Origin of the sequence: Rhodococcus sp. WB1 (genome assembly GCF_001700945.1) — a bacterium.
Classification (GTDB): domain Bacteria; phylum Actinomycetota; class Actinomycetes; order Mycobacteriales; family Mycobacteriaceae; genus Rhodococcus; species Rhodococcus aetherivorans.
In genome coordinates this window covers 3,267,940-3,324,685 of sequence record NZ_CP015529.1, presented here as the reverse complement: position 1 = coordinate 3,324,685, position 56,746 = coordinate 3,267,940, and the positions used below count along the sequence as shown (strand labels likewise).

Sequence of the window (56,746 nt, the reverse complement as noted above, 5' to 3'; positions counted from 1 at the left end):
GACGAACGCGGACTTGCGGGTCAGGTAGCGGTCCCGGAACTCGTCGAGGTCGTCGGTTCCGTCGCTCGAGACGGCGGTGAGGTATCCGAAGAGGGCGACGGCGGCGGCGAGCACCGGATCGGGAGCGGACAGCCGCATCTCGTTGACGATCGCGTCGAGGTCGACGATGCCGCGGGCGACCGAGCGCAGGTGCAGGTCGTCGGATTGCAGGGCCTCGGTGAGGTCGGCCTCGGCGAGGGCGGAGTGATCCGCCTCGAACAGGTGGTTGTAGACGCTGTCGGCGGCGTGCAGGAAGCGGACCTGCAGCGCGCGATCGGCCGCCCGCAGGGGAGCGGCCACGGCGGCGTTCCGTCGCGGGGGTCGCGCGCCGATCCGGGTGGCGAGGACGCCGAGGAGCACGCCGGCCGTGAGTCCCACCGGTACGGCCCACCAGGGTGCCGCACCGCTCGTGAGCAGGTCGGTCAGTGTCTCCACCGTACGGATCCTAACAGCGGAAGTCACATCAGTCTCACCAGTCACTCTGTTATCGAATCGTTCCGGCTGCGCGATCGGGTGGTTGTCGCAGGTCACTAACGTCAACGGTCGTTCGAAGGAGGTGCCGTATGACCGCATCCGCGCTGACGGACGCGAAACTCGTCCGCGCGTTGTCCGACGAATTCCTTTCGCGGCGAGTCGATTACAACGCGCTGGAGCGCCTTCATCACGGGGACGTGGCGGACTGGGCCGCCGCGGCGAGCAGGTTCGCGGCGCTGTCGGACGAGGAGGAACGGCACCTCGCCCTGCGCTGGCGGGACAATCCCCGGGAACTTCTCGACATCCTGCTCGCGCGGGCCGACGAGGTCACCGCCCGCCGATGCCGCACGGCCTGGGTCTCCCTCGACCGGTTCGCGCCGTTCGTCCGCGCGAGCAACGGGCCGTGACCACGGCACCGGCACGGGGCCTCAGGACTCGTCCACGACGATCACCTCGTCGTCGCCGAGTGCCCGGAACGGCAGCCGCTCGCGAGTGAGGAAGTCCAGCGTCCGCGCGACGCCCGCGTCGGCGAGGGGCGAGTCCCCGGCGTGCGGGACGATCGCGTAGTCCACCCACCCGAGACCGTCCCAGCGGGCCGGGACCCCGCAGACCGCGTCGACCTCGCCGGGATCGTCGGAGAATTCGAGACCGCGCAGGGACGGCGTCACAAGGCACGCCCCTGCGCTGTATCCAGCGTAGGCCAGCGCACCGGAACGGACCAGGTCCGTGAGGATCTCGTCGCCCCCGCACAGGGCGAGCCGCGCGCGCAGCACGAACGTGTTGCCGCCGCGCACCCACAACGCTCCGAACGGGGACAGCGCCGCCCGCAGGCCGTCGGGGGCGCCGGCATGGTCCCGCAGATCCACCTCGGTGGGTTCGTATCCGAGCGCACGCAGCGGCGCCAGCTCGCTCGCCACCGCCGAGTCCCGGGCCCGGGACGGCCATGCGTCGGCCGCGTTCGCGATCACCGCGATCGGGCACGGCCCCCGCGTGACTCCGAGGAGCAACCCGGGATCCGTGCCGAACCGGTACGACGACAGGAACAGCCGCACGAAGCCGCCGATCAGATGGTGAAGGCGAGGTGGTCGACGATCCGCCGGCCCACCGTCGTGTCGCCGCCGAGGGTGATCTCGTCGAGACGGTCGAACGCGTGCGTGCGGCCGCCGGCGAGCCGCGCGAACAGCCGCGAATCCATCGCCACGGTGCTCGTCGCCGGACCGGACAGGGCCGGCACCACCGCGGCCCGGCCGTCCACCTCGACGTGGAGGGTGCGGGCCAGTGGGCCGCTCAGCTCGAACGTGATCCGCGCCCCGTCGGGAGCCTTGCCGCGCTTGCCGACGACGAACGCGAGCGCCCCGAAGATCTCCGCGGCTGCGAGCTCGGCCCGGGCGCCGCCCTCGTCGCCGGGCACGCCGAGCGCGTCGCGGAGGTCGAGTTCGTGCATCCAGCAGTCGAAGACGCGGATGCGCATGAAACGGCCGTAGGTGGCCTGCCCCACCGGGGTCATCGCCGGTTCGTCGAAGTCCTTCTGGGTCATGGCCCCGAGTTGCTCCCGCCGGCGCGCGACGATCTCCCGGTACCGCGCGAGCACCTCGTCGCCCGGCGTGCCGCGGAGGGACTCGATCCACCGTTCGTTGAAGGCGCCGATCTCGTTGCGGACGTGGCCGAGGGCGTGCACGTCGATCTCGACGTGCGGCGCCTCGATGCCGGCGAGCATCGACTCGGTCCCGATCAGGTGTGCCGTGATGTCCTTGACCGTCCACCCGGGCAGCGAGGTGGGCGTGTACCAGGTGTCCCCGTGTACGTCGGCGAGCAGCTCGTCGATGACCCCGAACTGCTCGAGGAGCAGCGCGCGGATCGGCTCGACCGGGAACTCCGGCGCGGCGTCGGTGTCCGGCCCGGTGGTGCCGCCGGTCGTGGTGTTTCCGTGTGTCTTTCCGTGTGTCACAGTGCGTCCTCCGCTTCGAGACGGGCCAGACCGGCGCGGATCGCCGCACCGGTGGCCTCCGGGTCGTGGGGCCGGCGCCGCAGCAGTCCCGCCGCGAGGCGCAGCTTGTCGCCGCGCCACCGCGGCAGCACGTGCAGATGCGCGTGGAAGACGGTCTGGAAGGCGGACCGGCCGTCGTTGAACACCAGGTTGGCGCCGTCCGCGGCGAAACCCGAGCGTTGCACGCCCCGGGCGATGCGCTGCCCGGCCCGGAACAGCGCGGCGCCGTGCTCGGGATCGAGGTCGTCGAGCCGGGGCGCGTGGACCCGCGGCACCACCAGCGTGTGCCCGCGGGCGATCGGCCGGATGTCGAGGAAGGCCACCACGTCGTCGTCCTCGTACACCCGCACGGCGGGAGCGTCGCCGCGGACTATGGCGCAGAACACACAGGAGCTCACCCGCTCACTGTAGGCGGGGCGTCTGCTCCGCGGCGACCGCTGCGACGAGTTGCGGCAGGCCCACCGCGGCGGTGGTGCGCCACACCTCGTCCACCCGGTCGGACAGGTCGGTCTGCTCGGGGTTGACCTCGACGACGGGGATGCCGTGCCGGCGGGCGAGCGAGGGCAGGCCGGCGGCCGGATAGACGATCCCCGACGTGCCGACTACGAACACCACGTCTGCGGTCAGCACGGAGGCGGTGGCCGCCTCCCACGGTCCGGCCGGCAGCGGCTCGCCGAACCACACCACCCCGGGCCGCACGTCGCCGCCGCACGCGCCGCAGGCCGGTGGATCGAGACGGGCGACCGGCTCGGTGGGGGCCTCGGGCAGGTCGGCGGGGGTGCCGCACTCGGCGCACCGCGGCGAGAACAGGCTGCCGTGCAGATGCGAGAGCACGGGGCTGCCGGCCCGCTCGTGCAGGTCGTCGACGTTCTGCGTGACGATCGACAGGTCCACGGTGCGCCCCCAGCGGGCCAGCGCCCGATGCCCGGCGTTCGGCTGCACTCGTCGGACCAGGGCCACGCGCCACTGGTACCAGGCCCACACCGACGCGGGATCGCGGTCCCACGCCTCCGGTGTCGCCAGATCGGCCGGGTCGAAGTGCTCCCACAGGCCGGTCTGCGCGTCGCGGAACGTCGGCACGCCGCTTTCGGCGGACATTCCGGCGCCCGTGAGCACGGCGACCCGTCGTGCGGGCCGGGCCAGATCGAGGATCCGCGCGGGGGGAGTGGGCATCGGGTCAGGGTAGGGGGCCGGGGCCGGACTCGTCCGTACTCTCCTCGTCGTGCCGGAGGACGGCGCCGCACCGTGGGCACGGGGCCTCCGGTTCCTCGAGGAAGAAGCCGCAGTCGGGGCAGACCCGGTGCATCCAGCACACGGGGTCGCCGGCGGCGGCGGGCACGTCGTTCACCGGGCACCCCGCATCCGCTCCGCGAGGACGGCGGCGCCACTGTGCTCGAGGTCCCGGGTGGCGGTGAGCAGGACGACGGATCGGCCGTCGGCCAAGTTGTCGAGGCGCGCCAGGGCTGCACGCGCGTCCGGGCCGTCCAGTTCGGCGAGGTACCGGTCGCGGAACTCGGCGAACTGCGAGGCGTCGTGCGAGTACCACTTGCGCAGCCCGGTCGACGGCGCCAGGTCCTTGGCCCAGTCGTCGTGATGGAACGCGTCCTTGCGCAGCCCCCGCGGCCACAGCCGGTCGACGAACACCCGGAACGCCTCCTCGTCTCCCGGATGGTCGTACACGCGCTCGACGACGACACTGCGACGTGCCATGGACTCGCCCCTCCTCCCTCACCGCGGATACGGCAGAATTGTGAAGTGAACTACCTCACATTCTGGCATCGTTCGACTGTTCGGACTCGATTCAGACGAAACCCAGCGGTTGCGCCCCTGTCCGGGGCGGGGTACGTCTGACTAGGCTCATCGCCCATCGTGCACGGCCCGAGTCGGCCGCTCGTCGCACATGACCCGCCGCTCATCGCGGTGAGGTGCCGATTCAACGCAGGAGTCGAAAACTTTGGAAACCGAGGATATGGGTACGGGACGTGCGGTGACAGCGCGACCCACCGTCGGCGTCGTTCGGGAAACCAACGACGGCGAGCGGCGGGTCGCGCTGGTGCCGATGATCGTCCCGTCGTTGATCAAGAAGGGGCTCGACGTGGTCGTCGAGTCCGGGGCCGGGCTCGGTGCGCTGATCCCGGACGAGGCCTACGTCGAGGCCGGGGCGCGGATCGGGGATGCGTGGTCGGCGGATGTGGTGCTCAAGGTGGCGCCGCCGTCGGATGCGGAGGTCGCCCGGATGCGGTCGGGGCAGGCGCTGATCGGGTTCCTCGCCCCGCGCAACGCGCAGAACCAGATCCCGGCGCTGGCCGCCGCCGGGGTGCAGGCGTTCGCCGTCGAGTCGATCCCGCGGATCTCCCGGGCGCAGGTGATGGACGCGCTGTCGTCGCAGGCGAACGTCGCCGGGTACAAGTCGGTGCTGGTCGCCGCGTCGGAGTCGACGCGGTTCTTCCCGATGCTCACCACCGCCGCGGGCACGGTCAAGCCGGCGACGGTGCTGGTGCTCGGTGTGGGGGTGGCCGGGTTGCAGGCGCTGGCCACGGCCAAGCGCCTGGGCGGGCGCGCCACCGGCTACGACGTGCGTCCGGAGGTCGCCGACCAGGTGCGGTCGGTCGGTGCGCAGTGGCTCGATCTGGGCATCGACGCCGCCGGGGAGGGCGGCTACGCCCGCGAACTCACCGCCGACGAGCGTGCGCAGCAGCAGGCGGCGCTCGAGGAGGCCATCAAGGGCTTCGACGTGGTGATCACCACCGCGCTGGTGCCGGGCCGGCCCGCGCCGCGGCTGGTGACCGCCGCCGCCGTGGAGGGCATGAAGCCCGGCTCGGTGGTGGTGGATCTGGCCGGCGAGACCGGCGGCAACTGCGAGCTGACCGAACCCGGACGCACGGTGGTCAAGCACGGCGTGACCATCTGCTCGCCGCTGAATCTGCCCGCGACCATGCCCGAGCACGCCTCGCAGCTGTATTCGAAGAACGTCGTGGCCCTGCTCGAGCTGATGCTCGACGAGTCCGGTGCCCTGGCGCCGGACTTCTCGGACGAGATCCTCGACGGCGCGTGCGTGACCCGCTCGAAGGAGAACGTCTAGATGTATACCGAACTGTTGGCGAACATCGCGATCCTGGTCCTGGCCGGGTTCGTGGGCTTCGCCGTGATCTCGAAGGTGCCCAACACCTTGCACACCCCGCTGATGTCGGGCACCAACGCCATCCACGGCATCGTGGTGCTCGGTGCGCTGGTGGTCTTCGGCCACCTGCCGGCCGGCGCGCCGTGGAGCATCAAGGTCATCCTGTTCGTCGCGTTGGTGTTCGGCACGCTGAACGTCGTCGGTGGCTTCGTCGTCACCGACCGCATGCTCGCGATGTTCAAGCCCAAGAAGCGGGTGCCGGTGTCGGCCGCCCCGGCGGAGCAGAAGGGAGCCGACGCGAAATGAGCTACCTCGTCTCCGTCCTGTACATCGTCGCGTTCGCGATGTTCATCTACGGTCTGATGGGCCTGACCGGCCCGAAGACCGCGGTCCGCGGCAACTACATCGCCGCGGTCGGCATGGCCGTGGCGGTGCTCGCCGTGCTGATCGACATCCGCGACACCGACAACTGGATCTGGATCGTCGCCGGCCTGGTCGTCGGTGTCGTCCTGGGCGTCCCGCCGGCGCTGCGCACGAAGATGACGGCGATGCCGCAGCTGGTGGCGCTGTTCAACGGCGTCGGTGGCGGCACCGTCGCGCTGATCGCGTGGGCGGAGTTCCTCGACTCCGGCGGCTTCACCACCCTCGCCGAGGAACCGACGGTGCCCGTGGTGGTCGGCTCGCTGTTCGCCGCGATCATCGGCTCGGTGTCGTTCTGGGGTTCGCTGGTGGCGTTCGCCAAGCTGCAGGAGCTGCTGAACAAGAACCTCGAGCGCCGCCTCGTCGGCGCGGCCAAGGCCTTCCAGCTGGCGAACATCGTGCTCGCGCTCGCGGCGATCGCGCTCGCCGTGTACATCGGACTCGCGGCCGACCCGGCGAACGATCCGACCTCGGCGGTGTGGATCGTCGCGCTGCTCGTCGTGGCCGGGCTGATGGGCCTGTTCGTGGTGCTGCCGATCGGCGGCGCCGACATGCCGGTGGTCATCTCGCTGCTCAACGCCCTGACCGGCCTGTCGGCCGCGGCGGCCGGCCTGGCGCTGAACAACCAGGCGATGATCGTCGCCGGCATGATCGTCGGTGCGTCGGGTTCGATCCTGACCAACCTGATGGCCAAGGCGATGAACCGGTCCATCCCGGCGATCGTGTTCGGCTCGTTCGGCGGCGACGGCGGTGCCGGTGCGGCCGCGGGCGGGGCCGGCGGCACCGTCAAGGCGACCTCCGCCTCCGATGCCGCGGTCCAGATGGCCTACGCCAACCAGGTCATCGTGGTGCCCGGGTACGGGCTGGCGGTGGCGCAGGCGCAGCACGCGGTCAAGGAGATGGCGGCGCTGCTCGAGGACAAGGGCGTGGAGGTCAAGTACGCCATCCACCCGGTCGCCGGCCGGATGCCCGGGCACATGAACGTCCTGCTCGCCGAGGCCGAGGTGCCGTACGAGGCGCTCAAGGAGATGGACGACATCAACGGCGAGTTCTCCCGCACCGACGTCACCGTCGTCATCGGCGCCAACGACGTCACCAACCCCGCCGCCCGGCAGGATTCGTCCAGCCCGATCTACGGCATGCCCATCCTCAACGTCGACCAGTCCAAGTCGGTCATCGTGCTCAAACGCTCGATGAGCTCCGGCTACGCCGGCATCGACAACCCGCTGTTCACCGCCGACCACACCTCCATGCTCTTCGGCGACGCGAAGAAGATGGTCTCCGAGGTCACCGAGGAACTCAAGGCGCTGTAGGGAGTTCGACGAACCGGGGCGTCCGCACGGAACACCGTGCGGGCGCCCCGCTCGTGTGCGACCGTCGGAGGTGGCAGGCGGGCCGTGCCCCGGCCCGTGGCACCGACGGAAAGGATGCGTCCCGTGACCGAGCACCCAGGGACCGAGCACCCAGGGACCGAGCACCCAGGGACCGAGAGGACGTACAGGGTCGGCTACTTCGTCGGCAGCCTGTCGTCCACCTCGATCAACCGTATCCTCGCGAAGGCGTTGATCCGGCTCGCCCCGCACGACCTCGAATTCGTCGAGATCGCCATCCGGGACCTGCCGCTCTACAGCCCCGACTACGACGCGAACTACCCGCCGGAGGGGGCCGCGCTCAAGGACGCGATCGCCGCTGTGGATGCGGTGCTGTTCGTCTCACCCGAGTACAACCGGTCGATTCCCGGGGCGCTGAAGAACGCCATCGACTGGGCGTCGCGCCCGTGGGGACAGAACTCGTTCGATCACATCCCGGCCGCCGTGATCGGCGCCTCCATCGGCGCGATCGGCACCGCCGTGGGCCAGCAGAGCCTGCGCGCCGTGCTGAGCTTCTGCAACGCGCGGCAGATGACGTCGCCCGAGGCGTACATCCATTACACGCCCGAGGTCTTCGGGGACGACGGCACCGTCCACAACTCGGGCACCGAGGACTTCCTCCGCAACTACATGCGCGAGTTCCGCGACCACGTCGTGCGGGTCCTGACCGTCCTCCCGCGCTAGCGGCCGTCCACGCGCGCGAGCGTGCGACGGGTCCGCTCACCGACGGAGCCGGCGAGGGCTGCGGCGGCGAGCACACATGCCAACGGCACCGTCATCGCCGCGGTGAGCGACGTCGCCTCCGAGAGCCAGCCGATGGTGGCGGGCCCCGCCAGGAACCCGATGTATCCCATGCCGACGACACGGGACATGTTGCGGCCCGGGGCGCCGGCGTCGATGTTCCCGGCTGCGCTGAAGATCTGCGGCACGGCGCCGGACAGGCCCAGCCCGAACAGCGCCCATCCGGCGAGCGTCGTGGGCAGCCACGGGGAGGCGACGACCGTGCCCATCCCGGCCCCCGCCAGCAGCGTGCCGTACCGGACCACGGCCACGGCGCCGATGCGGGCGCTGACGCGGTCCGCCACGAAGCGGCCGAGCGTCATCGTCGTGGAGAACGCGCCGAAGGCCAGCGCCGCGACCGCATCCGGGCTGCCCAGGTGTTCCTTGACCTGCAGGGCGCTCCAGTCGTTGGCGACGCCCTCGCTGAGCATCAGCATGAACGCGAGCCCGCCGAGCAGCAGCACCCGGCGGGAGTATCCGCCGCGCGGGCCGGCCTCGCGCGGGTGCTCGACCCGGGGCACCCGCACGAGGTGCGGCGCCGAGACCGCGACGACGAGCGCGCCGACGAGGCCGGCGCCGCCGAGGGCGACGGCCGGGGCGAGCCCCGTCGCCAGGGCGGCCGCCCCGACCAGCGACCCGGCGACCCCGCCGACCGAGAACAGGCCGTGGAACGCGGCCATGATCGGCCGCCGGTAGCGTTGCTCGACCGCCACGGCCTGCGAGTTCATCGACACGTCCAGGGCGCCGTTCGCGAACCCGAACACCGCGAGCGCCACGCCCAGCTGCCACGCCGCGCCGGCCAGGCCGGGGCCGAGGGTCGCCACCGCCAGCAGGACCGCCGCGGCGACGGTGGTGCGGTCGCTGCCGAACCGGTCGGCGAGCGGACCGGTGGCCTGCATTCCGGCGATCGCCCCGGCCGCGAGGACCAGCAGCAGGGAACCCAGCGTGGCGTGGTCGATGCCGACGCGCTCCTCGATCGCGGGGATGTGCACCACCCACATCGCGAGCAGGAACCCGTTGACGCCGAAGGTGGCGAACACGGCCGCGCGGGCGCGGCGAAGATCCTGAGCGGTCACGTGTCCCGACGCTACCGCCCGTCAGATACCGGCGAGCAGTTCCGGCACCGGGTCGGTGAGGATCGCCCCGATCTCGGCCAGCGCCCGCGCTGCCTGCTCGCCGTCGACGAGACGATGGTCGAACGACAGCGACAGCGTCGTCACCTGCCGGACGGCGAGTTCGCCGTCGACCACCCACGGTCGCGGGGTGACGGCACCGAGCGCGAGGATCGCCGTCTCCCCGGGATTGAGGATGGGGGTGCCGGTGTCGACGCCGAACACGCCGATGTTGGTGATCGAGACCGTGCCGCCGGTCAGGTCGGCCGGGGTGGCCCGGCCGGAGCGGGCGGTCTCCGCGGCGTGGGCGATGGCGCCGGCGAGGTCCGGCAGCGACATGCGGTCGGCGTCGCGGATCACCGGCACCATCAGGCCCGAGTCGGTGGCGGTCGCGATGCCCAGGTTGACGTAGTGGCGGGTGACGATCTCCTGGTGCTCCTCGTCCCAGGCCGCGTTGAGGACGGGCTGGTGCTCGAGCGTCCGCAGCAGCGCCTTGGCCACCACGGTGAGCAGCGTCGGGTGACGGCCCTCGAAGGCGGCCGCGCCGCGCAACCGGGCGACGAGGTCGACCGTGGCGGTGACGTCGCAGGTGAGGAACACGGTCACGTGCGGGGCGGTGAAGGCGCTGCGCGCCACCGCGGCGGCGGTACGTCTGCGGATCCCGTGGATCGGGGTCCGGGTCTCGCGATCCGATCCTGTTGCCGCCGTAGCGGATCCGCGTTCCTCCGCGGCGCGTCGGACGTCCGGGACGGTGATCGCCCCGCCCGTGCCGGTTCCCGTCACCTCGGTGAGATCCACGCCGAGGAGCCGGGCCTCGCGGCGCGCCGACGGTTTCGCGTCGGGGCGGTGCCGCTCCCCGGGCGGTGGGGGTGCCTGCGCCGGGGCCGGTGCCGCCGCTGCGGCGCGGGCCGCGCGCCGGCTCACCGGCGCGGCGCCCGGCCCGTAGCCGACGAGCACCTGCACGGGTGAGTCCCCGCCACCGGTCGGGGCCGGCGCGGTGCCCGCCGCGACCGGCACCGCGATGCGGATCAGTGGCGCCCCGACGGGCACGCCGGCGCCCGGCTCGGCGAGCAGTTCGGCGACCGTTCCCGCGTACGGGGAGGGCAGTTCCACCGTTGCCTTGGCGGTCTCGACCTCGGCGATCACCTGGTTGAGCTCGACCCGGTCGCCGACGGCGACGGACCACGACACCAGTTCCGCCTCGGTCAGGCCCTCCCCGAGGTCCGGCAGCCGGAAGACCTCGCTGTGTTCGGTCACCACGGTGCCGTGTTCGCTCATGCCCGGTTCCATGTCCGGCTCCTCACGCCGCGAGGCTGCGGTCGACGGCGTCGAGGATCCGGTCCGGGTCGGGCAGGTGGTAAGCCTCGAGTTTCGCCGGGGGATAGGGGATGTCGAAGCCGCCGACCCGCAGCACCGGCGCCTCGAGCTGGTAGAAGCAGCGCTCCGCGAGCTGGGCGGCGATCTCGGCGCCGATGCCGCAGAACAGCGGAGCCTCCTGCACCACGACGAGCCGTCCGGTGCGCCGGACCGACGCCTCGACGGTGTCGAAGTCGATGGGGGAGAGGGACCGGAGGTCGATCACCTCGACCGAGTGCCCCTCGGTGTCGGCGATCTGCGCGGCGTGCAGCGCGGTGGCCACCATCGACCCGAACGTCACGACGGTGACGTCCGTTCCGGGCCGGGCGACGCGGGCCTTGTCGAGCGGGAGGTCGGGCTCGGCGTCGAGGTCGACCTCGCCGCGGTCCCAGTACCGGCGTTTCGGCTCGAGGAAGATCACCGGGTCGTCGAGCGCGATGGCCTGCTGGATCATCGTGTAGGCGTCGGCCGGATGGCTCGGGCTGACGACCCGCAGTCCGGCGGTGTGCGTGAAGTACGCCTCGGGTGACTCCGAATGGTGCTCCACCGCACCGATCCCGCCGCCGTAGGGGATGCGGATGGTCAGGGGGGCGGTGACCCTCCCGGCGGTGCGGTAGTGGATCTTGGCGACCTGCGAGACGATCTGGTCGAACGCGGGGTAGACGAAGCCGTCGAACTGGATCTCGCACACCGGCCGGTAGCCGCGCAGGGCCATGCCGAAAGCCGTTCCCACGATCCCGGATTCGGCGAGGGGCGTGTCGATGACGCGGTTGTCGCCGAAGTCCTTCTGCAACGTGTCGGTGACCCGGAAGACCCCGCCGAGCCGGCCGACGTCCTCGCCCATGATCACCACCTTGCGGTCGTGTTCGAGGGCCCGGCGCAGCCCGGCGCCGAGGGCGGCCCCGAGGGCCAGCGTGGTGGTGGTCATGACAGCGCCTCCTCGTGGGTCGCGTTCTCGAAATCGGCGAGGTAGTCGCGGTAGCGGGTTCGTTCCTCGGCGATCATCGGATGGTCGGTGGCGTAGACGTGGTCGAACATGCTCAGCGGCTCGGGGTTCGGGGCACCGAGGGTGCCGGCGCGCAGCCGGGCCGCGGCCTCGTCGGCGGCGGCGCCGACCTCGTCGAAGAACTCGTCGCCGGCGTGTCCTTCCCGCCGGAGCAGCCGGTGGAGCCGGTCGATCGGGTCCCGGGCCTTCCACAGTTCGGTCTCGGCGGGGGTGCGGTAGCGGGTGGGGTCGTCGGAGGTGGTGTGCGGGCCCATCCGGTAGGTGATGGCCTCGACGAGCGACGGGCCGCTGCCCTCCCGCGCATGCCGGGTGGCCCGGCGGGTGACGGCGAGCACCGCGAGCGCGTCGTTGCCGTCGACCTGCACGGCCGGCATCCCGTAGCCGGCGGCGCGCTGCGCGATCGGGACGGGACTCTGCGACCGGACCGGGTGGCTGATCGCCCAGTGGTTGTTCTGGCAGAAGAAGACCACGCCGACGCCCCACGCGACGGCGAAGCCGAGGGCCTCGGCGATGTCGCCCTGGCTGGTCGCCCCGTCGCCGAAGTAGACGACGGTGGCGATCTCGGCGCCGTCGAAGTGGGCGCCCATCGCGTATCCGGTGGCGTGCAGGCCCTGGGAGCCGACGACGATGGCGGGATTGGTCATATTGACCGTGGCCGGATCCCAGCCGGAGTGGGCGCACCCGCGCCACAGCCGGGTCATGTCGGCGGGGTCGACGCCGCGGCACCAGGCCACCCCGTGCTCGCGGTAGCTGGTGAACACGTAGTCGTCGCGGTGGAGGGCGTGCGCGGAGCCGACCTGGGCGGCCTCCTGGCCGAGCAGGGGCGCCCACAGTCCGAGTTCGCCCTGCCGCTGCAGCGCGGTGGCCTCGGCGTCGAGGCGGCGGACGACGACCATGTCGCGGTAGAGGGCGCGGAGTTCGTCGGGTCCGACGTCGGCGACGAGCGCGGAGTACTCGGGGTTGTAGACCCGTCGTCCGTCGGGCTGGATCAGCTGGACCGGATAGGCAATCTTGTCGACCACCGTGCACCACCTCGCTATGGCGGGACCGGTCGCCCTCGTGAGGCGGGCCGGCGGACCTGTGTTGTACCTCACATGATCCACGCGGGGTGCAGGTGCGCAATCGGCCGATGCGCAATTGTGCAGGAAGCACGGTTTCTGGGTGCCCGCCGCTGTCATACTGCGAAATATGACCAGTCTCGATGCCACCGACGCCCGGCTGCTGCTCGAGCTTGCGCGGACCCCGCGGGCGACCGGGGTGGAGCTGTCCCAGCGTCTGGGGTTGTCCCGGAACACGGTGCAGGCGCGGCTCGCGCGATGGGATGCGGAGGGGGTCCTCGGGTCGTTCGAGCGGCGGGTGGATCCGCGGGCTCTCGGCTATCCGCTGGCGGCGTTCGTCGCCACCCGGGTCGATCAGCACCGGCTCGATGCGGTCGTCGCGGCCCTGGCACAGATCCCGGAGGTGACCGAGGTGTACGGCATGACGGGGCAGACGGACCTGTCGGTGAAGGTGGTCGCGCGCGACGCCGAGGATCTCTACCGGCTGGCCGGGCAGATCCTCGAGATCCCCGGCGTCGAGCGCACCAACATGGCGCTGGTGATGCGCGAACTGGTGGGTCCGCGCACGACGCCGCTGCTCGAGCGGCTGGCGCAGCGATGAGGCGTGCCTTCCGGGACCGGGTCCCGGAAGGCACCACCGCGGACTAGAGGATCTCGTAGATCGTGGCGTTGGCGGTGCCGCCGCCCTCGCACATCGTCTGCAGGCCGTAGCGGCCACCCGTGCGGCGCAGGTGATGGATCAACGTCGCGGCCAGGCGACCGCCCGAGGCGCCGAGGGGGTGGCCGAGCGCGATGGCACCGCCGAGGGGGTTCAGCTTCTCGAGCGGCGCGCCCGTCTCGCGTTGCCACGACAGCGGTACCGAGGCGAAGGCCTCGTTGACCTCGAACGCGTCGATGTCGTCGAGCGACAGTCCCGACCGCTTCAGCGCCAGGGCGGTGGCCGGGATGGGGCCGGTGAGCATCTTGACCGGATCGTCGCCGGTGACCACGGCGGTGTGCACGCGCGCGAGCGGGGTCAGGCCCAGCGCCTTCGCCTTCTCCGAGGTGGTGATCAGCAGCCCGGAGGCGCCGTCGGAGATCTGGGACGCGTTGCCGGCGGTGACCACTCCGTTCTCCCGGAACGGGGCCTTCAGGCCCGCGAGCTTCTCGACGGTGGAGCCGCGCCGGATGCCCTCGTCCGCGGCGATCACGGTGCCGTCCGCCAGGGTGTACGGCGCGATCTCGTCCGTGAACAACCCCTCGTCCTGCGCGCGGGCGGCCCGCTCGTGCGACCGGACGGAGTACTCGTCGAGCTCGGTGCGGGAGATGCCCCACTGCTCGGCGATGATCTCGGCGCCCACGCCCTGGTTGAAGCGGCCGTGGAAGCCGGGCGCGGTGAGCTCGTCGGCGTACCGCTCGCGGGCCGGACCGCCCATCTGCCCGGTGCCCTCGGGGGCGGAGGAACCCAGCGGGATCGCCGACATGATCTCGACGCCGCCGGCGACGACGAGATCGGCCTGGCCGGAGATCACCGCCGCGGCCGCCGTCGAGACGGCCTGCTGCGACGAGCCGCACTGCCGGTCGATGGTGAAGCCGGGTACCGATTCCGGCCAGCCCGCGCCGAGCACGGCCATGCGGCCGATGTTGCCCGACTGCATGCCGACGGATTGCACGGTGCCCCAGTGCACGTCGTCGACGAGCGCCGGGTCGATGCCGGTGCGTTCGGCGATGGTGCGCAGGACGTGGGCGGACAGCTCGACGGCGTGGACGCCGGACAGGCCGCCGCCCCGCTTGCCGATGGGGGTACGAACGGCTTCGACGATGACAGCATCGCGCATCTTGGGATCGCTCTCTCTCGGGGACGTGCGGATGCCCCGGAGTGTAATCCGGTAGATGAATACAATGCCAAGCGGATGCTTGGTGGTCGGGAGCTATTCCGCTGGGGGCGTCACCAGCTGGGCGACCGCCTTCTTGATCTCCTTGGGGATCGCCACGGGACGTCGCGTGCGGGCGTCGACGTACACGTGCACGAAACGCCCGGTCGCCGCCGGCTGCAGCCCGCCTTCGCCGTCCTCCCGGAAGATGGCCAGCGAATAGGTGACACTGCGGGTTCCCAGCCGCTCCACCGCCAGGCCGACGCGCAGCCGGTCCGGGAACGACAGCTCCGCCAGATACCGGCACGACGTCTCTGCGACCACGCCGATCGCGTCCAGCTCCCGGATGTCGACCCCGGTCGTGGCCATCAGCCATCCGTTGACCGCGGAGTCGAAGTACGAGTAGTAGGTGACGTTGTTGACGTGGCCGTAGTGGTCGTTGTCCGCCCACCGGGTCTGCATCGGCCAGAGGACCGGGAACCGGGCGGGAACGGGTGGGTCGGCGGCGGGCGTCGTCGGCTGGCGGTTCGTCACCGTGCTGACGATAGTCCCACGCGGACGGCAAGTCCGACCATCAACGCCCAGAATGCCGATCCGATACCGAACAGGGTCGATCCGGACGCCGCGACCAGGAACGTCACGACCGCTGCTTCGCGCTCCGGCGCGTCGCGCAGAGCCGAGGCCAGGGCCCCGCCGAGCGTCGCGAGCAGGGCCAATCCGGCCACCGCCTCGACCACCCCGTCCGGTGCCATCGCCACGACCGTCGCGAGCCCGGTCGAGCACAGGGCCAGCGCGAGATACGACCAGCCCGCAGACCACGCCGCCACCCACCGGCGTGCCGGATCCGGGTCCGCCTCGGGCGCCGCCGCCAGCGCCGCACTGATCGCCGCGAGGTTGATCGCGTGCCCACCGGCCGGCGCGCCCACGACGGTGCCGAGGCCCGTGACCGTCATCGCCGCCCGCCACGGCGTGGCGTAACCGAACGAGTCGAGCACTGCGGTGCCCGGGATGTTCTGCGACGCCATCGTCACGATGTACAGGGGCACGGCGATGCCGAGCAGCGCCTGCCACGTCCACGCCGGAGCCGTGAGATCGATCGAGGGCAGCAGATCCCGCGCCGCGGGCCGGGTTCCCGAGCGCGACAGGTGGATTGCCACGACCACCGCGGCCGTCGCGAACGCCCCCGGCACCGCCCAGCGCGGCCGCAGCCGCTGCAGCACGAGCCACGTCGCCACCACGGGCAGGATCGAGGCGGGCGAGGACATCACCCCCTCGACCGGGGCGAGGCAGAGCGGGACGAGCACCCCGGCGAGCATGGCCTGGGCCAGTGGCGTCGGGATCGCCGCGATCAGGGCGCCGAGCCGCGGCCACAGCCCCGTCAGGACGATCGCGGCGCCCACGACGACGAACGCGCCCACCGCGGCCGGCCATCCGCCCGCCACCACGCCGGTGCCGGCGAGCAGCGCGGCGCCGGGCGTGGACCACGCGAGGGTGATCGGTGTGCGGTACCGCCGCGCCAGCCACAGGATGCCGAGCCCCTGCGTCACACAGAGCGCCAGCAGACCGGACGCCGCCTCCGACGGCGACGCCCCGACCGCCCGCAGTCCCGTCAGCACCACCGCGAACGAACTGGTGAATCCGACGAGGGCCGTGACGATGCCCGCCCCGATCGGCTGGGTGAGCGGGGCGGGACGGGTGGGCGCGGGAGCATCTGACACGGGCGGCATTCTGCCGCAGTGGACCCGGGCGGCATTCTGCCGCAGTGGACCCGGGCGGCATTCTGCCGCAGTGGACCCGGGCGGCATTCTGCCGCAGTGGACGCCGCCGCACCTCCCGTGTCGCGCGGCGCCCACCGCGCGGGCGTGCCAGGATCGGAGCCATGGTTGCGAATCCCGTGCTGATGACCGTGCGCGAACTGGCCGATCTCGTCGAGGTGGGCAGGCCGCCGGTTCTGCTGGACGTGCGCTGGTCGCTCGACGACCCGAACGGCGAGGACCGCTACCACGAGGGTCACATCCCCGGAGCGGTGTACGTCGACCTCGAGACCGAGCTCGCCGATCCGGGCTCGCCCGAGCGAGGCCGTCACCCCCTGCCGGACGTGGTGCGGCTGCAGGACCACGCGCGACGGTGGGGGATCGACGACGGCGACACCGTCGCCGTCTACGACGACACCGGGGGCCTCGCCGCCGCCCGGGCCTGGTGGCTGCTGCGCTGGGCGGGCCTTCGGGACGTGCGCCTGCTCGACGGCGGGCTGTCGCTGTGGACGGCGGCGGGACATGGCCTCGCGGCCGGGCCGGGGGAGGCCGTGAAGCCGGGATCGGTGACCCTGCGCGGCGGCCGGATGTCCACCGTCGGCATCGACGAGGCGGCCGAGTTCCCTTCGCGGGGAACCCTGCTCGATGCGCGGGCCGCGGCGCGGTACCGGGGCGACGAGGAGCCCGTCGATCCGCGCGCCGGCCACATCCCCGGCGCGGTCAGCGCCCCCGCCACGGACAACCTCCGCGAGGACGGCACGTTCCGGACCGCCGAGGAACTCGCCGACCGCTTCGCGACCGTGTGCGGGGACGGTCCCGTCGCCGTCTACTGCGGATCCGGGGTGACCGCGACCCATCAGATTGCGGCGCTCGCCCTCGCCGGGATCGACGCAGCCCTGTTCCCGGGGTCGTGGTCGCAGTGGTGCCGGGACCCGGCCCGGGAGATCGCCACCGGGGCGTGAATGCCGGGGCTCAGGCCGCGGATCGGGAGAACTCCGACGCGCGGCGCACCTGCTCGGGCGTCGGAGTCACGCCGGTGTACAGCGCGAACTGCTGCGCCGCCTGCAGGGCGATGACCTCGGCGCCGGTGATCACGGGCAGTCCCCGCTCCTGGGCCGCGCGGATCAGCGGCGTCTGCGGGGGCATCGCCACCACGTCGAACACCGTCGTCGCCGCGCCCACCGTGGCTTCGGGGAACGGCAGCTGCCCGGATTCCGGCCCGCCCGCCATCCCGATCGGCGTGGCGTTGACGAGCAGGCCCGGAGCGAGCTCGCCGAGCTCGGGCCGCCAGTCGAACCCGTACTGCTGCGCGAGCGGGCGACCGGTCTTCTCGTTGCGGGCGATCACCGACACGTTCGCGAACCCGCTGTCGCGCAGGGCCGCCACAACCGCCTTTGCCATCCCGCCGCTGCCGGCGACGGCGGCCGGCAACGCGGGGTCGACCTCGTGCTCGCGCAGCAGATCCACCACCGCCTGGTAGTCGGTGTTGTAGGCGTGCAGCACCCCGTTCTCGTTGACGACGGTGTTCACCGACTCGATGGCCCGCGCCGAGTCGTGCAGCTCGTCGATCAGGGGAATGACCGCTTCCTTGAACGGCATCGACACCCCGCACCCGCGGATGCCGAGGCCGCGGATCCCGGCCACCGCCGCCGGCAGGTCGGTCGTCGTGAACGCCTTGTACACGAAGTCCAGGCCGAGTTCGTCGTAGAGGTAGTTGTGGAAGCGGGTGCCGATGTTGCTCGGGCGGCCCGACAGCGAGATGCACAGGCGGGTGTCCTTGGTGATGCGCGAAACCATGAGTGCCACGCTAGTTCCCTGCGCCCGGATGCGGGGCACGGCGCCGGAGGGCGGCAGCCGCGCGACCACCGGGCGTCCGCGCGGGCAATTCGTGGATGGGTCCGACCGACGAGCGGGCGATCGCCGCGACGACGGGCTCGGCACGCGGAGATCGTCGACGCCAGCGCCCGCCGGTCGGCCACCGTGATCGGCAGCCCGTAGCGCACCGCCACCGACAGGTACTTGCCCGCGAACCAGCAGCGATACGCCGCCGCCGGCGGCAGCCACTCGGCCGGGGTGTGATCGCGCTTGTCCTCGTTCGCCGGGCCGTCCACCGCGATCAGGTTGTAGGCGACGTCGTTGGCGAACTGCCGGCGCCGTTCGGCCGGCCAGGCCGCCGCCCCGAGGTCCCACGCCGCCGCCAGGGGGTAGATGTGGTCGATCTGGACGGCCCGGCCCTCGGCGCGACGGAATTCGAGCCGCGCCCCGGTGTACGGGTCGGTCAGCGTGCCCGACAGGACGACACAGTCGCCGGTGCCGGGCCGGAACGCCACGTCGCGCAGATCGCGGGCGAGCACGTTGTTGCGGGTGTCGCACCCGTCGCGGCCGCCTGGTCCCGGATGGTCGTCGGACCACGCCTCCCCGAACACGCACCCCTCGCCCGGTCCGCACCCCCGCTCGTACCCCGGCACCTGCGGCCGGTGCGGCACCACCGCCGCCCGCGCCAGCAACTGTTCGAGCTCGCCGCGGCCGGGGCTGCCCGGTGCCGGTGGTGCGTTCGACTCGATCCGGTCCCAACCCCACGACACGGCGATCGCGACCGCCACCACCAGCCCCCAGAACGCTGCGCCCCCTCGCACGCGGACATTCTCACCGACCGCACCGACAGCGGCGGCGCCGGTGCCCGCTCAGCCGTCGGTCGTCAGCGGAAACCGCGTCGCGTGGATGGACTCGATGGTGCGGCCGTCGTGCCCGACGATCCACGACCCCCCGTGCTGCCTGCACTCGGCGATCCGGTCGAACACGGTCAGCAGGAAGAACACCGCCTGCTCCGCGGTGGCGGTGGCGGCGAGCCGGTGGGACTCACCGTGTTTCGTCCCGTCGAGCCACACGCCGCACTGGCCGTCGAGCCGCATCGTGGTGATGTGCTCGGAGTCGACGAACGCGTACTTGACCTGCTCCCAAGGGGTGTGGGCGCTGTAGGCCTGTTCGAGGACCTGGATCATGATCGACATCGCAGTCTCCTGGTGGGTGCACCTGCAGCCCAGTGTCCTCCGGGGAGCGAGCCCGATCCAGGGCCGATCGTCACCGGCGCTCGGCGCACGCTCGGCACGACCGTCCCGCGCGGGCCCACCCGCCACGACGGCGGGCGTGCGCCCCAGCCCGTCACGACGGTGTCGGTCGCGGCTGGCACCATGGTGGGCATGCTGCACGGGCTGTGGTCACCGGGAGCGGGCCTGATGCTGTGGCGCGACGGCGACGACCCGCCCGACGACACACCCGCTGTACTGCGACGATGGATCGACCGGCCGTTCCGGCACCGCGTCGAGCTGCGTCTGCCCGGCGACGACGCTCCGCGGCGGATCCCCGCGGTGGCGGTCGCGCCGCCCGACGCCGCGGAGCTGCTGCTGGCGCTGCCGCGGCACGCCGAGGGGGTGGCCGGGGACCTGCGCTACCTCGCCCACGTCGCCCGCGGCATCGAGCGCTGGGCGCAGGCCGGGCGGGTGGCCCCGGAACTGCACCGCGCCGACGGGCAGTGGTGGGCCCGGTGGCGCCTGCTCGGCGGCGACCGGATCCGGGCCTGGACGGCCGAGCTGTCCGCCGCGATGCCGCCGGTGCAGCGGCAGGCCGGCCGGCCCGCGGCGCTCCTCGACGACCTCGCCACCGAGCTCACCGATCCGATCACCCGGGCGTTGATCGGCAACGTGGGTACCTCGCTGCATCCGCTGATCGCCGCCCTGGCCGAGGGGCAGCCGCACCACAGCGGCTCCCAGCGCATGGCCGAGGCGCTGGACGAATGGCGGGCCTCGCTCGCCGGAAACGAGCCCGACCTGGTGCTGCGGCTCGTCGAACCGGACGACGAGGAGGACGGCATCGGCGCCGACACGCTGTGGCGGCTCGAGGTGTGCCTGCGGTCGGAGGGGCAGGCGCCGGTGCCGGTGCCGGTGGACGGCTCCGACGCGCAGCTGCTGCAGATCGGGATCCGCAAGCTCGGCGCCGCCCTGAAGGCGTATCCGCGGCTGCAGGACGTGCCGCGCGACCCGGACAGCCTGGACCTGCTGCTGCCGACGGGGGTCGTGACCGACCTCGTGGAGCACGGTGGCCGTGCGCTGGGTGAGGCCGGCGTCGCGTTGCTGCTGCCGCGCGCGTGGGCGCGGCTCGAGCCGTCGCTGCGGCTGCAGGTGTCCTCGCCGGTCGCACCCGTCGCCGCCGAGGACGACACCGTCGGCATGAACGCGCTCGTCTCGTTCGAGTGGCAGCTTGCCGTGGGCGACATGCTGCTCACCCCCGCCGAGATGGAACGGCTGATCGCGGCCAACAGCGACCTGGTCAAGCTGCGCGGCAAGTGGGTGCAGGCCGATCCGATCGCGCTCGCGCGGGCCGCCCGCTACGTCGCCGGCCAGGGCGCGACGGACGCGACGCTGGCGACGTTGTTCGGCCGGTTCACCGGCGACGAGCCGCCCCCGGTGGAGGTCACCGACGTCGCCGCTACCGGCTGGGTGGCGACCCTGCTCGACGGGCAGGTCCGGCCCGAACCGGTGCCGCCCCCACCCGGCCTGCACGCGACCTTGCGTCCGTACCAGCAGCGCGGCCTGGAGTGGCTGGCGTTCATGAGCGGCCTCGGGCTGGGCGCGGTGCTGGCCGACGACATGGGCCTCGGCAAGACCGTGCAGGTGCTCGCGCTGCTCGCCCACGAACGGGCGGGCGGCGACGACGTGCCCCCGACGTTGCTGGTGTGCCCGATGTCGGTGGTGGGCAACTGGCAGCGCGAGGCCCAGCGGTTCGTCCCGGGCCTGCGCGTGCACGTCCACCACGGCCCGGCGCGGTTGCGCGACGCCGCGCTGGCCGCGGCGGTCGCCGACAGCGACCTGGTGATCACGACGTACGCGCTCGTCGCGCGTGACGTGGCGCCGTTGAGGTCGCTGCGCTGGGGCCGGGTGGTGCTCGACGAGGCCCAGCACGTGAAGAACGCCGCGACCGCGCAGTCCCGCGCGACGCGGGCGATCCCCGCGCGGCACCGCGTCGCGCTCACCGGCACCCCCGTGGAGAACCGGCTCGAGGAACTGCGATCGATCCTCGACTTCGCCAATCCCCGCCTGCTGGGTTCGCCGTCGACGTTCCGGGCCCGGTTCGCCGTCCCGATCGAGCGGGAGCGCGACGCGGCCGCCGCCGCGCGGCTGCGGGCGTTGACGTCGCCGTTCGTGCTTCGCCGCGTCAAGACCGATCCGTCGGTGATCTCGGACCTGCCGGAGAAGTTCGAGCAGACGGTGCGGGCCAACCTGACCGCCGAGCAGGCGGCGCTGTACCGGGCGGTGGTCGACGAGATGATGCGGCAGATCCGGGACAAGGAGGGCATGGCCCGCAAGGGCGCGGTGCTCGCCGCGCTGACCCGGCTCAAGCAGGTGTGCAATCACCCCGCGCACTACCTGGGCGACGGCTCCGGGGTGCTGCGCCGGGGCCGGCACCGTTCGGGCAAGCTCGGGCTGGTGGAGGACATCGTCGAGTCGATCCTCGCCGACGGCGAGAAGGCGCTGCTGTTCACCCAGTTCCGGGAATTCGGTGAGCTGATCGCCCCGTATCTCGCCGAGCGGTTCGACACCACGGTGCCGTTTCTGCACGGCGGGGTGTCCAAGGGCCGGCGCGACGCGATGGTCGCCGCGTTCCAGGGCGACGGCGGCCCGCCGATGATGCTGCTCTCGCTCAAGGCCGGCGGCACGGGCCTGAACCTGACGGCCGCGAATCACGTGGTGCACCTGGATCGTTGGTGGAATCCGGCGGTGGAGAACCAGGCCACCGACCGGGCGTTCCGCATCGGCCAGCGCCGCGACGTGCAGGTCCGCAAGCTCGTGTGCGTCGGCACGCTGGAGGAACGGATCGACGAAATGATCGCGGGGAAACAGGAATTGGCGGAGCTTGCGGTGGGAGCGGGCGAGAACTGGATCACCGAGCTGTCCACCGAGCAGCTGCACTCGCTGCTGTCCCTGGGCGACGAGGCGGTGGGCGAGTGAGCCCGGCCGGCGGGTTCGACCGTTACGGCAAGCGCCGGCGGGTCGTCGGCGGCATCGAGGCGCGGACGAAGCGCGGGTCGATCGGACGCACCTGGTGGTCGAAGGAGCTGGTCTCGGCGATGGAGCAGGTCGCCGACAAGGGCCGGCTGGCGCGGGGCCGGACCTACGCCCGGTCGGGACAGGTGGTCTCGATGCGGCTCGAGCCCGGCGTGGCGGTGGGGGAGGTGCAGGGCAGTCAGCTGCGCCCGTTCACCTCGACGGTCTCGATCCGCACGCTCGACGAGGAGGCGGTCACGGAGCTGATCGACCGGGTGCGGTCGGCTCCGGGCATGCTGGTCCGGCTCGCGGGCGGTGCGCTGCCGGAGGAACTGGGTCCGCTGCTGCTGCCGCGGCGCGCCGGTGAACTGGACTTCGACTGCACGTGCCCCGACGACGGGTGGCCGTGCAAACACGCGGCGGCAGTCGGGTACCTGCTGGCCGAGCACGTCGACGAGCAGCCGCTGGCGGTGCTCACCCTGCGCGGGGTCGACCTGAACGCATTGATCGGCGGGGTGGACGCCGCCGAGACCGACGACGAGGACTTCTACGGGGACGCGATCCGGTTGCCGGATCTGCCGGCCGAGCCGTACCGGCCCGCGCTGGACGATCTCGATCCGATGCTGTTGCGGCGGGTCCTGCGGGCCGGCGGCACCGACGAGTCGGTGGTCATCCGCGGTGCCGCCGACCTGGAAGAGATGTACCGGCGGCTGCGATAGGCCGCTCCGCGGCCGGTGCGTCCTTTGGGCGGCTGGAGCGACCCAAAGGACGCACCGGCGGCGCAGCCGCCTATGGACATACATGGACTTCCAACTATAGGATGAGCACACATTGCCGGGGGTGTCGTCCGCTGCCCCCGATCATCCCACCGAAACACGAGAATTCGACCAGTTAGGACGGATCCGGACATGAGCGTTCGAGAACTCACCCACTTCGTCGGGGGCAAGCACATCCCCGGTGCCTCCGACCGGTTCGCCGACGTCTTCGACCCCAACACCGGCGAGGTGCAGGCCCGGGTTCCGCTCGCCGACGTCGCCGAGGCAGAGGCCGCCATCGCGAACGCCGTCGAGGCTCAGAAGGAATGGGCCGCGTTCAACCCGCAGAAGCGCGCCCGCGTGCTGATGAAGTTCCTGCAGCTCGTGCAGGACGACATGGACAACCTCGCGCGGCTGCTGTCCTCCGAGCACGGCAAGACCGTCGCCGACGCCAAGGGCGACATCCAGCGCGGCCTCGAGGTGATCGAGTTCGCCACCGGCATCCCGCACCTGCTCAAGGGCGAGTTCACCGACTCCGCCGGCACCGGCATCGACGTCTACTCGATGCGCCAGCCGCTCGGCGTCGTCGCCGGCATCACCCCGTTCAACTTCCCCGCGATGATCCCGCTGTGGAAGGCCGGACCGGCCATCGCGTGCGGAAACGCGTTCGTGCTCAAGCCTTCCGAGCGCGACCCGTCGGTGCCGCTGCGCCTGGCGGAGCTGTTCATCGAGGCCGGGCTGCCCGCCGGCGTGTTCAACGTCGTCAACGGCGACAAGACCGTCGTCGACGTGCTGCTGACCGACGAGCGCGTCAAGGCCGTCGGCTTCGTCGGCTCCACGCCGATCGCCCAGTACATCTACGAGACCGCCGCCGCCCACGGCAAGCGCGCCCAGTGCTTCGGCGGCGCCAAGAACCACGCGATCGTCATGCCCGACGCCGACATGGACCAGGTGGCCGACGCCCTCGTCGGCGCCGGCTACGGCTCCGCCGGTGAGCGCTGCATGGCCATCTCCGTCGCGGTGCCCGTCGGCGAGGAGGCCGCCGAGGCTCTCGTCGCCAAGCTGAAGGAACGCGTCGCCGAGCTGAAGGTCGGCCGCAGCGACGACCCGAACGCCGACTTCGGCCCGCTCGTCACCGCCGAGGCTCGCCAGCGGGTGCACGACTACATCCAGTCCGGCATCGACGAGGGCGCAGAGCTCGTCGTCGACGGGCGCGACTTCGTGCTCGAGGGCCACGAGAACGGCTTCTTCTCCGGCGCCACCCTGTTCGACAACGTCACCGCGGAGATGAAGATCTACCGCGAGGAGATCTTCGGTCCCGTCGTGATCGTCGTCCGCGCGCACGACTACGAGGAGGCCCTGCGGCTGCCCTCGGAGCACGAGTACGGCAACGGCGTGGCCATCTTCACCCGCGACGGCGACACCGCCCGCGACTTCACCAACCGCGTCAACGTCGGCATGGTCGGCGTGAACGTGCCGATCCCGGTGCCGATCGCGTACCACACCTTCGGCGGCTGGAAGCGGTCCGGCTTCGGCGATCTCAACCAGCACGGCCCGGACTCGATCCGCTTCTACACCAAGACCAAGACCGTCACGCAGCGCTGGTTCTCCGGCCTGAAGGAGAACGCCGACCACTTCGTCATCCCGACGATGGACTAGGACGAGATACCGATGTTCACCCTCACCGACGACGACCGGGCGATCCGCGACACCGCCCGCGACTTCGCCGCCGAGTTCCTCGCCCCGAACGCGGTCGAATGGGACCAGACCAAGCACTTCCCGGTCGACGTCCTGCGCAAGGCCGCGGCCCTCGGGATGGGCGGCATCTACGTCCGCGAGGACGTCGGCGGGTCGGGCCTGCGTCGCCTCGACTCCGTCCGGATCTTCGAGGAACTCGCCAAGGGCTGCCCGTCCATCGCCGCCTACATCTCCATCCACAACATGGTCACGTGGATGATCGACCGGTTCGGCAACGACGAGCAGCGCCGCCGTTGGGTCCCCGGGCTCTGCTCGATGGACCAGCTCGCGAGTTACTGTCTGACCGAGCCCGGCGCCGGCTCCGACGCGGCGGCCCTGAGCACCAGGGCCGTCCGCGACGGCGACGAGTACGTCCTCACCGGCGCCAAGCAGTTCATCTCCGGCGCCGGCACGTCGGACGTGTACGTGGTGATGGCCCGCACCGGCGAGCCCGGCCCGCGCGGCATCTCCGCGATCATCGTCCCGAAGGACACCCCCGGGCTGTCCTTCGGCGCCAACGAGAAGAAGATGGGCTGGAACGCCCAGCCCACCCGGCAGGTGATCTTCGACGGTGCCCGGGTGCCCGCCGAGAACCTGCTCGGCGAGGAGGGCAGCGGTTTCCGCATCGCCATGCACGGGCTCAACGGAGGCCGGCTCAACATCGCCGCGTGCTCGGTCGGCGGCGCTCAGGCCGCGCTCGACAAGACCGTCGGCTACCTCGCCGAACGCAAGGCGTTCGGCGAGCGGCTGCTCGACTCGCAGGCCCTGCAGTTCCGGCTCGCCGACATGCGCACCGGCATCGAGGCCTCCCGCACCCTGCTGTGGCGCGCGGCCGACGCGCTGGACCGGAATGCCGACGACGTGGTCGAGCTGTGCGCCATGGCGAAGCGATTCGCCACCGATGCCTGCTTCGACGCCGCCAACGACGCGCTGCAACTGCACGGCGGCTACGGCTATCTTGCCGAGTACGGGCTCGAGAAGATCGTGCGGGATCTGCGGGTGCATCAGATCCTCGAAGGAACCAACGAGATCATGCGGGTGGTCGTCGCGCGCAGCGTGGTGGCCGCGGCGCAGAACGGAGCAAAATGACCGAGACGGAAGACGTCCTCGTCCGGGTCTCCGGCGGCATCGGCCGGATCACCCTGAACCGGCCCAAGGCCATCAACGCCCTGAACTACGACATGGTGAAGGTGACGGCCGCCGCGCTCGGCGAGTGGGCCGGGGACGACTCGGTCCGTGCGGTCGTCGTGGACGGGGCGGGGGAGCGCGGCCTGTGCGCCGGCGGTGACATCGTCTCGATCTACCACGACGCCCGCGACGGGGGCACCGGCTCGCAGGACTTCTGGCGCGACGAGTACATCCTCAACTCCGCCATCGGCCGCTACCCGAAGCCGTACGTGGCGCTCATGGACGGCATCGTCATGGGCGGCGGCGTCGGGATCGCCGCCCACGGCAACGTCCGCGTCGTCACCGAACGCTCCACGATCGCGATGCCCGAGGTGGGCATCGGCTTCGTCCCCGACGTGGGCGGCACCTGGCTGCTCTCGCGCGCACCGGGCGAGCTCGGCACCCACCTCGCCCTGACCACCGGCCGGATGACGGCCGGCGACGCCATCGCCCTCGGTTTCGCCGACCACTTCGTGCCGTCCGAGGCGCTCGACAAGTTCGTCGCCGCCCTCGAATCCGGCACGGTCGACGAGGCGCTCGCCGAATTCGCCCAACCGGCCCCGGAGTCGCCGCTGCTCGCGCAGCGCTCCTGGATCGACGCCGCCTACTCGGCGCCGACCGTCGAGGAGATCGTCGCCCGCCTGCAGACCGCCGAGGAGCCCGAGGCCCGCGCGGCCGCCGAGCAGATCCTCGGCAAGTCGCCCGTCGCGCTGAAGGTGACCCTGCGATCGGTGCGCCACGCCCGCGAACTCGGCAGCCTCGAAGAGGTGCTGAACGAGGAGTACCGGGTGTCCCTGGCGTCGTTGCGCTCGCACGACCTCGTCGAGGGCATCCGCGCGCAGGTGGTCGACAAGGACCGCAACCCGGCGTGGTCGCCGGCGACCCTCGCCGACGTCACCGACGCGGACGTCGACGCGTACTTCCAGCCACTCGGCGAGCTCGAACTCGGGCTCGTCGCACCCGAGAAGGAAACCGCCTGACATGAGCACACTGCCGAACGTCGCCTTCCTCGGTCTCGGCCACATGGGCGGGCCGATGGCCGCGAACCTCGTCAAGGCCGGCTACCCGGTCACCGGTTTCGACCCGGTGCCGGCGGCCCAGGAACAGGGCCGCGCCGACGGCCTCACGATCTCCGAGTCCGCGACCGACGCGGTCCGCGACGCCGACGTCGTGATCACGATGCTGCCCAACGGCGCCCTCGTGCTGAAGCTGTACGACGAGGTCCTGCCGGCCGCCCGGCCGAACACGCTGTTCGTCGACAGCTCCACCATCGACGTCGCCGACGCGCGCGCCGCCCACGAGAAGGCCGTGCAGGCCGGGCACCGCGCCATCGACGCGCCCGTCTCCGGCGGCGTGGCCGGTGCGGCCGCCGGCACCCTCGCCTTCATGGTCGGCGGGGCGGAGGAGGACTTCGAAGCCGCAAAGCCGCTGCTCGAGGTGATGGGTCGCAAGGTCGTGCACTGCGGCGGGTCCGGCGTCGGCCAGGCCGCCAAGATCTGCAACAACATGATCCTCGGCGTGTCGATGATCGCCATCAGCGAGGCCTTCGTGCTCGGCGAGAAGCTCGGACTGACCAACCAGGCCCTCTTCGACGTCGCGTCCAACGCCTCCGGCCAGTGCTGGGCGCTGACCAGCAACTGCCCGGTGCCCGGGCCGGTGCCCACCACCCCCGCCAACAACGACTACCAGCCCGGGTTCGCCGCCGCGCTCATGGACAAGGACCTCGGTCTGGCCGCGAACGCGTTGCGCGCCAACGGCGTCGACGCCGAGCTGGGGCTTCGGGCCGCGGAGATCTACCACCGCTTCAACGAGTCGGGTGGCGGCGGACTGGACTTCTCGGCCATCATCACCGAGATCCGCAACCGCTCGACAGAACAGGAAACCCAGTGACGGACTTCGAGACGATCCTGCTCGACCGCAAGGACCGCGTCGGCATCATCACGCTGAACCGGCCCAAGGCGCTCAACGCCCTCAACAGCCAACTGATGCGTGAGGTGGTGGCGGCCGTCGAGGAGCTCGAGGCGGATGCCGGTATCGGCGCCATCCTGCTCACCGGCTCCGAGAAGGCGTTCGCCGCGGGCGCGGACATCAAGGAGATGGCGCCGAAGACGTTCTCCGAGGTGTACGCGGAAGACCTGTTCTCGCAGTGGGATCGGCTCTCCTCGGCCCGCAAGCCGGTCATTGCCGCCGTCTCCGGGTACGCCCTCGGCGGCGGCTGCGAACTGGCCATGCTGTGCGACTTCATCATCGCCGCGGACACCGCCAAGTTCGGCCAGCCCGAGATCAAGCTCGGCGTCATCCCCGGCATCGGCGGCTCGCAGCGGCTCACCCGCGCCGTGGGCAAGGCCAAGGCGATGGACATGTGCCTGACCGGCCGGAACATGGACGCCGAGGAGGCCGAGCGCGCGGGCCTGGTGTCGCGCATCGTGCCGGCCGCGGACCTGTTCGACGTGGCGCTCGAGGCCGCGACCACGGTGGCGTCGATGTCGCTGCCCGTCGCGATGATGGCCAAGGAAGCGGTCAACCGGTCCTTCGAGACCACCCTCGCCGAGGGCGTGAAGTTCGAGCGGCGGGTGTTCCACTCGACGTTCGCCACCGCCGACCAGAAGGAAGGCATGGCCGCGTTCGTCGAGAAGCGCGCGCCGGAGTTCAAGCACGCCTGATCGTCGTCCTCGACCGGGGCCGTTCCGCATCCTGCGGGACGTCCCCGATCCGTGTCACCACCTGGTGGGATCGCCTCCGGTGTCGAAGTCGCCGGCGTCGCGGCGCAGGCCGGCCAGGATCCGCAGCAGCGTCTCGAGCTGGTCGTCGGGCACGCCGGGCCGGGCGAACACCTCGGCGTTGAGCTTCTCGGTGGTCTCGACGGCCAGCGCCCGCCCCTCGTCGGTCAGTTCGACCAGTGTGGCGCGACGGTCGCTCGGGTGCGGGGTGCGGCGCACGAGCCCCGCGGTCTCGAGCCGGTCCACGGCATTGGTGACGCTGGTGGGGTGGACCTGCAGCCGGGCGCTGGCCTTCGCCATGGGCAGCGCCCCGGTCCTGGTGAAGTGCAGCAGGGTCAGCAGTTCGTACCGGGCGAACGTGAGCCCGAACGGTTTGAGAACCTCCTCGACCCGCGCCATCATGATCTGCTGCGCGCGCATCACGGAGGTCACCGCGGCCATGCCGTCCGCGACCTCACCCCAGCCGTGGGCCGTCCACTGGCGGTGGGCCTCGGCGATCGGATCGAGCGGTAGGGGTGCGGGCATACGTCGATCATCCCATGTCGCACGGTCTGGACGTGACGTGGACACGGCTTCCGGACCCCGCCGGGGCGGCCCGCGAACCGGCCGCCGTGAGTGAACGACACGCGGCGCGCGTGCGAACGGCACGTGAACATCGCACGGCGCCGAAAATCGCGTCCCCTCCGCCCGATTCGCGGCGGCTAGAGTGCGCGCGTGCACATCCTGTTCGTCTGCAGCGGCAACGTCTGCCGGTCCGTGATCGCGGAGCGGCTGACGCGGGCCTACGCGTGCGAATCGGGGTGGGCCGACCTGACCGCCGAGAGCGCGGGCACGCGGGCCCTCGTCGGGTATCCCGTCGAACCCCGCGCGGCCGCGGTCATCGCCGGTCTCGGCGCCGATGCGAGCGACTTCCGCGCCCGCCGGGTGACCGCGACGATGGTCGAGGGCGCCGACCTGGTCCTGACCATGAGCGAGGAGCAGCGCGACCGGGTCGCCGGCCTGACCGCCGGCGCCGCGGCGAAGTCGTTCACCCTGACCGAGGCGCACCGCATCGCGACCGTCACCGGTGCGGAGACGATCGCCCGGCTCGACGCCTGCCGGGATCCCAGCGGCGCGGCCCGCACCCCGAACATCCCCGACCCGATCGGCCTGTCCGAGCAGGCGTTCGTCGAGACCGGGGATCTCATCGCCGCCGCGCTGTTCCCGCTGCTCGACGTCCTCGCCGCCGCGGCGGTCGCCGCGGGTCAGCGACAGGCGTAGTCCGGGAACCGCTCGTCCACCTCGGCGTCGCTCAAACCGAAGTCCTCGAGCCGGTAGCGGTGCGCCGGCCGGCGATCCCCGCTGCGGCTCTCGGCGTGCAGCGCGGCCATCGCCTGTTCGGCGCCGGCGGTGAGCGGGATGCCGAACCGGTCGTAGATCGCGCCGACCGTGCCGAGGGGATCGGCGACGAAGTCGCGGTAGTCCACGTCGACGAACCGATCCGGGTGGTGCCGGCTCCGTGCCGCGGTGAACGTGTCGAGCCCGCGCGCCCACAGGTCGAGCTGGCTGCGCCCGATGCTCGCGCCCCGGAAGGTGTGCGACCAGCCGTCGGTGGCGTGCGCGGCCAGGCTGCACACCGACGGGATCACGGTGCGCGGGTCGCGGTGGGTGACGACGATCAGCGCGTCGGGGTAGACGGTGAGCAGTTCGTCGAGTGCGAACAGGTGGCTCGGGTTCTTCAGGACCCAGCGCTTCCCGGCGTCGGGCAGCCCGATCAGCTGCAGGTTCCGGCGGTGCCGGGCGTACGCTCCGGTCCAGTCCTGCCGCGCGAGCCAGCGCGAGTAGGTGGGCAGGTGCGCGAGGCATTCGTAGGACACCGATCGGAAGGACTGCCGCAGCAGCTGCCAGCACTCCTCGACCTCGCCGGCGGACATGTAGTGCACACCCATGAACTCCGGGTGCTCGACGTGGTGCTGCGCGAACCCGGCCTCGATGGCCGCGAACGCCGGGTTCCCGGCCCACGTCTCGCGCGGCGGCCGTGGCTGCGGCAGCTCGGTCAGCCACATCTCGAGTCCCTGGTGGCCGGGGTCGGCGGTGAGCAGGCGGTGCAGCGCGGTGGTGCCGGTGCGGGGGAGGCCGGTGACGAAGATCGGCCGTTCGATCGCGACGTCGGCGTGCTCGGGGTGCGCGCGCCAGGCCGATTCGCTCAGCAGCCGCGCGACGAGGGCGCCGCGCAGGAACACCCGCGACATCTTGCTGCCGAGCGGGGTGAGGTGTTCGTCGCGCGCATACGAGTCGAGGAGGACGCCGAGGGCCCCGGTGTAGTCGTCGTCGCCGAAGTCGGTCAGGCCGGTCAGCCGCGTCGCGGAGGCGTGCAGGTCCTCGACGGTGCCGACGCTGGTACGTTCACTCATGGATCTCCCTTCCCTGTGCGCGCTTCTGGTAGTGCCGGCTACCGAAAACGCGCACGGCTGGTCAGTGGTGGTATTCGCCGCAGTTCACGTCCAGGCACTGGCCGGTGACGGCCCGCGCCAGCGGGGAGGCGAGGAAGATCACGGCGTCGGCCACCTCCTCGGTGGTGGGCAGGCGTTTGAGGTCGGTGCCCGCCGCGGTGTGCTGGTAGATCTGTTCGACGGTGGTGCCGTACTTCTCTGCCTGGTGCTCGAAGTACGCCTTCAGGGTTTCTCCCCAGATATAGCCGGGGGCAACGGAATTGACTCGGATTCCGTGAGGGCCGAGCTCGGTGGCGAGGGACTGTGACAGCGCGAGCAGGGCCGACTTGGCCAGCTTGTAGCTCCCGTAGCGCTCCTGCGAGTGTCGCAGCACCATCGAATTGATGTTCACCACCGAGCCCTTCGTCTCGGTCAGGGCGTCGGTGAACAGTTGGGTCAGGCGCAGCACGCCGAGGACTGTGAGTTCCACGCTGTCGCGGATGTGCTGGAAATCGGTGCGTGCCAACGGTTTCATCGACGGAACCGAGAAGGCGTTGTTGACCAGGGTGTCGACCCGGCCGAACTCGCGGAGGGCCGTCTCGACCAGCCGGGACGCGGAGCCGGTGTCGGTGATGTCGGTCGGGACGGACAGGGCGCGCCGGCCCAGGGCGGTGATCTCGGCCGCGACGTCCTCGAGGCGGGCGGCGGTGCGGGCGGCGAGCACGACGTCGGCGCCGTGCTCGGCGCACCGCACCGCAAGGGTGCGGCCGAGTCCAGGCCCGACGCCGCTGACCACGACGGTCTGTCCGGCGAGCAGGGGGCTCGGGGTGGTGGTCACGGCGCTCACCCGAGCATCCGGTCGGCGATCGCGGTCTGGCGGGCGGCGATCCGCGCGGACCACTGCTGGGGCGTGACCCGGTTGTGGTCGAGGAACGGCAGTGCCGCGGCCAGGTCGTCGAACGGGACCACCCGGGCCGTCGGGCCGTCCGCGGTCGTGAGGTCGCGGGAGAGGCGCTGCCAGCGGAACTGCAGGAACCCGCGGCTGCGGCCCAGGGTCTCGACCCAGTTGGCGACGCCGGGATTGCGGGCGGAGACGACCATGCGGATCATCCCGTCCGGATCGACCTGGGCCTGTGTGTTGTTCAGCGACGTCTGGTGGTGGATGTAGTCGAGCGAGATATACCAGAGGCTGCCCAGCTGGAAGCCCTGGTAGGGCGCGTCGGAGGCGGGGACGGTGAGGATCATCGCCTCGTCGTCGCGCAGGTCGAAGTGCCCGACGGACGAGTACTGGGTGGCCAGGCCGCCGGGCGTCGGCCGCGGTTCGGTGACCGTGTTGACCGGAAGGTCGAGGTAGAACCACTGCGGGAACTGCAGCCACGTCCGCACCCGGGACACGAGCGCGCGCCCGGCCCGCCGGTAGCGAGCGGCGGCGTCGTCCTGCGTCGGCTCGGGCGGCGGTGTGCCGAGCGCGTCGACCCGGTCGATGCGCAGGGTGCCGCGCCGCTGGGACCAGTCGCTGTAGACCTCCCGGACGACGAGCTGGGACGAGCCGGGGGCGAGGGTGAAGTAGTTGTTTCCGGGGTCGGCAGGGCCGGGACCGAACCGGGCCTCGAAGGTGCCGTCGTCGGCGATGCGCAGCTCGCGGTCGTCGAACGCGGTGACGTTGCCGGGTACCTCGGCGTCGGTGTAGTTGCCGGCGAGCACCTGGAAGCTCAGGTCGCAGGTGGTGCCGCGGCGGCCGGTGACGACGTACTCGGCGTCGTCGCGGATGCGCGCCCCGAAGTAGAGGGTGTCGGGGTTGTCGAGCCCCATCTTCGTGTAGGGCCCGGTGCCGGTGACGAACGTGGGGTGGGGGCTCTCGGCCGCCCACGCCGAGTGGACGCAGGCGGTGATCCCGCCGGCGAGGTAGCGGTACCCCTCGACCAGGTCCTGCTCGGTGCGGATGTGCGGCGCCGTCGCGACGAGCTTCTCGGCCTCGGCGATGGCGGATGTGAGCGGATCGGTGAGCACACGATCTCCTTGCGGTTCAAATATGTACCGGTGCGGTAGGCTCTCGGTGCAGCGACGATAGAACGTGTTCCAAGGAGGCGTCAATGACCGAGGCCGCCGCGACGTCGTCCGCTCGGCGTTCGCCGCCGACCGATCGGGTCGTGCAGGTCCTGGACCACCTGGTCGCGCACCCGGAGACCCGGTTCGGGCTCTCCGAGCTGGCGCGCCGGCTGGGCATGAGCAAGCCGACGTGCCTGGGGATCCTGACCGCCCTGACCGAGGCCGGCTACCTGATGCGCCATCCCGCGGACAGGACGTACGGCCTCGGTCCCGCGCTGATCGTCGCGGGCCGCGCCGCGCAGCGCGGCTTCGCCGTCGGTCCCGTCACCCACCGGCACCTGGCCGCGCTCGGCGCCGAGTTCGGTGCCACCTGCGCCGCGTCGGCGGTGGTGGGCGACCGCATTGCGGTCCTCGACGTCGCCGGGGCCGATCCGGACGGTGCCGGGGCGCGGGTGGGAGAGGTCTATCCGTTCGCGCCGCCGGTGGGCCTGATGTACGTGCTGTGGGACTCCGACGAGCGGCTCGAGCAGTGGCTCGCGCGCGAGCCGACGCTTCCGGTGCGGCTGGACCGGGACCGCCTGCGGGACGTGGTCGACGAGTGCCGCACCGCGGGATATCTGGTCGAGTCGCTCACCGCGGGCGGGCGGCGGTTGCACGCGCTCATGGCGGGCGTCGCGGCGCACGACCTGCCGTCCGAGCTGCGCGAACTGCTGGGGGAGATGGTGTCCAGCCTGGGGGAGCGGGTGCTGCTGACCGGGGCGGAACCGGCCGACGCCGAGCATCCGGTGAACCTGCTCGCCGCCCCCGCTTACGACGCGGACGGGCGGCAGTCGGTGGTGCTCACGCTCCACGTGGGCGCGACCCTGGCCAACCGGGAGATCGCCCGGCGCGGGGCGGCCCTCGTGGCCACCGCCGAGGCCGTCACGCGCGAGCTCGGCGGGCGTCGCCCGGCCCGGTGACGCGGGCGTCGCCCGGCCCGGTGACGGCCGGGTGTTGCGGCCCCGGGGGACCGAGCGAATGGATCATGCCGTCGGTCTGATCGAGTGGGCGATACATTCGCTCGCACCCCGCGAGGCGTTGACCCGGAACTGAAACTCGTTCTATTGTTCGGGGCGAAACCTTTCGACCGAGCCGGTACATATTTGGACCGGCGCTCGTGAGCTGGAGCCCCGATGACCCTCACGCCGTCGTACGAACTGTCCCTGCTGCGCGCGCTCGAGGCCGAGTCCGTGCACATCTTCCGGGAGGTGGCGGCCACCTTCGAACGTCCCGTGCTGCTCTTCTCCGGAGGCAAGGACTCCGCGGTGATGCTGCACGTGGCGGCCAAGGCGTTCTGGCCGGCGCCGATCCCGTTTCCGGTGCTGCACATCGACACCGGCCACAACTTCCCCGAGGTCCTCGCCTACCGCGACGCCGAGGCGGCCCGCCGGAGGGTGCGCCTGCTGGTCGCCTCGGTGCAGGACGACATCGACGCCGGCCGGGCCGTCGAGGACGTCGGCCCGCGCGCGAGCCGCAACCGGCTGCAGACCCGAACGCTGTTGCGCGCCATCCGCGAAGGCGGATTCGACGCGGTGTTCGGCGGCGCCCGCCGCGACGAGGAGAAGGCCCGCGCCAAGGAACGCGTGTTCTCCTTCCGCGACGAGTTCGGGCAGTGGGATCCCAAGGCGCAGCGTCCCGAACTGTGGCAGCTGTACAACGGCCGGCACCGCCGCGGTGAGCACATCCGCGTGTTCCCGCTGTCCAACTGGACCGAACTCGACGTCTGGAACTACATCCGCGACGAAGGCATCGAGCTGCCGTCGCTCTACTACGCCCATCGCCGCACCGTCGTCGAGCGCGACGGAATGCTGCTGGCGCTCAACGAGTTCCTCGCTCTGCTGCCGGACGACGAGCCGCGCGACGCGCTGGTGCGGTTCCGCACGGTGGGCGACGCCACCTGCACGGGGTGCGTCGAATCCGCCGCCGCCACCCCCGACGAGGTGGTCGCCGAGGTCGCCGTCAGCCGCGTCACCGAGCGCGGCGCCACCCGCGCCGACGACCGCATCTCCGAGGCCGGCATGGAGGACCGCAAGAAGGAGGGCTACTTCTGATGACCCGGTTGCTGCGCATCGCCACCGCCGGCAGCGTCGACGACGGCAAGTCCACGCTGATCGGCCGGTTGCTCCACGATTCCAAGGCCGTGCCCGAGGACCAGCTCGACGCCGTCACCCGCACCAGCCGCGAGCGCGGCATGGACACCCCCGATCTGGCGCTGCTCACCGACGGACTGCGGGCGGAGCGGGAACAGGGCATCACCATCGATGTCGCTCACCGCTACTTCTGTACCCCGCACCGCGCCTTCGTCGTCGCCGACACCCCCGGCCACGAGCAGTACACCCGGAACATGGTCACCGGCGCCTCGACCGCCGACCTCGCCCTCATTCTCGTCGACGCCCGCAAGGGCATCGTCGAGCAGACCCGCCGGCACGCCTTTCTCGCCAGCCTGCTCGGCGTCCCCCACCTCGTGCTGTGCGTCAACAAGATGGACCTGGTCGACTGGTCGCAACAGCGCTTCGACGAGATCTGCGCCGAATTCTCCTCGTTCGCAGCCAAACTCGACATCCACGACCTGACGTTCGTGCCGGTGTCGGCGCTGCTCGGCGACAACGTCGTCACGCGCACCACCACCATGACCTGGTACGAGGGCGCCTCGTTGCTGCACCGTCTCGAGCAGGTGCACATCGACTCCGATCGCAACCTCATCGACGCGCGATTCCCCGTCCAGTACGTGCTCCGCCCCGGTCACGGGGAGCACCGCGACTTCCGCGGCTACGCCGGCACCGTCGCGAGCGGGGCGTTCGCCCCCGGCGACGAGGTGGTGGTGCTGCCCTCGGGCTACGGCACGCGTGTGCGCGCCGTCCACGGACCGGGCGGCGACCCGGTGCCGAGCGCCTTCGCGGGCAGCGCCGTGTGCCTCGAACTCGAGGACGACCTCGACGTGGGCCGCGGTGACATGCTGTGCCGCCCGGGGAACCGCCCGCTCGTCGGGCACGAGCTCGACGCGATGGTGTGCTGGCTCGCCGAGGGCCCGGGTCTCGCACCCGACGCCACCTACACCCTGCTGCACACCACCAACGCCACCGCCGCGCACGTGGTGCGGCTCGACTACCGGCTCGACGTCACCACCCTCCACCGCGACGGGACGGCACGATCGCTGACCCTCAACGAGATCGGACGGGTGCAGCTGCGGACCCGCCGTCCCGTGCTGTTCGACCCCTACCGGCGCAACCGGACCACCGGCAGCTTCGTGCTCGTCGACGACGCGACCGGCAGCACCGTCGCCGCCGGGATGATCACCGGACCCACCCTCGCCGCCGCCCCCGTCGTGTGGCACGCGGCGGAGGCGACCCGCGCCGAACGCCTCTCGCGCGGCGCGACGGTGTGGCTGACCGGCCTGTCGGCGTCGGGCAAGTCCACCGTCGCCGCGGCGCTCGAGCGGCGCCTGCTCGCGGCCGGTGTCCCGGCCTACCGGCTCGACGGCGACAACCTGCGCCACGGCCTCAACGCCGACCTCGGCTTCGGGCCGCGGGACCGCGCGGAGAACGTCCGGCGCGTCGGCGCGGTGGCGCAGCTGATGGCCGACGCGGGCCTGGTGACGATCTGCGCGCTCATCAGCCCGTACCGGTCCGACCGGGACCGGATCCGCGAGCAGCACCGGGAGGCCGGGCTGCCGTTCCTCGAGGTGTTCGTCGACACCCCGCTCGCCGACTGCGAGGCCCGCGATCCGAAGGGCATGTACGCCCGGGCCCGGGCCGGGGAGATCACCGGGTTCACCGGTATCGACGACCCCTACGAGGCGCCCACCCGGCCGGACCTGGTGCTGCGGCCGCAGGACGGCGATCCGGTCGCACAGGCCGGGCTGGTCATGGAATTGTTGGCCCCATGACCGATGACGCCGCCCTCGCCGCCGAGATCGCCACCGCTGCAGGCGAACTGTTGCTGACCGTCCGCGCGGCCGAGGCCGACACGCTCACCGGTCGCGAACTCGGCCGCCGCGGCGACCGCGCCGCCGATACGTACATCCTCGAGCGGCTCGCCGCCGAGCGCCCCGGCGACGCGGTGCTCTCGGAGGAATCCGCCGACGATCCGGTGCGGGTGCACGCGAAGCGGGTGTGGATCGTCGACCCGTTGGACGGGTCCAAGGAGTACGGCATGCCGGACCACGAGGACTGGGCCGTGCACGTCGCGTTGTGGGAGGCCGGCAGGGGTATCACCGCCGCCGCCGTCGCTCAGCCGGCCGTCGGTGCCGTCTACGGCACCGACGACGTCCGTCCCGCCGAACTGCGGCCGCTGGCCGGCCGACGGCCCCGGATCGTCGTCAGCGGCAGCCGGCCGCCGGCCTTCGTCGCCGACGTCGCCCGGGCCGTCGGCGCCCACGTGGTGCGGATGGGTTCGGCCGGGGCCAAGGCCATGGCGGTGGTGCGTGGCGACGTCGATGCCTACGTGCACGCCGGCGGGCAGTGGGAGTGGGACTCCGCGGCGCCGGTGGGGGTCGCGCAGGCGGCGGGGCTGTACTGCGCCCGCATCGACGGCAGCGAGCTCGAGTACAACCGCCCCCACCCCTACATGCCGGACCTGGTGATCTGCCGGCCGGACTGGGCGCCGACCCTGATGGCCGCGATCGCCGAGCATGCCGGCGCGCCCACCGACAGCGCCCGCGTCGCCATGGCCCGCTCCTACATCCGCTCCCTCGTCGGACACGACGCATCACACGTGCGGCTCGCGGCCGACGCGTGGCGGGTCGAGAACGGCGTGCGCACCGGCGACAGCGGCGTCGAGATCCGCGACCGGCTCGAGCAGGGCCCCGAGTACCGCTCGATCCGTCGTGTGCGGGAGCTGACGTTTCGCGAGTGGGACGACAACGTCGTCGCGCGGTTCCTGCTCGACCTCGACGCCGGCGACGGCACCCTCACCGTGGCGGTCACCGAGCACTTCGCCATCCCAGCGGGGGAGATCCGGTCGATCATGGCGATCATCGAGCCGCACGAACCCAAATAGTTTACTGTTTGTGTTCATTGAATGGCTAACGATCGAGTAGCTCGGAGGACCCCATGGACCACGCCCGCGACATCGGCGACGGCATCTACCGCATCCCCGTACCGGTGAGCGACCTGCCGGTCGGCGACACCCAGGTGTATGCGATGGAGTCGCCGCGCGGGCTGGTCCTCGTCGACGTGGGCTGGAACGACGACACGTCCTGGGCCGCGCTGCAGGACGGCCTCGCCGCCGTCGGCGCCTCCGTCGCGGACGTCGAGGGGGTCGTCGTCACCCACTTCCATCCCGACCACGTCGGTCTGACCGGCCGGATCCGGGAAGCGTCGGGCTGCTGGGTCGGCATGCACGAGGACGACTTCGGCCAGCTCGAGCTCATGATCTCCGGCGACGGCAACGCCGAGTGGGAGGCCGAGCAGTGGCGCCGCGCCGGCGCCCCGGACGACCAGATCGCCACCTACCTCGACCGCGTGAACGGGGAACGCGCAACCGGCAAGCCCGACGTCCATCCCGACCGCAAGCTCGCCACCGACGAACGGATCACGCTCGCCGGCCGCACCCTGCGCACGGTGTTCACCCCCGGGCACACCCCCGGCCACGCCTGCTTCTACATCGAGGAGCACGACATCCTCTTCAGCGGCGACCACGTCCTCGCCACCACGACCCCGCACGTGGGCGACTTCGATTTCCCCCTCCCCGAACGCGACGCCCTCGGCGAATTCATCGACTCCCTGCGCGCCGTCGGCACCCTCCCTGCCCGGCGCACCCTGCCCGCGCACCGGCAGCCGATCGACGACCTCGCGGCCCGCACCGACGCGCTCGTCGAGCACCACGAGCGACGCCTCGACGATCTGTACGCGGCGTTCGGCGACGAGGAGCTGACACTGTGGCAGGCTGCCGAGCGGATGACGTGGTACCGCCCCTGGGACCAGACTCCGCCCACGGGCAAGCAGATGGCGCTGTCCGAGGCCTCGGCGCACGTGCGGCACCTCATCGAGAGAGGCCGGGCGCGCCGGGTCCCGGGCACCGATCCGGCGCGCTTCGCCCGGGCCTGACGGAAGGAACCGCATGACCCCCGACGAGCTCGTCACCGAATTCTGTCGCCGCTGGGCCGATCCCGACCCGGCCGTGCTCGCGTCCTACTTCACCGACGACGCCGTCTACCACAACATCCCGATGGAACCGGTGCGCGGGCGCGCGGCGATCGAGGAGTTCATCGCCGGGTTCGTCGCCTCGTTCGGCGGCATCGATTTCCGCATCCGGCACCAGGCTGTCCACGGCGGCGTGGTGCTCAACGAGCGTGTCGACGTCTTCACGATCGGGGGACGGACCGTCGAACTGCCCGTGATGGGGGCCTTCGAGGTCGTCGACGGCAGGATCGCCGGCTGGCGCGACTACTTCGACATGGCGCCGATCGCCGAGGCCGCCCAGCAGGATCCGGCGGACTGACACCCGGTCTCGCGGTCGTCGGCCGCAGGTGACCGAGTTGATCCGGCCGTGGGAGAGTCGGTGCATGCACGCAGTGAGTGCCGATGCTCCCGGGAGTCGGGCCGAGGTCCGTGACGTAGCCGGGCCCGCGGCATGAAGGGGAATTCATGACGCTCTCCCCAGGCGGGCGGATCGGCCTGGCCGGAGCTGCGGTGGTCGGAGTCGCTTTCGGCATGGCCCGCTACGCCTACGGCCTGACACTGCCCGATATCCGGGAAGACCTGCGGCTCTCCGAGCTGGTGCTCGGCCTCGTCGCCAGCGCAACGTTTGCGGGCTACCTGGCCGGTCTGTTGCTCGCCGGACGGCTCGCCGCTCGCCGCGGGTCGCGCGCGCCGACGACAGCGGGCGGGGCCTGCGGCGCTGCGGGGGCTGTGATCGTGACTTTCGCGCAGTCCCCGGGGCTGCTTGCCGTCGGTGTCGTTTTGGCCGGCAGCGCCGGTGGCTGGGTCTGGGCGCCTTACTCCGACATCGTGACCCGATCGGTGCCCTCGCGGCAGCAGCCCCGAGCGTTGGCGATCATCACCACCGGCACCAGCGGCGGACTGGTGCTGCTGGGCGCGCTGGCCGTCCTGGCTGCGGTGGGCTCGTGGCGCCTGGTGTGGGCCGGCATCGCCCTCGCTGCCGTGGCCGCCGCACTCGTGAACCTGCGCCTGGTGCCGCGGACCGGGTCGGCCCCACGTCCGGAGAGGCGAGCCGGTGCCTCCTCGCTGGTGGCAGCGCTTCGGGTCCCGGCAGCCTACTCCGTTGTCTACTTCGCGGTCGTGGTCGTCTACTTCACCTATGCCGCCGACGTCCTGGACAGCGGCACCCTCCCGGCGGCGGCCGTCCCGGCTCTCTACGCGGCCCTCGGTCTCACCGGCATGGTGGGGGTGGCGACCGGAACCCTCGCGCAGCGACTGGGCAGCGTCCGGGTCGCCGCGCTGTGCCTTGCAACGGTCGGTGCGGCGCTGGTGCTGCTCGGGCTGGCCGGTGGCTCCGTAGCCGCGACCGCACCCTCGGCGGGCATCTTCGGCATGGGGTACATGACAGGATCCGCGGTGCTCGCGGTCTGGACCGCCGAGCTGGTACCCGAGCGCGCCGGTGCGGCGTTCACAGCCTGCCTGGTCGTGGGAGCCCTCAGCTCGGTCGCAGCACCGGCTCTCGCCGGTGCCGCGATACCCGCTCTCGGTCTGGGGTCGCTGCTCGTCGTCACCGCGGCGGTGTCACTGCTCAGCGCGGTGGCGCTGATGCTGTACGGGTTCTCGCACGGGGCGGCAGTCGGTGACATCGGACGATGAACACAGAATCTCTGGGCGTGGACGATGCGCACATCCTGCTTCGTGACGAGTCCGCGTTTCACAACACCTGGTCTCGACGTCCTGCCGCTCTGCGCCAGGTCCGGGCCGCAGAACGGGAACGGCCCCGCGTCGCACTGCGACGCGGGGCCGTTCCCGTGGTGCCCTCGGCAGGATTCGAACCTGCGACTTCTTGCTCCGGAGGCAAGCGCTCTATCCCCTGAGCTACGAGGGCGTTCCGGACTCCACCGGTTGCTCGGTGGGGCGGGAGTTAGCGTAGCGCATTGTCGGCGATACGCCACATCGCCTGGTCGGAGGGGGTTTCTCCGGCGCTCGTCGGGTGTCCGGCAGGCACGGATGCGCCGTCCGGGAGGAACTCTTCGGCGAGTGTTTCCCGGAACGGCCGGCGTGGGCCACCCGCGCGGGGCAGGCTCGAACACGAAACCGGACGCACACCTGCAGGAGAGGACCGTACGTGGACGCAGGACCCGACACGGCAACCCGCACCGGACCGCTGAGCCGAGAGGAGCTCGCCGCGCTCGACACCTGGTGGCGAGCCGCGAACTACCTGTCGGTGGGGCAGATCTACCTCATGGGCAACCCCCTGCTGCGCGAGCCGTTGCGTCCCGAGCACATCAAGCCCCGGCTGCTCGGACACTGGGGCACCACCCCGGGGCTGAACTTCGTCTACGCCCACCTCAACCGGGCCATCGTCGCCCGCGAGCTGGACATGATGTACGTGATGGGCCCCGGCCACGGCGGGCCCGGGCCGGTCGCCGCAGCCTGGCTCGAGGGCACCTACAGCGAGATCTACCCCGACGTGTCCCAGGATGCGGACGGCATGGCCCGGCTGTTCACCCAGTTCTCGTTCCCCGGGGGGATTCCCAGCCACGTCGCCCCCGAGACGCCCGGATCCATCCACGAGGGCGGCGAGCTCGGGTACGCCCTGTCGCACGCCTACGGGGCCGCGTTCGACAATGCGGACCTGATCGTCGCTGCCGTGGTGGGTGACGGCGAGGCCGAGACCGGCCCGCTGGCCACCAGCTGGCACTCCACCAAGTTCGTCGACCCGCGCCGGGACGGCGCCGTGCTGCCGATCCTGCACCTGAACGGGTACAAGATCGCCAATCCGACCGTCCTCGCCCGCATCGAACACGAGGAACTCGAGCACCTGCTCCGCGGCTACGGCCACGATCCGGTATTCGTCGAGGGCTCCGATCCCGAGCGCATGCACCAGGCGTTCGCGGCGGCCCTGGACCACTGCGTCGATGCGATCCTCGAGATCCGGCGCCGCGCCCGCCGCGACGGGGTCACCGAGCGACCGCGCTGGCCGATGATCGTGCTGCGTTCCCCGAAGGGCTGGACCGGACCGAAGGAGGTCGACGGTCTCCCGGTCGAAGGGTACTGGCGCTCGCACCAGGTGCCCTTCGCCAATGCCCGCGACGACGAAAGCCACCGCAAGATTCTCGAGGAGTGGCTGCGCAGTTACCGGCCCGAGGAACTGTTCGACGACCACGGTGCCCCCGTGCCCGCGATCCGCGACCTGCACCCGGCGGGGGAGCGGCGGATGAGCGCCAACCCCCATGCCAACGGCGGGCCGCTCGTACGAGACCTGGCGTTGCCGGACTTCCGCGACTACGCCGTGCCGGTCGAGGCGCCCGGTACCGGCAGCGTCGAATCGACCCGCGTGCTCGGTACCTTCCTGCGCGACGTCATGCGCGAGAACACGAGCACCTTCCGCGTGTTCTCACCGGACGAGAACAACTCCAACCGCCTCGGTCCGGTCCTCGAGGCCACCGCACGCACCTGGAACGCCCGCATCCTGCCCGACGACGACCGTCTGGCTCCCGACGGACGGGTGATGGAGATTCTGTCCGAGCACACCTGCCAGGGCTGGCTCGAGGGCTATCTGCTGACCGGCCGGCACGGCTTCTTCTCCTGCTACGAGGCCTTCGTCCACATCGTCGACTCGATGTTCAACCAGCACGCCAAGTGGCTGCGCACCACCAACGGCATCGACTGGCGCCGGCCGATCCCGTCGCTGAACTACCTGCTCACCTCGCACGTGTGGCGGCAGGACCACAACGGCTTCTCGCACCAGGACCCGGGCTTCATCGACCACGTGGTCAACAAGAAGGCCGACGTCATCCGCGTGTACCTGCCGCCGGACGCGAACACCCTGCTGTCGGTGGCCGACCACTGCCTGCGCACCCGGCAGTACGTCAACGTGATCGTCGCCGGCAAGCAACCGCAACTGCAGTACCTCGACATCGATGCGGCAATCGTGCACTGCACCAAGGGAATCGGGATCTGGGACTGGGCGGGTACCGACAAGGGGGCCGAACCCGACGTGGTGCTCGGCTGCGCCGGCGACGTGCCCACCATGGAAACCCTCGCCGCCGTGGAGATCCTGCTCGAATGGTTCCCCGACCTGAAGATCCGCGTCGTGAACGTCGTGGATCTGATGCGGCTGCAGGACCACACGGAGCATCCGCACGGACTGTCGGACCGCGAATTCGACTCGCTGTTCACCACGGACAAGCCGGTGATCTTCGCCTACCACGGCTACCCGTGGCTGATCCACCGCCTGACGTACCGGCGAACCAACCACGACAACATCCATGTGCGCGGGTACAAGGAGGAGGGCACCACCACCACGCCGTTCGACATGTGCGTGCTCAACCAGATCGACCGGTTCGACCTCGCCATGGACGTCGTCGACCGGGTGCCCCGTCTGCATCCGATCTCCGCGTACGCGCGCGAGCACCTGAAGAACCGGCTGGTCGAGCACCACCAGTTCATCCGCACCCACGGGGAGGACATGCCCGACATCCGCGACTGGGAGTGGGGCCGGGCCGGACGGTAGACACCGACGGGGGACCCGGACGGTACACACCGACGGGGGACGGCCCGGTGGGCCGTCCCCCGTCCGCGGGTCCGGTCGGTCAGTTCATCGGCAGCGGCTGCGCGCCCCGCTCCGCCAGCATCGACGTCATGAGTTCCGACTCGCTGGTCTGGGTGTCGACCATCGTCTGCGCCAGGGTCCGTACCGCCGGCTGGCCCGCGTACTGCGCGCCGTACTCCATCATCGGCAGCCCGCCCTCGTGGTGGCGCAGCATCAGCTGCAGGAACAGCACGTCGAGTTCCGGGCCGGTGGCGCGGCGCAGGTTCGCCAGGTCCTCGGACGTCGCCATGCCGGGCATCCGGCCGGCGCCGCCGCCGTCGGAGTGGCTCGTGCTCCCGTGGTCGTGGCCGGACTCCTCGGTCATCCACGTCATGTAGTCACCGGTGGGCAGCAGCGGCTGCCCCCACAGCGACAGCCAGCCCTGCATCTGCCCGACCTGGTTCTGCTGGGTGGTGAGGATGTCGTACGCGAGGTTGCGCACCCGCTGGTCGCCCGACACCGTCAACGCGACGGTGGCCATCTCGATCGCCTGGCTGTGGTGGACGGTCATGTCCTGGGCGAATCCCACGTCGACGGAGCCGGCGGCCGGCGTCGCCGGCGGCGAGTCCTCGAGCGGGATGCGGGCGAGGAACCCGAGCAGGAAACCGATCGCGACGGCGGCGACGAGACCGAGGATCAGCAGCGCCCTGCGTCGGCCCGTCTCCTGGGGGGTGGGAGTCCCCTGGGCGGTGGGAGCGGAATCGTGCGTCACGTCAGCTCCCCGCCGGGGCCTGCATGTCGGCCGGCACCTGCTCGGTGCCGTCCACCGTGCCGCCGTCCATCGGCACCGCGTCCGGACCGGGGGCGGAGGGATCGAACGGCGGCGGATTGCTCGGGTCGTACGAGCCGGGCAGCGTGGAGCAGCTCGCGCCGACCTCCGGGTAGGCGTAGCGGTTCAGCCGCAGCGACGCGATGAAGTGGTCGATCCGCTCGTCGTCGGCGGCGTCCACCTTCAGCTGATGCCCCCACGACTGCAGGGCGATCGGAGCGTCGAGGCCCGGGTACGGCGACATCATCAGGTAGGACTTGCCGTCCACCTTCGCCGCGAGCGCGTCGACGCCCGCCTGGTCGACCAGGTCGGGGTTGTACGTGATCCACACCGCGCCGTGCTCGAGCGAGTGCACGGCGTTCTCGGTGCGGATCGCCTCCGGGTACACGGTGCCGGTGCACGTGGCCCAGATCGCGTCGTGCGGCCCGCCGAACGGCGGGCTCTGGTCGTACGCGACGCGCTGCGTGGACCCGATGTGCTGACCGGCGGGGTAGTCGACCGTCACGACCCCCTCGATCGCAGTCGACGGGTCCTGATTCGACTCGGACGGCGTCCACTCCGCGAGCGCCTGGGAGTCCTGGTACTTCGGGATGATGCTGGCGGCGATGACCGCGACCAGCGCGACCACCGCGACCACGCCGCCGATCAGAAGCCACGGAATCTGCCGCTGCTTGGGCAGGCCGCGACCGCCGCTCTTCTTCTGGGCGGCCTTGATCGCCTTCGCAGACTTGGCACCGGACTTCTTGCCGGAACCGCCACTTACCGAACCGCTGGGCATCGTTGGGTGCTCTTTCGACGGATGGACAACAGAGGGCGCACGACGCTCGGTCCGCGCGTGCTCTGTCAACTCTACGGGCGGGCGGCGGGCAGGCATCCCCGCGGCGGGCGGGCCGTGACCGTGACAACAGGCCGGACCGGCGTCACGCCGGGTGGGACGGAGCCAATAGGATAGAGACCCGTGACTCCTGCCGACCTTGCCGAATTGCTCCACGGAACCGCTGCGAGGGTGCTCGCCGAGCGCGACCTCGACGTGTCCGTCCTGCCCGAGACCCTGACGGTCGAGCGGCCGCGCAACCCGGAGCACGGCGACTACGCGACCAACGTCGCGATGCAGGTCGCGAAGAAGGCCGGCGTCAATCCGCGGGAACTCGCGGGCTGGCTCGCCGAGGCCCTCACCGCCGCCGACGGCATCGAGTCCGCCGAGGTGGCCGGCCCGGGCTTCCTGAACATCCGCCTCGCCGCCGACGCCCAGGGCGCGATCGTCGCCCAGGTGCTCACCGAGGGCGCCGCGTACGGCAACTCGGACGCGCTGGCCGGAACCCGCATCAACCTCGAGTTCGTCTCCGCGAACCCCACGGGGCCCATCCACCTCGGCGGCACCCGCTGGGCCGCGGTCGGCGACGCCCTCGGCCGGATCCTCACCACGCAGGGCGGCGACGTCACCCGCGAGTACTACTTCAACGACCACGGCGCCCAGATCGACCGGTTCACGCGCTCGTTGATCGCCGCGGCACAGGGGCAGCCCGCGCCGGAGGACGGCTACGCCGGCGCGTACATCGCCGACATCGCGCAGGCCGTGCTGCAGCAGCGCCCGGACGCGCTCGCGCTGCCCGAAGAGGAGCGGCACGAGGTGTTCCGCTCGATCGGCGTCGAACTGATGTTCGCGCACATCAAGCGCACCCTGCACGAGTTCGGTGTCGACTTCGACGTGTACTTCCACGAGAACTCCCTGTTCGAGTCCGGCGCCGTGGAGAAGGCCGTCGAGACACTCAAGACCTCCGGGAGCCTGTACCACCAGGACGGCGCGTGGTGGCTCAAGAGCACCGACTTCGGCGACGACAAGGACCGCGTCGTCATCAAGAGCGACGGCAACGCCGCCTACATCGCCGGTGACATCGCCTACTTCCAGGACAAGCGATCGCGCGGCTTCGACCTGTGCATCTACATGCTCGGCGCGGACCACCACGGCTACATCGGCCGGCTCAAGGCCGCGGCCGCCGCGTTCGGCGACGACCCGGACACCGTCGAGGTGATGATCGGGCAGATGGTCAACCTCGTGCGCGGCGGGGTCGCCGTGAAGATGAGCAAGCGCGCCGGCACGGTCATCACCCTCGACGACCTCGTCGAGGCGATCGGCGTGGACGCCGCCCGCTACGCGCTGGTGCGCTCGTCGGTGGACCAGAGCATCGACATCGACCTCGAGCTGTGGGCCAGCACCACCAACGAGAACCCGGTCTACTACGTCCAGTACGCGCACGCCCGGCTCTCGTCCATCGCCCGGGGCGCCGCCGAGCTCGGTCTCGGCGCCGAGAACACCGCCGAGCTCGGTCTCGGCGCCGAGAACACCGCCGAGCTCGGTCTCGGCGCCGAGAACACCGCCGAGCTCGGTCTCGGCGCCGAGAACGCCGACCTGGCCCTGCTCACCCACGAGCGCGAGGGCGACCTGATCCGCACGATCGGCGAGTACCCGCGCGTCCTCGCCAAGGCCGCCGAACTGCGGGAACCGCACCGCGTCGCGCGGTACCTCGAGGAACTCGCCGGCACCTACCACCGCTTCTACGACTCCTGCCGCATCCTGCCGCAGGGCGACGAGGAGCCCGGCCCGCTGCACGCGGCGCGGCTCGCGCTGTGCGCGGCGACCCGTCAGGTGCTGGCCAACGGGCTCGGACTGCTCGGCGTGAGCGCCCCGGAGCGGATGTGAACGCGCACCCCGCCGGTCCCCGGCACGCCGAGATCCCGCACGCACCGGGCCTGACCGAGCGGCCCGCGAACGCCGGCGAGCTGAACCTGCTGCACCCGAACGTGTGGCCCCGCCACGCGCGGCGCGGCGACGACGGCGTCGTGACGATCGCCGGCGTGCCCGTCACCGAACTCGCGGAGAGATACGGCACCCCGCTCTTCGTCGTCGACGAGGACGACTTCCGCTCCCGGTGCCGGGACATCGCGGCCGCGTTCGGGCCGGGCGCGAAGGTGCACTACGCGTCGAAGGCGTTCCTGTGCACCGAGATCGCGCGCTGGGTCGAGCAGGAGGGCCTGTCCCTCGACGTCTCGACCGGCGGTGAGCTCGCCGTCGCGCTGCGCGCCGGCTTCCCGGCGGGGAAGATCGCCATGCACGGCAACAACAAGTCCGTGGCCGAGCTGCGGACCGCCGTCGCCGCAGGCGTCGGGCACATCGTCCTGGACTCCATGTCGGAGATCGACCTGCTCGACGCGGTCGCCGCCGAACTCGACGTCGTGCAGGACGTGCTGATCCGCGTCACGGTCGGCGTCGAGGCGCACACCCACGAGTTCATCTCCACCGCGCACGAGGACCAGAAGTTCGGGCTGTCCCTGGCCGGCGGGGTGGCCATGGCCGCGGTCCGCAAGGTGTTCGCGAGCGATCACCTGCGCCTGGTCGGCCTGCACAGCCACATCGGCTCGCAGATCTTCGACGTCGACGGGTTCGAGCTCGCCGCGCACCGGGTCATCGGCCTGCTGCGCGATGCCGTCCACGAATTCGGCGTCGACAAGACCGCGCAGATGAACATCGTCGACCTCGGCGGCGGCCTCGGCATCTCCTACGTGCCCAGCGACGACCCGCCGCCCGTGGAGGAACTCGCTGCCAAGCTGCGGCACATCGTGCAGACCGAGTCCGCACTCGCCGGCCTGCCCGAGCCGACGCTCGCGGTCGAGCCCGGACGCGCGATCGCCGGCCCCGGCACCGTGACCCTCTACGAGGTGGGCACCATCAAGGACGTCGCGGTGGGGGCTCACCAGGCACGCCGCTACATCAGCGTCGACGGCGGCATGAGCGACAACATCCGCACCTCCCTGTACCAGGCCGAGTACGAGGCCCGCCTGGTGTCGCGGTCCAGCGACGCGGAGCCCGTCGTGTCCCGCGTCGTCGGCAAGCACTGCGAGAGCGGCGACATCGTCATCCGCGACGCCTGGATGCCCGCCGACCTCGAAGCCGGCGACCTGTTGGCCGTCGCCGCGACCGGTGCATACTGCTACTCGATGTCCAGCAGGTACAACCTGCTGCCCCGGCCCGCCGTCGTGGCGGTCAAGGACGGCGCCGCCCGCGTCGTCCTGCGTCGGGAAACCGTGGAAGATCTGCTCAGCTTGGAGGTTACGGAGTGACGACCGAAGCGGTGACCAACGAACCGGGGCAGCGCCCGATCGGTGTGGCTGTGCTCGGGCACGGCACCGTCGGAGCCGAGGTCGTGCGCATCATCCGCGACGATGCCACCGATCTCGAGGCGCGCATCGGCGCGCCGCTCGAGCTGCGGGGCGTGGCCGTGCGCACCGTCCGCGACGACCGCGGCATCCCGCAGGACCTGCTCACCACGGACGCCGAGGGCCTGATCGCCCGCGACGACGTCGACATCGTGGTGGAGGTCATCGGCGGCATCGAACTGCCGCGCAAGCTCGTCCGCACGGCCCTGGACTCGGGCAAATCCGTGGTCACCGCCAACAAGGCCCTGCTCGCGGAGTACACGGGCGAGCTCGCCGAGGCCGCCGAGGCCAAGCGCGTGGACCTGTACTTCGAGGCGGCCGTCGCCGGCGCCATCCCGGTCATCCGGCCCCTCACCCAGTCCCTCGCCGGTGACAAGGTGAACCGGGTCCTCGGCATCGTCAACGGCACCACCAACTACATCCTCTCGGCCATGGACGAGACCGGCGCCGACTACGCCGAGACCCTCGCCGAGGCGGTCCGGCTCGGATACGCCGAGGCCGACCCGACGGCCGACGTCGAGGGCTTCGACGCCGCGTCCAAGGCTGCGATCCTGGCCTCGATCGCCTTCCACACCCGCGTCACCGCCGGCGACGTCTACCGCGAGGGCATCTCGAAGATCACCGCCGCCGACCTGACCACCGCGCGGGCGCTGAACTGCACCGTCAAGCTGCTGGCCATCTGCGAGCGGATCACCACCGACGGCAAGGACCGGGTCTCGGCGCGCGTCTATCCGGCCCTGGTGCCGCGCGAGCATCCCCTCGCCGCCGTCAACGGTGCGTTCAACGCGGTCGTCGTCGAGGCCGAGGCATCGGGCCGTCTGATGTTCTACGGCCAGGGTGCCGGCGGTTCGCCCACCGCCTCCGCGGTGATGGGCGACCTCGTGATGGCCGCCCGCAACCGGGTGCACGGGGGCCGGGGCCCGCGCGAATCACGGTACGCCGACCTCGAGATCGCCCCGATGAGCGACATCGTCACCCGCTACTACGTCAACCTGCAGGTCGCGGACCGGGCCGGCGTGCTCTCGGCGGTGGCCGCGGAGTTCGCCAAGCGGGACGTGAGCATCGCCGCCGTGCGCCAGGAGGGCGCCGGCGACGGAGCCCGCCTGGTGGTGCTGACCCATTGCGCCACCGACAAGGCGCTGTCGGACACCGTCGCAGCGCTCGACCAACTCGAATCCGTGATCGCTGTGACCAGCGTCCTGAGACTGGAGGGATCCGCCGAATGAGCGCGCCCGAGAAGAACACCGCCACCCCCGTGCACACCCCGTGGCCGGGTCTGATCGAGGCGTACCGTGACCGGCTCCCGATCGGCGAAAACTGGAAGACCATCACCCTCCGCGAGGGCGGCACCCCGCTGCTGCCCGCGGCGCACCTGTCGGAACTGACCGGTTGCGAGGTGCACCTGAAGGTCGAGGGCCTGAACCCGACCGGCTCGTTCAAGGACCGCGGCATGACGATGGCCGTCACCGACGCCCTCGCCCGCGGCCAGCAGGCCGTGCTGTGCGCCTCCACCGGCAACACCTCCGCCTCGGCGGCCGCATACGCCGTCAAGGCCGGCATGGGCTGCGCGGTGCTCGTGCCGGACGGCAAGATCGCGATGGGCAAGCTGGCCCAGGCGGTCATGTACGGCGCGAAGATCATCCAGGTCCAGGGCAACTTCGACGACTGTCTCGAGCTCGCCCGCAAGACCACCGCCGAGTTCCCCACCATCGGGCTGGTGAACTCCGTCAACCCCGTGCGCATCGAGGGGCAGAAGACGGCGGCGTTCGAGATCGCCGACGCGCTCGGCGACGCCCCCGACGTGCACGTGCTGCCCGTCGGCAACGCCGGCAACATCACCGCCTACTGGCGCGGCTACACCGAGTACTTCGCGGACGGCCTCACCACCCGCAAGCCGCGCATGCTCGGCGTCCAGGCCGCGGGCGCGGCACCGCTGGTGCACGGCGCCCCCGTCAAGGACCCCGAGACCATCGCCACCGCCATCCGCATCGGCGCCCCGGCGTCGTGGAACGGGGCGATGACCGCCAAGGAGGAGTCCGGCGGCGCGTTCCGGGCGGCCACCGACGAGGAGATCCTCGAGGCGTACCGGCTCGTCGCCGCCACCGAAGGCGTGTTCGTCGAACCGGCGTCCGCCGCGTCGATCGCCGGTCTGCTCGCCGCCCGCAAGGAGGGCTGGCTCGATTCCGGGCTGAAGGTCGTGTGCACCGTCACCGGCAACGGCCTGAAGGATCCCGACACGGCGCTGCTCGGGATGCCGCAGGTGGAGCCGATCCCGGTCGATCCGGTCGCTGTGGCCGCGGCGCTCGAGCTGGCCTAGTGACCGCCGCGCCCTCCTCCGTTGGGAAAGACGACATGACGCAGACGCTGCCCGTAGGGATCTCCGTGACCGCCCGGGTCCCGGCCTCGAGCGCGAATCTGGGCCCCGGTTTCGATTCGCTCGGGCTGGCCGTCGGGTTGTACGACGAGATCACGGTCACCACAACCGCATCGGGCCTCGAGGTGCGCGTCGAGGGCGAGGGCGCCGAAGAGGTGCCGTGGGGACCGTCGCACCTGGTGGTGCGGGCGGTCGAGCGTGGCCTCGAGGCCGCCGGAGTGTGGGCCGACGGCCTGGACGTGTTGTGCCGCAACGTTATTCCGCACTCGCGCGGCCTCGGCTCCTCGGCCTCGGCGGGCGTCGGAGGCCTGGCGGCCGCCAACGGGCTGGTGCGCAAGGTGGCTCCGGAGCGCGTGCTCGACGAGGCGCAACTCGTCCAGCTCGCCTCCGAATTCGAGGGCCACCCGGACAATGCCTCCGCCAGCATCCTCGGCGGCGCGGTCGTGTCGTGGAGCGAGTCGGTCGTCGGCGACGAACAGCGCACCTACCGCGCGGTGCCCCTCACGGTCCACCCGGCGATCCGGGTCGTCGTGCTGGTGCCGTCGTCGCGCTCGTCCACCGCGCACACCCGCGGGCTGCTCCCCGATCTGGTGCCGCACCGCGACGCGGCGTTCAACGTCAGCCGCGCGGCGCTGGCCGTCGTCGCCCTCACCGAGCGGCCGGACCTGCTGATGCCGGCGACGGAGGACCTGCTGCACCAGGCGCAGCGCGCCCCGGCCCTGCCGCTGACCACCAAGTGGATCGCCGCCCTGCGCGCGGCGGGCATTCCCGCCGCGGTCTCCGGTGCCGGCCCCACGGTCCTCGCCCTCACGACCGAGTCGTTCCCCGCGGACCTGCGCGCGGCCGCGGAGGCCGACGACATGACCGTGCTCGAACTCGACGTCGCGGACGGCGTGCAGGTCGTGTGAGCGAGCCCGAACCTCTCGAGTCGGGCGCGAACCCCCGGGCGACGCGCCCGGGGGCTTCTTCTTGCTCAACGTACAGTTCGTCGCTATTCTGTGCTTAGTCCGCACGTCGTGCGTTTCAGTCGCTGGCTTTTCCAGGGCATTCACTCCAGATCCATCGGGGCGATCGATCCTGGATCGATCCTCACCTGACCTCGTTTCGGGGAGATGGACCGACCGCACCTGCCGGAGGATGGCGTGATGGCGGACGTGCCGACCGTTCGATCCGTGAACACGTACGGCAATCCCAGATCGACGCAAGATCTGCGGAACGAACCCTCGACTCTGCGTGGCGCGAGTGAGGGAAGGAAAGGATCTCCGTGACAGATACGGACCTGATCGCTACGCCTGTTCTCGATACCACGGATTCGTCCGCGGGAGCGCAGGCCACCGATCCTGCACAGACTGCACCGCGTGCCGGGGGGCGGCGTGGCGCCGGTCTCTCCGGCATGGTGCTGGCCGAGCTGCGGACTCTCGCGGCCGAACTCGGCATCAAGGGAACCTCCGGGATGCGCAAGGGCGATCTCATCGCCGCGATCAAGGAGCGTCAGGGCGGCGGAGCCGCCGAGACGGCTCCTGCGCCGGAACAGCCGGCCCGGCCCGTCCGGGCTCGTCGCGCCCGTGGTGCCGCCCAGGACGCGGCCCCGGCCGACACCGCCGCCCCCGCCGCCGAGCCGGCCCAGGCGCGGCCCGCCGCGACGACGGCGCCCGAGCAGCCCGCCGAGGCGGCGGAGCAGCCCGCCGAGGGCGAGGCCGAGGGTGGCCGCCGGGGTCGTCAGCGTCGCGGTCGCCGAGGTGGCGACCAGGCCGCCGAGACGACCACCGCCGAGGCCCCGAAGGACGCCGCTGAGGCGCGGACCGACGAGAAGCCGCGCGCCGAGGAGAAGACCGAGGAGAAGGCCGAGCCGTCCGACGGCGGTCGGCGCGAGCGCGGTCAGCGCGACGGCCAGCGCGACCAGCGCGACGGCCAGCGCGACCAGGGGGAACGCCGCCGCGAGGACCGTGGTCAGGGCCCCCGTCAGGACGGCCGCGACGGCCGGGGTGGCGAGGACGACGAGGACGGCCGCGGGCGCCGCGGGCGCCGCTTCCGTGAGCGTCGTCGCGGACGTGACCGCGGCGAGGCCGGCGGTGACACACGCGAGCCCGAGATCCGCGAGGACGACGTCCTGCAGCCGGTCGCCGGCATCCTCGACGTCCTGGACAACTACGCGTTCGTCCGGACCTCCGGGTACCTGGCCGGCCCCAACGACGTGTACGTCTCGATGAACATGGTGCGCAAGAACGGTCTGCGCCGGGGCGACGCCATCACCGGTGCGGTCCGCGTGCCGCGCGAGGGGGAGCAGGGCAACCAGCGCCAGAAGTTCAACCCGCTGGTCCGGCTCGACACGGTCAACGGCGGCGACGTCGAGGCCGCCAAGCGCCGCCCGGAGTTCAACAAGCTCACCCCGCTGTACCCGAACCAGCGGCTGCGGCTCGAGACCACCCCGAACATCCTGACCACCCGCGTGATCGACCTGATCATGCCGATCGGCAAGGGCCAGCGTGCCCTGATCGTCTCGCCGCCTAAGGCCGGCAAGACGACGGTGATGCAGGACATCGCGAACGCGATCACGACCAACAACCCCGAGTGCTACCTCATGGTCGTGCTGGTGGACGAGCGGCCCGAAGAGGTCACCGACATGCAGCGCTCGGTCAAGGGCGAGGTCATCGCCTCGACCTTCGACCGGCCGCCGTCGGACCACACGTCGGTCGCCGAGCTTGCGATCGAGCGGGCCAAGCGGCTCGTCGAGCAGGGCCGCGACGTGGTCGTCCTGCTCGACTCGATCACGCGCCTCGGCCGCGCGTACAACAACTCGTCGCCGGCGTCGGGCCGCATCCTCTCCGGTGGTGTCGACTCGACCGCCCTGTACCCGCCGAAGCGGTTCCTGGGCGCGGCTCGCAACATCGAGAACGGCGGCTCGCTCACCATCATCGCCACGGCCATGGTGGAGACGGGTTCGACGGGCGACACGGTGATCTTCGAGGAGTTCAAGGGCACCGGCAACGCCGAGCTCAAGCTCGACCGCAAGATCGCCGAGCGGCGCGTGTTCCCGGCGGTGGACGTCAACCCCTCCGGTACGCGCAAGGACGAGTTGCTGATGAGCCCCGACGAGTTCGCGGTGGTGCACAAACTGCGCCGCGTGCTCTCCGGTCTGGACTCGCACCAGGCCATCGATCTGCTCATCGACCGGCTCAAGAAGAGCAAGAGCAACATCGAGTTCCTCCTGCAGGTGTCGAAGACGGCACCGGGAGCGCTCGACGACTGATCGCCGCGGCAGCGGCGCCGCATGCCCGGGGGCGGAATTTCTTCCCCCGGGCATGCGTTTGGCATAATCGAACAGCTCAGTCCGGTCCCGGTTCACGTCTCCGATCCGCGGAGGCGACCCGGCGGCCACGAAAGGGACACCATGAAGGCAGGAATCCACCCGAACTACGTGACGACCACCGTCGTCTGCGGTTGCGGGAACACGTTCGAGACGCGCAGCACCGCAGAGTCGGGACGGATCACCGTCGAGGTCTGCTCGCAGTGCCACCCGTTCTACACGGGCAAGCAGAAGATCCTCGACACCGGCGGACGCGTCGCCCGCTTCGAGGCCCGCTACGGCAAGCGCGACACCAAGAAGGCTGCTGCCGACAAGTAGCTGTCTCGCCGACGCCCGGTTCTGTCTCAGCAACAGACCGGGCGTCGGCCTTTTTCCATCCCGATCCGGGCGCGGCACGGATCGGCACGACGGACGAGTGGAGCGAATCACATGGCGGGGCAGACCAAGCCGTCGGCCATCGACGACATCCTGGCCGAACACGCCGGTCTCGAGCAGCAGCTGTCCGATCCGGCGCTGCACAACGACCCGGCGACGGCCCGCAAGGTCGGCAAGCGGTTCGCCGAGCTCGCTCCCGTCATGGCCACCTACACCAAGCTGCGGGCCGCGCGCGACGATCTCGAGGCCGCGCGTGAGCTCGCCGCGGACGACGCCGCCTTCGCGACCGAGATTCCCGCCCTCGAGGAGCGGGTGAGCGAACTCGACAAGGCCCTCACCGACCTGCTCGCCCCGCGCGATCCGCACGACGGCGACGACGTGGTGCTCGAGGTCAAGTCGGGGGAGGGCGGTGAGGAGTCCGCGCTGTTCGCCGCCGACCTCGCCCGCATGTACATCCGGTACGCCGAGCGCGCCGGCTGGCGCGTGGAGGTCCTCGGCGCGACCATCTCCGACCTCGGCGGTTACAAGGACGCGACGCTGTCGATCAAGTCGAAGAGCGATGTGCGCGACGGCGTCTGGTCGCGCCTGAAGTTCGAGGGGGGCGTGCACCGCGTCCAGCGTGTCCCCGTCACCGAGTCCCAGGGCCGGGTGCACACCTCGGCGGCCGGCGTGTTCATCTACCCCGAGCCGGACGAGGTGGAGGAGGTCCAGATCGACGAGTCGGACCTGCGCATCGACGTGTACCGCTCCTCCGGCAAGGGTGGTCAGGGTGTCAACACCACCGACTCGGCGGTGCGCATCACGCACCTGCCCACCGGCATCGTCGTCACGTGCCAGAACGAGCGGTCCCAGCTGCAGAACAAGGCACGGGCGATGCAGGTGCTCGCCGCGCGGCTGCAGGCCGCGGCGGAGGAGGCCGCCGAGGCGGAGGCCTCCGCGGGCCGGGCCAGCCAGGTGCGCACGGTGGACCGCTCCGAGCGCATCCGCACCTACAACTTTCCCGAGAACCGGATCACCGATCACCGCATCGGCTTCAAGGCCCACAACCTCGATGGTGTGCTCGACGGCGACATGGACGCCCTGCTCGACGCCCTGGGCAAGGCCGACCGGGAGGCCCGGCTCGCCGCGGAGTGACGCCGTGAGCCGGGCCCCGGGCGGCTACTGCGCGGTCTCGCCGGGTTCGTCGCCCGGATCGTCGTCCCCGGGCACCTGCGAGATGTCGATGCCGGGAAGCAGGAAGCAGCTCTCGCCCTTCGCGTTCTGATGCGGTCCCCACACGGCGGACACGACGGTGCCCGGCCCGGTGTTCAGCAGCGCGACCGGGACGTCGCTGCTCTGCGGTGTCGCGGTCAACGAGGCGCCCCCCGTCTGCCAGGTGGCCGTGTTGACCCAGCCCACCTGACCGTTCTGCGCCTTCTGCTCGCCGACGGCGAAGAACAGCCGACCCTCCTCGAGGGCGTCGCTGTCCGTCTCGGTCACGCTGTGGATCGGCGCGACGTAGCTGCAGAGCAGCGGCGTGGGTTGGACGTCGATCGGCGATGCGGAGGCAAGTCCGGGCGCTGCGAGGCTGCCGGCGGCTCCGAGCGCGACGACGGCCGCTGCCCGAACCGCGAATCCCGACTTCGTCACAGGAAGATCCTTCCGTAGTTCCGTAGTGCTGCCTGACACGGACGATCTCGATCATGCCGCAGACCGGATGCGTGACCTGTCCGTTTCCGTGTGGTGACCGGCATGGCAGTCTGTACGCCGTGACTCGTCA

55 protein-coding genes, 1 tRNA gene and 1 pseudogene (2 of these 57 running past the window's edge) are annotated in these 56,746 nt (G+C 71.4%); 32 read left to right on the top strand and 25 right to left on the bottom strand.

The genetic code is table 11. From position 1 onward, the window contains the following. Nucleotides 1–474 carry the 5' portion of a hypothetical protein gene (locus tag A4U64_RS14735; protein ID WP_006940125.1) on the bottom strand. 48 nt of this gene lie to the left of the window's left edge, so only the first 474 of its 522 coding nucleotides appear in the window; it begins with the start codon at nt 472–474; its stop codon lies beyond the left edge, outside the window. A gap of 128 nt (nt 475–602) precedes the next feature. On the opposite strand from A4U64_RS14735, the gene A4U64_RS14730 reads away from it, so the two are divergent. Next, nucleotides 603–920 (top strand): hypothetical protein, encoded by a 318-nt coding sequence (locus tag A4U64_RS14730; RefSeq protein WP_006940127.1) that lies wholly within the window; start codon nt 603–605, stop codon nt 918–920. Between the two features lie 21 nt (nt 921–941). Here A4U64_RS14730 and A4U64_RS14725 read toward each other — a convergent pair whose 3' ends face one another. From A4U64_RS14725 to A4U64_RS14705, 6 genes are read right to left on the bottom strand one after another with little or no spacing between them, the layout of a single operon-like run. Next, complete coding sequence (locus A4U64_RS14725; RefSeq protein ID WP_029542868.1) at nt 942–1,565, bottom strand: Type 1 glutamine amidotransferase-like domain-containing protein; 624 nt, start codon at nt 1,563–1,565, stop codon at nt 942–944. Nucleotides 1,566–1,576: 11 nt separating this feature from the next. After that, a complete protein-coding gene (locus tag A4U64_RS14720; RefSeq protein WP_029542870.1) occupies nt 1,577–2,461 on the bottom strand; it encodes a maleylpyruvate isomerase family mycothiol-dependent enzyme in 885 nt (294 codons plus the stop codon). Then, a complete protein-coding gene (locus tag A4U64_RS14715) occupies nt 2,458–2,898 on the bottom strand; it encodes an HIT family protein (RefSeq protein WP_065922722.1) in 441 nt (146 codons plus the stop codon). Before A4U64_RS14715 ends, A4U64_RS14720 begins: the two co-directional genes overlap by 4 nt. A 4-nt stretch (nt 2,899–2,902) precedes the next feature. Beyond that, nucleotides 2,903–3,673, bottom strand: coding sequence for an SIR2 family NAD-dependent protein deacylase (locus A4U64_RS14710; protein WP_051445986.1), 771 nt, complete (start codon nt 3,671–3,673; stop codon nt 2,903–2,905). A gap of 4 nt (nt 3,674–3,677) precedes the next feature. Next, nucleotides 3,678–3,848, bottom strand: coding sequence for a hypothetical protein (locus tag A4U64_RS28530; RefSeq protein WP_006940139.1), 171 nt, complete (start codon nt 3,846–3,848; stop codon nt 3,678–3,680). Further along, a complete protein-coding gene (locus A4U64_RS14705) occupies nt 3,845–4,210 on the bottom strand; it encodes a DUF488 domain-containing protein (protein WP_065922721.1) in 366 nt (121 codons plus the stop codon). Before A4U64_RS14705 ends, A4U64_RS28530 begins: the two co-directional genes overlap by 4 nt. Nucleotides 4,211–4,469: 259 nt before the next feature. On the opposite strand from A4U64_RS14705, the gene A4U64_RS14700 reads away from it, so the two are divergent. The 4 genes from A4U64_RS14700 to A4U64_RS14685 all read left to right on the top strand — a co-directional run bounded on the left by A4U64_RS14700 (nt 4,470) and on the right by A4U64_RS14685 (nt 8,095). Next, nucleotides 4,470–5,582 carry a Re/Si-specific NAD(P)(+) transhydrogenase subunit alpha gene (locus tag A4U64_RS14700; RefSeq protein ID WP_065922720.1) on the top strand — a complete coding sequence of 371 codons (1,113 nt, stop codon included), beginning with the start codon at nt 4,470–4,472 and terminating at the stop codon, nt 5,580–5,582. After that, nucleotides 5,583–5,927 carry an NAD(P) transhydrogenase subunit alpha gene (locus tag A4U64_RS14695; RefSeq protein ID WP_006940142.1) on the top strand — a complete coding sequence of 115 codons (345 nt, stop codon included), beginning with the start codon at nt 5,583–5,585 and terminating at the stop codon, nt 5,925–5,927. Beyond that, nucleotides 5,924–7,354: an NAD(P)(+) transhydrogenase (Re/Si-specific) subunit beta gene (locus A4U64_RS14690; protein ID WP_065922719.1), complete on the top strand. Its 1,431-nt coding sequence runs from the start codon at nt 5,924–5,926 to the stop codon at nt 7,352–7,354. Before A4U64_RS14695 ends, A4U64_RS14690 begins: the two co-directional genes overlap by 4 nt. A gap of 123 nt (nt 7,355–7,477) precedes the next feature. Further along, nucleotides 7,478–8,095, top strand: coding sequence for an NADPH-dependent FMN reductase (locus tag A4U64_RS14685; RefSeq protein WP_065922718.1), 618 nt, complete (start codon nt 7,478–7,480; stop codon nt 8,093–8,095). Here the strand turns inward: A4U64_RS14685 and A4U64_RS14680 are convergent. The 4 genes from A4U64_RS14680 to pdhA are packed head-to-tail and all read right to left on the bottom strand — an operon-like array spanning nt 8,092 to nt 12,687. Further along, nucleotides 8,092–9,267, bottom strand: a complete 1,176-nt coding sequence (locus tag A4U64_RS14680; RefSeq protein ID WP_029542883.1) for an MFS transporter — start codon at nt 9,265–9,267, stop codon at nt 8,092–8,094. The two genes, A4U64_RS14685 and A4U64_RS14680, sit on opposite strands and share 4 nt — an antisense overlap. A gap of 21 nt (nt 9,268–9,288) precedes the next feature. Further along, entirely contained in the window at nt 9,289–10,593 is a 1,305-nt protein-coding gene (locus tag A4U64_RS14675; RefSeq protein ID WP_029542885.1) for a dihydrolipoamide acetyltransferase family protein, read from the bottom strand. Between the two features lie 10 nt (nt 10,594–10,603). Further along, nucleotides 10,604–11,587, bottom strand: a complete 984-nt coding sequence (locus tag A4U64_RS14670) for an alpha-ketoacid dehydrogenase subunit beta (RefSeq protein WP_006940154.1) — start codon at nt 11,585–11,587, stop codon at nt 10,604–10,606. Continuing rightward, the gene (gene pdhA, locus A4U64_RS14665) at nt 11,584–12,687 is read right to left on the bottom strand and encodes a pyruvate dehydrogenase (acetyl-transferring) E1 component subunit alpha (RefSeq protein ID WP_065922717.1); all 1,104 of its coding nucleotides are present in this window, start codon (nt 12,685–12,687) and stop codon (nt 11,584–11,586) included. The genes A4U64_RS14670 and pdhA overlap by 4 nt, the downstream gene beginning before the upstream one ends. Before the next feature lie 166 nt (nt 12,688–12,853). Here pdhA and A4U64_RS14660 point away from each other — a divergent pair, with 166 nt between their 5' ends. Then, nucleotides 12,854–13,324 (top strand): Lrp/AsnC family transcriptional regulator, encoded by a 471-nt coding sequence (locus A4U64_RS14660; RefSeq protein ID WP_065922716.1) that lies wholly within the window; start codon nt 12,854–12,856, stop codon nt 13,322–13,324. 43 nt (nt 13,325–13,367) lie between these two features. On the opposite strand, the gene A4U64_RS14655 is transcribed toward A4U64_RS14660, so the two are convergent. The 3 genes from A4U64_RS14655 to A4U64_RS14645 all read right to left on the bottom strand — a co-directional run bounded on the left by A4U64_RS14655 (nt 13,368) and on the right by A4U64_RS14645 (nt 16,303). Then, nucleotides 13,368–14,540, bottom strand: coding sequence for a thiolase family protein (locus A4U64_RS14655; protein WP_029542887.1), 1,173 nt, complete (start codon nt 14,538–14,540; stop codon nt 13,368–13,370). Between the two features lie 93 nt (nt 14,541–14,633). After that, entirely contained in the window at nt 14,634–15,110 is a 477-nt protein-coding gene (locus A4U64_RS14650) for an acyl-CoA thioesterase (RefSeq protein WP_006940160.1), read from the bottom strand. Beyond that, a complete protein-coding gene (locus A4U64_RS14645) occupies nt 15,107–16,303 on the bottom strand; it encodes a benzoate/H(+) symporter BenE family transporter (RefSeq protein ID WP_006940162.1) in 1,197 nt (398 codons plus the stop codon). Before A4U64_RS14645 ends, A4U64_RS14650 begins: the two co-directional genes overlap by 4 nt. Before the next feature lie 152 nt (nt 16,304–16,455). Between A4U64_RS14645 and A4U64_RS14640 the strand changes: the two genes are divergently transcribed. Then, complete coding sequence (locus A4U64_RS14640; RefSeq protein ID WP_029542891.1) at nt 16,456–17,292, top strand: sulfurtransferase; 837 nt, start codon at nt 16,456–16,458, stop codon at nt 17,290–17,292. A 10-nt stretch (nt 17,293–17,302) separates the two neighbouring features. Here A4U64_RS14640 and A4U64_RS14635 read toward each other — a convergent pair whose 3' ends face one another. From A4U64_RS14635 to A4U64_RS14630, 3 genes and pseudogenes are all read right to left on the bottom strand, one after another. Then, entirely contained in the window at nt 17,303–18,127 is an 825-nt protein-coding gene (locus A4U64_RS14635; RefSeq protein ID WP_029542894.1) for a shikimate 5-dehydrogenase, read from the bottom strand. A 140-nt stretch (nt 18,128–18,267) separates the two neighbouring features. Continuing rightward, nucleotides 18,268–18,933 (bottom strand): annotated as a pseudogene (locus A4U64_RS27760) (HNH endonuclease family protein); the annotation flags it as partial. Between the two features lie 81 nt (nt 18,934–19,014). Then, complete coding sequence (locus A4U64_RS14630; RefSeq protein ID WP_006940172.1) at nt 19,015–19,341, bottom strand: hypothetical protein; 327 nt, start codon at nt 19,339–19,341, stop codon at nt 19,015–19,017. Between the two features lie 189 nt (nt 19,342–19,530). Between A4U64_RS14630 and A4U64_RS14625 the strand changes: the two genes are divergently transcribed. From A4U64_RS14625 to A4U64_RS14595, 7 genes are all read left to right on the top strand, one after another. Continuing rightward, complete coding sequence (locus tag A4U64_RS14625) at nt 19,531–22,335, top strand: DEAD/DEAH box helicase (RefSeq protein WP_198163299.1); 2,805 nt, start codon at nt 19,531–19,533, stop codon at nt 22,333–22,335. Then, a complete protein-coding gene (locus A4U64_RS14620) occupies nt 22,332–23,090 on the top strand; it encodes an SWIM zinc finger family protein (protein WP_006940174.1) in 759 nt (252 codons plus the stop codon). The genes A4U64_RS14625 and A4U64_RS14620 overlap by 4 nt, the downstream gene beginning before the upstream one ends. 189 nt (nt 23,091–23,279) lie before the next feature. Continuing rightward, nucleotides 23,280–24,785 carry a CoA-acylating methylmalonate-semialdehyde dehydrogenase gene (locus A4U64_RS14615; protein WP_006940176.1) on the top strand — a complete coding sequence of 502 codons (1,506 nt, stop codon included), beginning with the start codon at nt 23,280–23,282 and terminating at the stop codon, nt 24,783–24,785. A gap of 12 nt (nt 24,786–24,797) precedes the next feature. Further along, a complete protein-coding gene (locus A4U64_RS14610; protein WP_029542900.1) occupies nt 24,798–25,952 on the top strand; it encodes an isobutyryl-CoA dehydrogenase in 1,155 nt (384 codons plus the stop codon). Next, nucleotides 25,949–27,010, top strand: coding sequence for an enoyl-CoA hydratase/isomerase family protein (locus A4U64_RS14605; RefSeq protein ID WP_065922714.1), 1,062 nt, complete (start codon nt 25,949–25,951; stop codon nt 27,008–27,010). Before A4U64_RS14610 ends, A4U64_RS14605 begins: the two co-directional genes overlap by 4 nt. Before the next feature lies 1 nt (nt 27,011). After that, entirely contained in the window at nt 27,012–27,920 is a 909-nt protein-coding gene (gene mmsB / locus A4U64_RS14600; RefSeq protein WP_065922713.1) for a 3-hydroxyisobutyrate dehydrogenase, read from the top strand. After that, nucleotides 27,917–28,693: an enoyl-CoA hydratase gene (locus A4U64_RS14595; protein ID WP_065922712.1), complete on the top strand. Its 777-nt coding sequence runs from the start codon at nt 27,917–27,919 to the stop codon at nt 28,691–28,693. The genes mmsB and A4U64_RS14595 overlap by 4 nt, the downstream gene beginning before the upstream one ends. A 54-nt stretch (nt 28,694–28,747) precedes the next feature. On the opposite strand, the gene A4U64_RS14590 is transcribed toward A4U64_RS14595, so the two are convergent. Then, entirely contained in the window at nt 28,748–29,275 is a 528-nt protein-coding gene (locus tag A4U64_RS14590) for a MarR family winged helix-turn-helix transcriptional regulator (RefSeq protein WP_006940181.1), read from the bottom strand. Nucleotides 29,276–29,464: 189 nt separating this feature from the next. Between A4U64_RS14590 and A4U64_RS14585 the strand changes: the two genes are divergently transcribed. Beyond that, nucleotides 29,465–30,010, top strand: coding sequence for an arsenate reductase/protein-tyrosine-phosphatase family protein (locus tag A4U64_RS14585; protein WP_006940182.1), 546 nt, complete (start codon nt 29,465–29,467; stop codon nt 30,008–30,010). On the opposite strand, the gene A4U64_RS14580 is transcribed toward A4U64_RS14585, so the two are convergent. From A4U64_RS14580 to A4U64_RS14570, 3 genes are all read right to left on the bottom strand, one after another. Next, nucleotides 29,995–31,143 carry a sulfotransferase family protein gene (locus A4U64_RS14580; RefSeq protein ID WP_065922711.1) on the bottom strand — a complete coding sequence of 383 codons (1,149 nt, stop codon included), beginning with the start codon at nt 31,141–31,143 and terminating at the stop codon, nt 29,995–29,997. The two genes, A4U64_RS14585 and A4U64_RS14580, sit on opposite strands and share 16 nt — an antisense overlap. 61 nt (nt 31,144–31,204) lie before the next feature. Next, entirely contained in the window at nt 31,205–32,008 is an 804-nt protein-coding gene (locus tag A4U64_RS14575) for an SDR family oxidoreductase (protein WP_065922710.1), read from the bottom strand. Then, a complete protein-coding gene (locus A4U64_RS14570; RefSeq protein ID WP_065922709.1) occupies nt 32,005–33,171 on the bottom strand; it encodes a hypothetical protein in 1,167 nt (388 codons plus the stop codon). Before A4U64_RS14570 ends, A4U64_RS14575 begins: the two co-directional genes overlap by 4 nt. A gap of 83 nt (nt 33,172–33,254) precedes the next feature. On the opposite strand from A4U64_RS14570, the gene A4U64_RS14565 reads away from it, so the two are divergent. The 7 genes from A4U64_RS14565 to A4U64_RS14535 all read left to right on the top strand — a co-directional run bounded on the left by A4U64_RS14565 (nt 33,255) and on the right by A4U64_RS14535 (nt 41,006). Then, nucleotides 33,255–34,169 carry an IclR family transcriptional regulator gene (locus A4U64_RS14565; protein WP_043797219.1) on the top strand — a complete coding sequence of 305 codons (915 nt, stop codon included), beginning with the start codon at nt 33,255–33,257 and terminating at the stop codon, nt 34,167–34,169. Nucleotides 34,170–34,382: 213 nt separating this feature from the next. Next, a complete protein-coding gene (gene cysD / locus A4U64_RS14560; protein WP_029542913.1) occupies nt 34,383–35,300 on the top strand; it encodes a sulfate adenylyltransferase subunit CysD in 918 nt (305 codons plus the stop codon). Beyond that, entirely contained in the window at nt 35,300–37,135 is a 1,836-nt protein-coding gene (gene cysC, locus A4U64_RS14555) for an adenylyl-sulfate kinase (RefSeq protein WP_043797218.1), read from the top strand. The genes cysD and cysC overlap by 1 nt, the downstream gene beginning before the upstream one ends. Beyond that, nucleotides 37,132–38,247, top strand: coding sequence for a 3'(2'),5'-bisphosphate nucleotidase CysQ (locus A4U64_RS14550; RefSeq protein WP_006940198.1), 1,116 nt, complete (start codon nt 37,132–37,134; stop codon nt 38,245–38,247). The genes cysC and A4U64_RS14550 overlap by 4 nt, the downstream gene beginning before the upstream one ends. Nucleotides 38,248–38,300: 53 nt before the next feature. Beyond that, entirely contained in the window at nt 38,301–39,296 is a 996-nt protein-coding gene (locus A4U64_RS14545) for an MBL fold metallo-hydrolase (RefSeq protein ID WP_029542919.1), read from the top strand. 13 nt (nt 39,297–39,309) lie between these two features. After that, the gene (locus A4U64_RS14540) at nt 39,310–39,690 is read left to right on the top strand and encodes a limonene-1,2-epoxide hydrolase family protein (RefSeq protein ID WP_065922708.1); all 381 of its coding nucleotides are present in this window, start codon (nt 39,310–39,312) and stop codon (nt 39,688–39,690) included. Nucleotides 39,691–39,836: 146 nt separating this feature from the next. Beyond that, a complete protein-coding gene (locus tag A4U64_RS14535) occupies nt 39,837–41,006 on the top strand; it encodes an MFS transporter (protein ID WP_065922707.1) in 1,170 nt (389 codons plus the stop codon). A 156-nt stretch (nt 41,007–41,162) separates the two neighbouring features. Here the strand turns inward: A4U64_RS14535 and A4U64_RS14530 are convergent. Beyond that, nucleotides 41,163–41,238: transfer RNA gene (locus tag A4U64_RS14530), tRNA-Arg, on the bottom strand. Between the two features lie 240 nt (nt 41,239–41,478). Here A4U64_RS14530 and A4U64_RS14525 point away from each other — a divergent pair. After that, nucleotides 41,479–43,869, top strand: coding sequence for a phosphoketolase family protein (locus A4U64_RS14525; RefSeq protein WP_065922706.1), 2,391 nt, complete (start codon nt 41,479–41,481; stop codon nt 43,867–43,869). Between the two features lie 79 nt (nt 43,870–43,948). Here the strand turns inward: A4U64_RS14525 and A4U64_RS14520 are convergent, their stop codons facing one another. Both A4U64_RS14520 and A4U64_RS14515 read right to left on the bottom strand, forming a co-directional pair. Then, entirely contained in the window at nt 43,949–44,659 is a 711-nt protein-coding gene (locus A4U64_RS14520; RefSeq protein ID WP_029542924.1) for a DUF305 domain-containing protein, read from the bottom strand. A gap of 1 nt (nt 44,660) precedes the next feature. After that, nucleotides 44,661–45,494 carry a DUF3105 domain-containing protein gene (locus tag A4U64_RS14515; protein ID WP_006944388.1) on the bottom strand — a complete coding sequence of 278 codons (834 nt, stop codon included), beginning with the start codon at nt 45,492–45,494 and terminating at the stop codon, nt 44,661–44,663. A gap of 180 nt (nt 45,495–45,674) precedes the next feature. Here A4U64_RS14515 and argS point away from each other — a divergent pair, with 180 nt between their 5' ends. From argS to prfA, 8 genes are all read left to right on the top strand, one after another. Continuing rightward, nucleotides 45,675–47,417: an arginine--tRNA ligase gene (argS, locus tag A4U64_RS14510; RefSeq protein ID WP_065922705.1), complete on the top strand. Its 1,743-nt coding sequence runs from the start codon at nt 45,675–45,677 to the stop codon at nt 47,415–47,417. After that, complete coding sequence (lysA, locus tag A4U64_RS14505; protein ID WP_065922704.1) at nt 47,414–48,835, top strand: diaminopimelate decarboxylase; 1,422 nt, start codon at nt 47,414–47,416, stop codon at nt 48,833–48,835. The genes argS and lysA overlap by 4 nt, the downstream gene beginning before the upstream one ends. Continuing rightward, entirely contained in the window at nt 48,832–50,157 is a 1,326-nt protein-coding gene (locus A4U64_RS14500) for a homoserine dehydrogenase (protein ID WP_006944383.1), read from the top strand. The genes lysA and A4U64_RS14500 overlap by 4 nt, the downstream gene beginning before the upstream one ends. Beyond that, on the top strand, nt 50,154–51,248 hold the full coding sequence (thrC, locus tag A4U64_RS14495; protein WP_006944382.1) for a threonine synthase: 1,095 nt from the start codon (nt 50,154–50,156) through the stop codon (nt 51,246–51,248). The genes A4U64_RS14500 and thrC overlap by 4 nt, the downstream gene beginning before the upstream one ends. 35 nt (nt 51,249–51,283) lie before the next feature. After that, on the top strand, nt 51,284–52,213 hold the full coding sequence (thrB, locus tag A4U64_RS14490; RefSeq protein ID WP_065922703.1) for a homoserine kinase: 930 nt from the start codon (nt 51,284–51,286) through the stop codon (nt 52,211–52,213). Nucleotides 52,214–52,569: 356 nt separating this feature from the next. After that, nucleotides 52,570–54,555 carry a transcription termination factor Rho gene (gene rho / locus A4U64_RS14485; RefSeq protein WP_084648644.1) on the top strand — a complete coding sequence of 662 codons (1,986 nt, stop codon included), beginning with the start codon at nt 52,570–52,572 and terminating at the stop codon, nt 54,553–54,555. A 141-nt stretch (nt 54,556–54,696) separates the two neighbouring features. Then, nucleotides 54,697–54,930: a 50S ribosomal protein L31 gene (gene rpmE, locus A4U64_RS14480; RefSeq protein ID WP_006944378.1), complete on the top strand. Its 234-nt coding sequence runs from the start codon at nt 54,697–54,699 to the stop codon at nt 54,928–54,930. A gap of 111 nt (nt 54,931–55,041) precedes the next feature. Further along, nucleotides 55,042–56,121: a peptide chain release factor 1 gene (gene prfA, locus A4U64_RS14475; protein ID WP_006944377.1), complete on the top strand. Its 1,080-nt coding sequence runs from the start codon at nt 55,042–55,044 to the stop codon at nt 56,119–56,121. Between the two features lie 24 nt (nt 56,122–56,145). Here prfA and A4U64_RS14470 read toward each other — a convergent pair whose 3' ends face one another. Then, nucleotides 56,146–56,616 carry a hypothetical protein gene (locus A4U64_RS14470; RefSeq protein ID WP_006944374.1) on the bottom strand — a complete coding sequence of 157 codons (471 nt, stop codon included), beginning with the start codon at nt 56,614–56,616 and terminating at the stop codon, nt 56,146–56,148. 119 nt (nt 56,617–56,735) lie between these two features. Between A4U64_RS14470 and prmC the strand changes: the two genes are divergently transcribed. Then, on the top strand, nt 56,736–56,746 hold the start of the coding sequence (gene prmC, locus A4U64_RS14465) for a peptide chain release factor N(5)-glutamine methyltransferase (protein WP_029542938.1). The gene runs 910 nt beyond the window's last position; 11 of the gene's 921 nt are visible here — the first part of the coding sequence; the start codon lies at nt 56,736–56,738; its stop codon lies off the right edge, out of view.

Coding starts and splice junctions, on each gene's coding strand:
- A4U64_RS14730 (WP_006940127.1), top strand. CDS start 603: ATGACCGCATCCGCGCTGACGGACGCGAAACTCGTCCGCGCGTTGTCC.
- A4U64_RS14710 (WP_051445986.1), bottom strand. CDS start 3,673: ATGCCCACTCCCCCCGCGCGGATCCTCGATCTGGCCCGGCCCGCACGA.
- A4U64_RS14705 (WP_065922721.1), bottom strand. CDS start 4,210: ATGGCACGTCGCAGTGTCGTCGTCGAGCGCGTGTACGACCATCCGGGA.
- A4U64_RS14700 (WP_065922720.1), top strand. CDS start 4,470: ATGGGTACGGGACGTGCGGTGACAGCGCGACCCACCGTCGGCGTCGTT.
- A4U64_RS14695 (WP_006940142.1), top strand. CDS start 5,583: ATGTATACCGAACTGTTGGCGAACATCGCGATCCTGGTCCTGGCCGGG.
- A4U64_RS14690 (WP_065922719.1), top strand. CDS start 5,924: ATGAGCTACCTCGTCTCCGTCCTGTACATCGTCGCGTTCGCGATGTTC.
- A4U64_RS14675 (WP_029542885.1), bottom strand. CDS start 10,593: ATGGAACCGGGCATGAGCGAACACGGCACCGTGGTGACCGAACACAGC.
- A4U64_RS14670 (WP_006940154.1), bottom strand. CDS start 11,587: ATGACCACCACCACGCTGGCCCTCGGGGCCGCCCTCGGCGCCGGGCTG.
- A4U64_RS14660 (WP_065922716.1), top strand. CDS start 12,854: ATGACCAGTCTCGATGCCACCGACGCCCGGCTGCTGCTCGAGCTTGCG.
- A4U64_RS14655 (WP_029542887.1), bottom strand. CDS start 14,540: ATGCGCGATGCTGTCATCGTCGAAGCCGTTCGTACCCCCATCGGCAAG.
- A4U64_RS14645 (WP_006940162.1), bottom strand. CDS start 16,303: ATGCCGCCCGTGTCAGATGCTCCCGCGCCCACCCGTCCCGCCCCGCTC.
- A4U64_RS14640 (WP_029542891.1), top strand. CDS start 16,456: ATGGTTGCGAATCCCGTGCTGATGACCGTGCGCGAACTGGCCGATCTC.
- A4U64_RS14635 (WP_029542894.1), bottom strand. CDS start 18,127: ATGGTTTCGCGCATCACCAAGGACACCCGCCTGTGCATCTCGCTGTCG.
- A4U64_RS14630 (WP_006940172.1), bottom strand. CDS start 19,341: ATGTCGATCATGATCCAGGTCCTCGAACAGGCCTACAGCGCCCACACC.
- A4U64_RS14625 (WP_198163299.1), top strand. CDS start 19,531: ATGCTGCACGGGCTGTGGTCACCGGGAGCGGGCCTGATGCTGTGGCGC.
- A4U64_RS14615 (WP_006940176.1), top strand. CDS start 23,280: ATGAGCGTTCGAGAACTCACCCACTTCGTCGGGGGCAAGCACATCCCC.
- A4U64_RS14610 (WP_029542900.1), top strand. CDS start 24,798: ATGTTCACCCTCACCGACGACGACCGGGCGATCCGCGACACCGCCCGC.
- A4U64_RS14605 (WP_065922714.1), top strand. CDS start 25,949: ATGACCGAGACGGAAGACGTCCTCGTCCGGGTCTCCGGCGGCATCGGC.
- mmsB (WP_065922713.1), top strand. CDS start 27,012: ATGAGCACACTGCCGAACGTCGCCTTCCTCGGTCTCGGCCACATGGGC.
- A4U64_RS14590 (WP_006940181.1), bottom strand. CDS start 29,275: ATGCCCGCACCCCTACCGCTCGATCCGATCGCCGAGGCCCACCGCCAG.
- A4U64_RS14580 (WP_065922711.1), bottom strand. CDS start 31,143: ATGAGTGAACGTACCAGCGTCGGCACCGTCGAGGACCTGCACGCCTCC.
- A4U64_RS14565 (WP_043797219.1), top strand. CDS start 33,255: ATGACCGAGGCCGCCGCGACGTCGTCCGCTCGGCGTTCGCCGCCGACC.
- cysD (WP_029542913.1), top strand. CDS start 34,383: ATGACCCTCACGCCGTCGTACGAACTGTCCCTGCTGCGCGCGCTCGAG.
- cysC (WP_043797218.1), top strand. CDS start 35,300: ATGACCCGGTTGCTGCGCATCGCCACCGCCGGCAGCGTCGACGACGGC.
- A4U64_RS14550 (WP_006940198.1), top strand. CDS start 37,132: ATGACCGATGACGCCGCCCTCGCCGCCGAGATCGCCACCGCTGCAGGC.
- A4U64_RS14545 (WP_029542919.1), top strand. CDS start 38,301: ATGGACCACGCCCGCGACATCGGCGACGGCATCTACCGCATCCCCGTA.
- A4U64_RS14540 (WP_065922708.1), top strand. CDS start 39,310: ATGACCCCCGACGAGCTCGTCACCGAATTCTGTCGCCGCTGGGCCGAT.
- A4U64_RS14535 (WP_065922707.1), top strand. CDS start 39,837: ATGACGCTCTCCCCAGGCGGGCGGATCGGCCTGGCCGGAGCTGCGGTG.
- A4U64_RS14515 (WP_006944388.1), bottom strand. CDS start 45,494: ATGCCCAGCGGTTCGGTAAGTGGCGGTTCCGGCAAGAAGTCCGGTGCC.
- thrC (WP_006944382.1), top strand. CDS start 50,154: ATGAGCGCGCCCGAGAAGAACACCGCCACCCCCGTGCACACCCCGTGG.
- thrB (WP_065922703.1), top strand. CDS start 51,284: ATGACGCAGACGCTGCCCGTAGGGATCTCCGTGACCGCCCGGGTCCCG.
- rpmE (WP_006944378.1), top strand. CDS start 54,697: ATGAAGGCAGGAATCCACCCGAACTACGTGACGACCACCGTCGTCTGC.
- prfA (WP_006944377.1), top strand. CDS start 55,042: ATGGCGGGGCAGACCAAGCCGTCGGCCATCGACGACATCCTGGCCGAA.